This is a genomic window from Breznakia sp. PF5-3 (genome assembly GCF_029504745.1).
Taxonomy (GTDB): Bacteria; Bacillota_I; Bacilli_A; order Erysipelotrichales; family Erysipelotrichaceae; genus Breznakia.
On record NZ_JAQFIQ010000014.1, the window covers coordinates 1 to 47,862 of the forward strand.

Genomic DNA, 47,862 nt, shown 5'->3' on the forward strand with positions numbered 1-47,862 from the left:
AAGGGCTGCAGTTTTCCACGATTTCTCCAAAATGGCATAGAAAAAAGGCTGTTAACCTTCAAGGCGATAAAAATCACCTATCTGTCACAGCCCCTCTCTTTTAAAACTTCTTGACATCTTTCACACAAGCCATCTTCAGTTCGTGCATCAGTAATATTCCAACATCTTGGACAAACAACACCGTTACATTTTTCTACTTTTACTTCAGCAACTTCATATTTTTCTAATACATCATCTGTGAAAGTAACTTTAGAAACTGTTAACCATTGATGAAGTTTATCACCTAAGACTGACTCTAACAATGCTTTATCGTCATCATACACATGTAATATTACGTGTGCTTCAAGTGGTTTTCCAATAATTTTATCATTTCTACAAGCTTCAATCGCTTTGAAAACATCTTTACGAATTGCAAATAAACGATTCATCTTTTCTTTTATTTCTTCTGCATTTTCAAATGTTTCAGATGTATTAAACGATTGTAAATGAATACTGTCATCATACGCTTGGAAATGATCATTAATCTCCTCTGCTGTATGCACAAGGATTGGTGCCCACAACTTCAACAATGTATCACAAACTTTATATAATACTGTTTGTACTTGTCTTCTTCTTAAACTATCTTGTTTTTCAATATATAAAATATCTTTTGTGAAATCTAGATAATAAGCACTTAACGTATTGGTCATAAAATTTGTTAACTTTGTTGTAATAGAAGGAAAATCATAACTGATATATGCCTTTTTAATTTCATGATTTAATTCATTTAATACAATAAGTACATGTTGATCAACAAGTGTTAGCGCTTTATTTTCTACCATATCATCCTTTGAAAAATCTTCAGAATTGATATTTCCTAAAATAAATTTAAATGTATTACGTACTTTACGATAATTCTCACTGATTTGTTTCATGATTGAATTTCCCATAGAAACATCTTGTTGGTAGTCAACACTTGTTGCCCACAAACGTAAAATATCAGCACCATATTGTGAAGTGATTTTAGATGGACTAACTGCATTCCATTGTGATTTAGACATTTTCACACCTTTTTCATCCATAACAAATCCATGTGATAAAATTTGTTTATAAGGTGCATGTCCATATACTGCAGTACCTATAATCAAAGAAGAATTGAACCAACCACGATATTGATCACTTCCTTCAAAATATAAATCTGCTGGATATGGCAATCCTCGATCAATCATTGCTTCGGTATGTGAAGATCCTGAATCAAACCATACATCCATAGTATCTGTTTCTTTTGTGAATTCACCATTTGGACTACCCTCATGTGTATATCCTTCAGGTAATAAGTCTTTTACATCTCTTTCAAACCACACATTTGTTCCAAATTCACCAACTAACTTAGAAAAATGATCAAACAATGCTTTTTCCATAATCGGTGTTCCATCTTCTGCATAAATGATTGGAATCGGAACTCCCCAAGCTCTTTGTCTTGAAATACACCAATCTCCACGATCACGAATCATATTATGAAGACGTGTCTCTCCCCAGGCAGGAGTCCAGAATACATTTTCAATTTCTTGCAATAATTGATTTCTAATTTTATCAATTGATGCAAACCATTGTGTTGTAGCACGATAAATAATTGGTTTTTTAGTACGCCAATCATGTGGGTATGAATGCGTAATAAATTCAAGTTTCAACAAAGCATCTAGCTCTTCTAATTTCATAGTAACCGTTTTATTTGCATCATCAACATATTGTCCAACTAGAAAATCTCCAGCTTCTTCTGTCATCTTTCCTTGCTCATCAACTGGACAAAATGCTGGTAGCCCATACTTCATCCCAACATTGAAATCATCTTCCCCATGTCCTGGTGCAGTATGAACACACCCTGTCCCAGCATCTGCTGTTACATGTGAGCCGAGAATAACAAGCGATTCACGATCATAAAATGGATGTTTTGTTGTAATACCTTCCAAATGTTCTCCACGGAATGTTTTAAGGATTTTCTTTTCTCTTAAATCAAATTTTTCCCATAAAGAATCTACTAATTCCTTCAATACAACTAATTTCCCTTTTTCACTTTCCACCAAAGCATATTCTAATCTTGGATTTAAACAAATCGCTAAATTTGCAGGGATTGTCCATGGCGTAGTTGTCCAAATAACAAAATAATCATCTGTATCTAAAATATCTTTTCCATCTTTTACTTGGAATTTCACGAAGATAGTAGGACTTTTAATATCTTTATATTCAATCTCAGCTTCTGCTAAAGCTGTTTCACTTGAAGGTGACCAATATACTGGCTTTAACCCTTGATAAATCAAGCCATCACTTGCCATCTTTCCAAATATTTTAATTTGTTGCTCTTCAAATTCCTTCGTTAGTGTAAGATACTTATGCTCATAATCTCCAACTGTACCTAATGCTTTAAAACCTTTTTCTTGTAACTTAACTTGTTCCAAAGCATATTCATAACAAAGTTTTCTAAAGTCTTCAATTTTCATTTCTTTACGATTGTACCCAAGCTTTTGAATTGCTGTTTCAATTGGCAAACCATGCGTATCCCAACCTGGAATGTATGGCGTTTCAAAACCTTCCATAAATCGTGAACGAACAATTGTATCCTTTAAAATTTTATTCATTGCATGCCCTAAATGAATATCTCCATTCGCGTATGGAGGACCATCATGTAAAACGAACTTCTCGCACCCTTTACGTTTTTCCAACATTTTTTCATATAGATTCTCATCTTCCCAGCGTTTTTGAAAACCTGGTTCTTTCGTTGGTAACTTTCCTCTCATTTCAAAATCTGTTTTTGGCATTAATAACGTATCTTTATATTCCATTTCTGCTCCTCCTTATATATAAAAAAACCATCCTTAATCATAAGGACGGTTTAGACCGCGGTACCACCTTAGTTCATTTCATATATATGAAATGCGCTTCATTCACTGTAACGTAGCGACCCGTCTTATCCTACTTCTTTTCAAATAAGCTACTCATAAGTGATATCTTTACTATAGAAGCGTTTGCGTTTCACCATTTTCGCAACTCTCTGTTCACTTCAATACAATAAAGCATGTCTTAATCTTTGTATTTCTTTTCTATTAATTCTACATTAGGAATTGGGGGAATGTCAAATCCATCTATTGTATCTGACAATAAAGCCAACTGTTCATTCAAATTCACTTTAATTTCATTTGCTTCAATTCCCAATTTTGATATTTTAATCAATATCGTTCTTGCATTCAACAAGGCTTCCTTAATAATCATATCTGCATTATTATTTGCACTGTTTACAATGCTATTTGCTTCACTCAATGCAATCCTTGTCATATCTTTTGCAGCTTGTTCTTTGATTTCTAAATCTCTTGATAACTGCTCATATTTCACTTTATACTTTTGAATGCATTTTTGATCTTCTTCACTTTGTTTCTTATAAGCATCCAACTTTTTCTTTAATTCATCTATTTCTTCTTGGGCTTTGGATAATGCGTCATCAACTTGAAAACGATTATAACCCTTATTCATAGTATCAAATTGCATTTCCTCACCTCTACTTATATTTCCCTATTTCAATACATAATCGATTACTACGTGTTCGTTTTCCCAAATCATGTACTTGAAATCGTCCATATCCACGAATCGAAAGAATACAATCATTATGGCATATGTAAGCACAATCTTCAAGAGGAAGATGATTAACTTTTATCTTTCCATCTTGTATGAGCTTCTTTGCTTTTTCCCTAGATAAATGTGTAATTGTAGCAACTAAAACATCCAAACGGAATGAAGAAACATTTTTATATTCATACTCCAATTCTGGTTCAAATACTATTTCTTCATAACATGGTTCAAAGGTAAGCGAACACTGTTTGATTCGTCTTAACTCAAGACGGATATACGCCTCAATTTCTTTAGCTACAAATATATAAATATGTCCTTTTTCCACAACGATATCACCAAATTGATTTCGATTAATTCCTAAGTTCATAATTGACCCCAACACATCACGGTGGTCAATTGTATGAAACTTTATTTGATAATCGGCCTTTAAGCAAACGATTGGAAAAGGTATCACCATTGGTTCTTGACTCAATAAGCAACGCTTATTTTCACTATTCTCATAGCCTCCATCAAATGCAACAACCACTTTTTTTCCAACGTAAGAGGTTAAAATTGATTGTTCTAATGGAGTTAAAAAGGGAGTGAAAACTTTTCGATAATCTTCTACTTGATCAACGTAGTCATCAATTCTCGAAATAAAATCTTCATTCCCTTTGAAATGTACAAAAGCTTTGTTACTCACTACTCATCATCGCTTTGTTCAGAACTTATTTTCCCATGAACACCCATTGTTCTTGGTGTACATAAAATTACATTTGTACCAATTTTTTCAATGGTTCCATCTAACGCATAAATAACACCTGATAAAAAATCAATTGTTCTTTGTGCATACTCTCTAGTCAATTTATGTAAATTTACCACAACCGCACGATTTTCTTTTAAACGCTTTGCTACCTCGTTCACTTCATCATAAGCTCTTGGTTCAAACAATACCATTTTTGTATCATTACCAAGTCTAGAAACCGCCTTTGATTTTGGTTTCTCATATTCTGATATCGACTCTACTTCTTGCTCATCGTACTCAATTACTTCTTCTTCATCCATTGGTGAAATAAATTCTTTAATTTTTTGTCCAAAACCCATAGTAAATATACCTCCATACTACTTTCTTTGATTATATCATATCAAAGAAATGCAAACAACTACGATTATCATTGGATATACGAAAATTCATGCATATCTAAACACCTTTCTTTCTTCTGCTTCTTTGATACTTTACTTGATGATACAAAAAGATGGCCTAAGCCATTTTATTCAATTGACATTAACGTAACTTTAGAAACACCTTTGATTGTGTTTAGCAATCTAAGCAATTCGTGAATTTCGCCTTTCATCTCTTTCACATCAATACTCATAATTACACTTGCTTTCTTTTGAATAGGAATGTTTTGGTTAATGGTTAAAACATTACATCCAAAATGAGAAATCATATTTAACACTTCCGATAGAATTCCTTTTTCATCTGAGAGTACAAATGAAATCAACGCCTTTCTTTCAAGTACTGTTGTAGAGCTTGGTACAAAAACATGATCTTTGTATTTATAATATGCACTTCTTGAAATACCCACTTTTTTCACTGCTTCACTTACTTGAGTATATTCACCTGCATCCATCATTTGCTTAACTTCTACAACCTTATGAAAAACATCTGGCAGCACTTCTTTGTTTACAATCAAAAAGTTTTCTAGCATATGCAAGCACCTTCTTTATCTGTTTTTAGTAAGACGCATTGCCATTTATGCGTTAACTTTGACAACTCTTTTTCAAATGCTGGAACAAGCGCTTCATGTTCGATTACATTCATAAGTGTTGAACCACTACCTGAAATATAGAAACACACACTTTCTATCGTTTCACAAAGTTCTTTAACTTGATGATATTCATGAATCAATGTTTTACGATATGGCTCGTGAATTTCATCCTTCATAGCATTCTTTAATATATTAATATCATACGTTTCAAACCCCTTTAAAACGACACTTAATTTGGCACTATTACGAACAGCTGTAGCATATGGTAAAACATCAGGAAGAACTTTTCTTGCATCTTTTGTTCTGGTTTCAAAATCAGGAATCATTGCTAGAAATAAGAAGCGCTCATCAATATTGTAAGATACACTATATACTTCATCTTCACTTTGATAAGAGGCAATTAATCCTCCATAAATTGCTGGTGCCACATTGTCTGGATGTCCCTCGATCGCTGTGCAAATATCTAAAATCTTCTTTTTATCAATTGGTGTATTGGTAAGTGCATAAGCTCCTAATACTCCCCCTACAACACAAGTAGCACTGCTTCCTAGTCCTCTAGATACTGGTACATTGCTATCCATGTGAATCGCAATTTCCTGAACCGTCTTTCCTAAAATTTCTAATGTCTTCATAAAAGACGTATATACAAGATTCCTCTTGTTTTGAAATTTAAGATCTGTTCCTGTTATTTTAAACTCTGATGTTTCTTCAAAAGTAAAATATGTATATAGATTAAGAGCGATTCCTAAGCAATCAAAGCCAACACCAACATTCGCACTGGTTGCAGGTACGCGAATTTTTACCATCTTAAATCTCCTTTACTTTTTCTTTTATATATTCTTTCATGTTTTCTTTCTTAATCAAATCTTTATGTAAAATTGGTTTCTTATCTAAATCTTTTAAATTTGTTGGGATGGCAACATTTGTTTCTTCATACAATTTTTCCATTAATACAAATTCATCTTCCCCATTTTCTCCATGCAATGCTCCATACACGCTATCTGTAAACTTATATGGTGATGCTGTAGATAATACTACATTTTTATGCTCTACATCTATTTCATCAAGTAAGACTTTATAAGCAACTGCTGTATGAGGATCAAGTAAATACTTGTCTTTTTCATATACTTTTTTAATCGTTTCTGCTGTTTGTTGATTACTTGCGAATCCACAACTAAAATCTGCTTGAATTTTTTGTAAGACATCTGCTTTTACTTTATAAGATCCATTTGTATTAAGATCATTCATTAATTCACTTATGTATTCGTTATCACAATCACTAGCATAATATAATAATCTTTCCAAATTTGAAGAAATTAGAATGTCCATACTTGGTGATATTGTTTTTAAGAAACTTCGTTTGCGATCATATGTTCCTGTATTGATAAAATCGTATAGAACATTATTATCATTTGATGCACATACTAATTTATGAATTGGTAATCCTATTTGTTTGGCATAATATCCAGCTAAGATATTACCAAAATTTCCCGTTGGCACAACAAAGTTTATCTCTTCTCCCACTTTGATTGCCCCTTTTTCAACTAGTTTTACATATGCATAGAAGTAATACACTATTTGTGGAACTAATCTCCCTATATTAATTGAGTTGGCGCTTGATAAGCGAACATGATCTTTTGCCAGCTCTGCTTTAAAATCCTCATCAACAAATAGTTTCTTTATTCCACTTTGAGCATCATCAAAATTACCGTTGATGGCACAAACTTTTAGGTTTTTTCCTTCTTGTGTTTTCATTTGCATTTCTTGTACTTTTGAAACTCCTTCATTAGGATAGAAAACCATAATTTTGGTTTTTGGTACATCTTTAAAGCCTTCCAATGCAGCTTTTCCTGTATCCCCACTTGTTGCTGTTAAAATCAAAATATCATAATCTGCATTTGTCTTTTTCAACGCTGTACTTGTCAATTGTGGTAGCATCGATAACCCAACATCTTTAAACGCACTAGTTGGCCCATTAAATAATTCTAATACATATGCATCACTTAACTCTACAAGTGGTGTAATCTCTTCATTTGTAAACTTATCTTGATATGCATGATACACGCAGTTCTTTATCTCTTCATCACTAAAGTCATCAACAAACAATTTTAATATCTCTTGTGCTATCCCATAGTAGTCTTTTTCAACAAGAGAATTCACATCAATTTTTTGCTCTTTTAAATCCCTTAAAACAAACAATCCACCATCTGTACTTAATCCTTGAAGAATTGCTTTAGACGGTGTAATCGTTTCCATTTTATTACGTGTACTTTCATATAATTTACTCATAAAATATCTCCTTGCTTTCTTACCCTACCTATGATACAATGTTTCTCATTAGAAAACAAGTGTTTTTTTACGAAAGACATAAAATGGAGGAGAAAATGAAAATTGCAATTTTAGGGTATGGAACAATTGGTAGCGGTGTCTACGAAATTATAAAAAATTATGCTTCTAAAGCACTACAAGATATCGAAGTTACAAAAATTTTAGATTTACCTCAAAACAAAGGAAAGCTGGATATCATTACAAGTGATATTAACGATATTGTCTTAGATGACTCTATTTGCTGTGTGGTAGAGACAATGGGTGGTCTTCATCCTGCATATGAGTTCATCACAAGTGCATTAAAAAACAAAAAGCATGTTGTCACTGCGAACAAAGCTGTCGTTGCAGCTTATTTAGAAGAATTTATCACATTAGCTAATGAACATGGTGTTCGCTTTTTGTTTGAAGCTAGCACAGGAGGAGGAATCCCTTGGATAGCAAGTTTAAACAAAGCGAAAAGAGTAGATAAAATTTCTCAATTTTATGGTATTTTCAATGGTACTGGAAATTATATATTAGATGCTATGTATCATCAAGGAAAAGACTTTGATGAAGTTTTAAAAAAAGCTCAAGAATTGGGTTATGCTGAAGCTGATCCTAGTGCTGATATCGATGGATATGATGTGCAAAATAAAACCGTTATTTCTAGTGCTATCGCTTTTAACACAAAAATTGATATGAAAGATTTTCCATGTTATGGAATTCGAAATATTGTGAAAAATGATATTGATTATTTTAAATCAAAAAATCTTAATATTAAATATATTGGTGAAGCTACTGCCGATGACGCTTCTTACGAAGCATATGTTATGCCTAATGTTTTCTGCTCTGATGCAGTAGAAGCAAATATTGGCTCTAATTTTAATATCGCTACTTTATACGGAGAAAGTATTGGTCCTTTGAAATTTTATGGTCAAGGTGCTGGTAAATTGCCTACTGCCAATGCAGTTGTTCAAGATATTTTAGATATTCAAGATGCTTATACAGATTATGAATTGAATTTTTCTAACTCTTATGTCTATAATCCAACACAACTTAATACCTATATCATCCGTACAAAAGATGACATCGATAAAAAATATGTAGCAAAACAAGATGAATACCAAGCAATGAATTACGTTCATACAATTCCTATGAACGCAAATGAATTGGTAAAACTTATTGACAATTGTGAAGATACTTCATTATTTGTCGCAAAAGTAGCAAAATTTGAGGGGTAGAAAAATGTTGAAAATAGTAAAATTTGGTGGTAGTAGTGTATCTAATGCAGAGCAATTCAAAAAAGTAAAAGATATTGTTTTATCTGATGACGCAAGACAGTTTGTTGTTACTAGTGCTAGCGGAAAACAAAATAAAGATGATAATAAAATCACTGATTTATTATATTTATGCCATGCACATATTAAATACAATATTTCTTGTGACAATATTTACAATATGATTGAGGAACGTTTTTTATCAATTAAAGATGAATTAGGGCTTCAATATGACATTCAAAAAGATCTAGACTTGCTACGTTCTCAATTAGATAAAAATATTGATTTAGATTATTTAGTGAGTCGTGGAGAGTATTTAACAGCTTTACTCTTGAGTGAATATTTAGGTTATGAATTTGTAGATGCAAAAGATCTTATTTTCTTCAACTACGATGGAACCATTGATTATGCAAAGATTAAGAATGCCTTTGATGAAATTGTGAAAGAATATCCACGTTTAGTAATTCCTGGATTTTATGGTTCCCTTCCAGATGGTACACTTCGTATTATGAGTCGTGGTGGAGGTGATGTATCTGGTAGTATTATGGCAAATGTTGTTGATGCAGATGTATACGAAAATTGGACAGATGTATCAGGAATTTTAAAAGCCGATCCTAGAATCGTTAAAAAACCTAGACAAATTGATACAATCACATATAGTGAACTTCGTGAATTATCTTATATGGGAGCAAGCGTTTTACATGAAGAAGCTATCTTCCCTGTAAAACACAAAAATATTCCTATTCACATTTTAAATACAAATGATCCTACAAGTCATGGTACTGTCATCGTCAACAAAGTAGAAGATGAAATAGATACCAAAAGTGAAATCACTGGAATTGCAGGAAAAAAAGATTTTTCTGTTATCACAGTAAAAAAATCACATATGTCTAATGAGGTTGGTACTGTAAAACGTGCCTTGGATGTATTGGATAAATTTAATATTAGTATTGAACATTTACCAACAGGAATTGATTCTTTTTCAATTGTTGTTGAGTCTGAAACCATAAAGCCTGTCTTATATGATGTATTACTACAAATCAAAGAAAAATGTAAACCAAATGATATCAATGTTATGGATAACATTTCCTTGATTGCTACAGTATCAAGATTTATGAAAAGCAAAACAGGAATGAGTGGCCGATTGTTTACTACATTAGGAAAACATGGCATTAATATCTCTGTTATATCACAAACGAGTGATGAAATGAATATCATCATAGGTGTTCACAATGATGACTATGCTCGTACGATTAAAGCAATCTATGAAGAATTCGAAGGAGAATCATAATGAAAACATATAATGTTGCTATTTTAGGTGCTACTGGTGCTGTTGGACAAGAAATGATGAATATCTTAGTTGAGCGAAAGTTCCCTATCAACACCTTAAAATTATTAGCTTCTAAGCGTAGTGTTGGCAAAAAAATGTCTTTTGATGGAAAAGAAATTACAGTCGAAGAAGCTCTGCCAACTTCTTTTGAAAATGTAGATATTGTTTTAGGAGCTGTAGAAAACGATATCGCTGAAAAACTATTGCCTTATGCAGTAAAGGCTGGTGCTGTTGTTATCGATAATTCTAGTGCTTATCGTTTGGATGATAATGTACCTTTAGTTGTTCCTGAAGTAAACCCTCAGGATATAAAAAAACATAGTGGAATTATTGCCAATCCAAATTGTTCTACAATCATTGCTCTTGTAGCAATCTATAAACTACATGAATATGCAAAACTAAAATCTATTATCGCCTCTACTTATCAAGCTGTTTCAGGTGCTGGTGTTCCAGGGTTAGAGGAATTAACCCAACAAACACAACAAGTACTAAATGATGAGGAAATTTCTCCAAAGGTATTTCCTTACCAAATAGCCTTTAACTTAATTCCTCAAATTGGTGGATTTGATGAAAATGGGTATTCTAGTGAGGAAATGAAAATGCAAAATGAGGGAAGAAAAATTCTTCATCATCCAGATTTGAATGTTACTTGTACTTGTGTAAGAGTTCCTGTACTTCGTTCCCATTCAGAATCACTAACATTATTTTTTGAAGATGAAATAAGCGTAGAGAAGGCAAAAGAAATCTTAAGCGATACAGAAGGTGTAAAACTTATGGATAATCCCCAAAATCAAAAATATCCAATGCCTTTGGATACTAGTGATCAAGATTTGGTGTTTGTTGGAAGAGTTCGTAAAGATTTAACCCAAAAGGATAACAAATCATTATCGCTTTGGTGTTGTGGTGATCAAGTACGCAAAGGTGCTGCAACCAACGCCGTACAAATTGCCATAGAATATATAAAACAAAACGCATGATAATCATGCGTTTTTTCATGCGATCCTTTTGGTATGCGCATATTAACAATTGATGCAATAATTCCACCACTGATTGCAGTAATAAGTTGAGGCCATGAGAACATTGTCCCCAGTGCCAAAGCCTGCACTTCATTAATATCTGGAATATAATATAAAACAATTGGAATCATAATCCATAAGAACCCAGCTTTTATAAAAGCTGCTGGTAAAGATGAAATCATAACATTGTACTTCCGTTTGAAAATATATTGAAACACTCCTACATAAAGTACATTACCAATTGCGATAAATGGTGTAATAATTGGAAAAACTGGACCAATTCCTAAGATTGTTGCTAGAACTGCGGATAAAATTGCAACTGCAACGCCACTACGATATCCTGCATCGATACTTACTAACAACAATAATGTATTCACTAAAGTTCCTGTTATCAATTGTGAAACTTGTACACCTGCGAAAATAGGAATTGCAGGTATTAGTTTATTTAAAGACTGTGCCAATAAAATAAGTGCTAATCCTAATCCTGCATGTGTTATATTGTGTATTTGTCGAGAATTCATTATTCCTCAACTTCAAACATGTCTTTTCCTACACCACATACTGGACATACATAATCATCTGGTTCTGCGTTGAAGTCAGGCCCATCATATACATATCCACATACTGTACAAACATACTTTTTACCATCTGCCATCACTATATCCTCCTTTACCTTGATAACCCCATTTCATAAGATTACCTCTATTCATATTCTACATTTTCTATTTTCAAATTGCTACTCATATACTCAATAATTATAAGTATTTATTTAGTTTCATAGAACTTTTTTAATATTTCTAAAATATCAAAATAAAAACTCATTATTTCTCTTTCGAATAACGAGTTTTTGTTATGTTCTTATTCTACACCGATAACAAATGAATATACAGGTTGATTTCCCATCGTTGCTTCTACTTCAACACCTTTTGCTTCTGTATATTTTGTGATTTTTTCTAATTCTTCTTTGCTTGTATCTTCTCCAGCAATTAAGGTTACAATTTCACTATCATCATCGACCATTGAATCAATTAATTTTTTTGTAGCATCCATTTTATCTTTTACACTACAAACAATTTCTTTTTCTTTAATTCCCATGTAATCTTGTGCTTTAATTTTCATACCATCAAATGTCGTATCTTTAATCGCATAAGTAACTTGTCCTGTTACAACATGAGTGATTGCTTCACTCATTTCCATAACATTCGTATCTACATCAACTTCTGGATTAAACATCATACATGCACAAAGTCCTTGAGGAATACTCTTAGAAGGTATTACATGAATATCTAAATCATCTAACACCTGAGCAGCTTGTTGCGCCGCTAGAATGATATTAGAGTTATTTGGCATGATAAATATATGTTCAGCATTAATCTTCTTAATAGCCTCTACAAAATCCTCTGTAGAAGGATTCATTGTTTGGCCACCAGAAATAATTGTATTTACACGCAATTCGCTAAACATTTCCATTAAACCTTCACCGGCAGCTACTGCAATAAGTGCATATTTTTCTTTTGGTTTTGCACTATTTCCATCATCCTTAGAATCCAAAACTAAATGATCATGCTGTTCTTGCATGTTTTCAATTTTTAATTTTACAAACTCTCCATACCGTTGCCCCATATTCAAGACATCTCCAGGCTTTAATGTATGAACATGAACCTTTACAATGTCATCATCTTGAACAACTACCAAAGAATCTCCAAGTTTACCCAATGATTTACGAAGTTTATCCTCTTTAAATGTAGTAAGATTATTTTCATCTAAACGAATAATAAATTCTGTACAGTATCCAAACTCATCACTTTCTACTTGAGCAGCATTTGAATTTGTTGTTGCCGCACTTTCACTTTTTTCAATTTTTTCACCACGTAAAGAAGCTAAAAAACCTTCAAGAATATATACTAGACCTGCACCACCACTGTCAACAACACCAACTTCTTTTAATACTGGCAACAATTCTGGTGTCCGCTCCAATGACTTCTTTGCTTCTTCAACTAATTTTTCCATTACTTCTACACAAGTAATATTAATATTTTCACTTGCATACACAAGTGTATAATCACTAGCTTCACGAATAACTGTAAGGATAGTCCCTTCAACAGGACGCATAACCGCCTTGTAAGCAACTCTTGAGCCATTGACAAAAGCATTTGCTAATTTTAAACCATTTACTTCTGTTTCGTTTTCCACTGCTTGATAAAGACCACGAAAGATTTGTGAAGTGATAACACCCGAGTTTCCTCTTGCGCCCATCAACAACCCTTTTGAAAGAGCTTTTGCAACATCATTAATGTTTTCACTATCTACTTTCAATGCATCATTTACTCCTGAACTAAATGTCAATGACATGTTTGTACCAGTATCCCCATCAGGAACTGGAAAAACATTCAAAGTATCAACTTCTTGATAATGATTGGCTAGATTGTTAGATCCACTCTCAATCATTTCTTTAAATATTAAACCATTTAAATTTTCCATCACCATCACCCTATTTAATTACCTTTATGCCTTGAACAAAAACATTAACTGTTTCAAAATCAACATCTAATGTTTTTTCCATCATATACTTTACTTTTTTCTGAACTTCAAGAACAACCTCAGAAATCTTTACTCCATGTGATACAATGATGTATAAATCTAATTCCAAAGCACCATCTTTTTCTTTAACAACAACACCTTTTGAAAAATTTTCCTTGCGCAACAATTCTGCCCAACCATCTTTCAAAAACTTTTGTGAAGCCATTCCAACAACTCCATAGCTTTCGCTAACAATTCCACCAGCTAATGTTGTTATTGCTTCCTTAGAGATATTAATATCACCATACTTCGTATTTTTTGTAATTGACATTCAAAATCACTCCTTATCAAAAGATTATACCATAATCTATATATTTGCTCTACTATTCTTCACATTTTTCCGTATAACTTGAATTTGTTGTCTCATCAAAAACAATACAACGCAAATCACTATTTTTTGCTTTCAAAAACTCTCGATAACTCTCTAACAAATGTAAACTATCATAATTGGTACGTACAATATGTCCATCCTGCATCAATAATTCTAACATATTATCATCATAACTCGTTTTATAATGACGAATTTCAGAAATCAAAGCAATAAATTCATTATCTATTTTACTTAACTCTTCCCCTAACAACTTCCTTTGATCCTTATTCAAATCACGAAGATACGGACTGCTAATAAGAGCAAGTTGATCTTTTTTCATTTCTACACTTTTTCCATTTCCTAACAAAACATATTGTTTTCCATCACTATTGTAATAACCAATTACCTTTTCTTCTGTTATATCAATATAGATAGCCCCACTAAAATAGTCTTTACTCACTGAAACATCTTTGATTAATTCATCTTTTTCAAGTGCACGTTCGATAAAGAATACAGGGTGAAAAACCATCTTCCCGCTATAATTTAATCCTGCTTTATTTAAAATCTGTTGTTGTGAATAAATAACATTATTTTTTACTTTTAATATCTTTATATTTGACATTGAAGTAAGCATATATCCACCAATTAAAAGAATCACAGTTAAAACAACTAGCACTTTCACTCTTTTTTTACGTAGCTTTAATTTCTTTCTATGCTTAATTACTCGATCATACCTTGTTTCTTGTTCATCTTTTTCTAAAACCTTTTCAAAATCAAATGTATCCTCATCAAATTGTTGCAAATCTTCTTGATCTAATTTGCGATTTTGGTTTTTGAGTCTTCCCAATTAAATTTCTCCACTTCCATTTTTAGATGAACACCATACTTTTCAAACACTGTGTTTTGAACTAGTAAAACAAGTTGATCAATATCTTCAGCAGTAGCATTTCCTTCATTTACAATAAAATTAGCATGTTTTTCACTAATCTTAGCTCCTCCAATTTGTTTCCCTCGCAATCCACAGCCTTCTATCAATTGCCATGCTTGTACATCTTTAGGATTTCTAAAAACACTCCCTGCATTTGGCTTTTCTAGTGGTTGTGAATCTTGTCTTCTTTGTCTTCTCGCATCAATCAAATCACGTATTTCTTTTTGATCCCCTTGTACCAATTTCAACTCTATTCCTAAAATAATCCAATCTGGATGATTGTGAAAAATAGAATGACGATAAGAAAAATCCAATTGCTCCTTACTAAGCCAAACACATTCACTGTCTTTCAAAACATACACCCTGTTAATAATACTAGACATATCACTTTTATAGGCACCTGCATTCATTGCTACGGCTCCACCTATCGTCGCTGGAATTCCACTCGCAAATTCTAAACCACTAAAGGATTCTTTCATTGCATTATTTGCCAACAAAATAAGGGATACACCTGCTTGTGCAACACATGTACCGTCTTCTTCAAAGTTAAACTCATTAAAATAACGATCCAAACATATGACTACACCATGAAAATAAGCATCTGAACAAAGAATATTGCTACCTTTCCCAAAAACTTTAAATGGAAGTCCTTCATCCTTACAAGTTTCAATGATACGAATCAATGATAACTCGTTTTTTGGATAAACAAGATACTTTGCACGACCTCCAATACGATATGTAGTATGTTTACTTAATGGTGCATCTAATTCTAAATCACCATGCTTCTCTAAAATTTCAACTATCTTCATAATACCCCTATACTCTTTCTATAATATTTGTAATATCATAACATGCATTAGGAAAACTATTTTCTTTTGCATGTTTTTTAATCTCTTCTTTTATACTTGGATTATTTAAAACCATATTTATTTTATCACAAAGCGTTTGCGTATTTAAATCTTTTTCTTCAATCATCAATGCACTTTTTTTATCTACCAATGCTTTTGCATTAAAATATTGATGATTATGTGCCACATAAGGGCTTGGAATCAAAATACTACATACTCCACTTGCAGTAATCTCTGCCGCTGTAGTGGCCCCTGCACGACAAATGACAAGGTCAAATTTATCTACAATAGCCAACTGATCGATATAATCTACAACCTTTACATTTTTGTATGCAAGTTCTTCTTTGGCCAGTGTATAGTTTTGTTTTCCACTTACATACAAAAAATTCACTTCAGGAATGTTTTGTAAAACATCTTTCATAATATCCGTAATACTACTACTACCTAAAGAACCCATCACAATCAATACCAAAGGCTTATCTTTAGGTAAATCCAATGATGAAAAATATGCTTCATCACTTTTTCTTTTTGCTGCAATACTTGCTCTAGGGTTTCCTAACAAGTATACATGTTGATATTCTTTTAGTTCACTCATACAACGCTCATAGCACACTACAATAGCATTTGCATGCTTCGCCAACATTTTATTAGCTGCACCCACTACAGAATTCTGTTCATGCAAAACAATTTTTTTACCCAACCGTTGTGCCGCAAGAATTACAGGTACACTTACATAACCACCAAAGCCAATAACTACATCTGGATTAAAATCTTTAATGATTTTTTTCGCTTTTCGTAGCGCAATGAGTGATTGACAGCCTGCTTTTATTTTCTTAAAAACATTGCCACTAAAACCACTTGTATGTAATGCATAAAAAGGATAACCATGTTCTGGAATAATATCCTTTTCCATTCGATCATCATTACCTACAAATGCAATCTCAGCTTGTTTCTCTTCTTTTATATAGTCGGCTAGTGCTAAAGCTGGATAAATATGTCCACCTGTACCGCCCGTTACAAATAATAATTTCAAAACATCACTCCTGCAAAATATTATACCATTATTTACTATAAAAAATAAGTAGCAATCACACTTATTTATCATGCACAACAATTTAAGTTCCATTACATCTTCCTCATGTAATTATATATTTATTTTGCATAAAAAAAGATCAAACAAATTGATCTTTAAAAGCTTTCATGTTCAAAAACCGATATTCTAAAACAAACTAATTTGATTTTTCATATGGCATTTCACCATTCAATGCTTTGACGATTTTACAATGGACAAAATATCGATCATCAATATATTCTGCTTCTGTATTCCCTGGGTTTCTACCATCCTCATAACTACAAGTATACAAGGTGATTATATGTTCCTTGGCAGTTACTGTCACATCATTCGTATGTCTACTCAACCCTTTTACATAGTCAAGATATGCTTGATACGATGCGTCATCACCAAAGGAAATATTATAAGACTGAGAATCTCCTTTATCCACATAGGCGCTAAACACTTGTAATTTGTAACTTGCGTCTGGCGTATAATAATACACATATGGATGCTTTTCGAAGAAATCTTTTTTCACATAATTTTCCAATTCCGCAAACATCGTTCCATGGTGTACATTATGTCCATAAATAAATGTATTCGGATCACTTAAATCTTCATTGTTTCGATAATCCATAAAAATAGAACCTGCATAATTTTCTGTTTTATCATAGAGATGATTCAAATAATATTCATTATCACTCCCCTTTACAACCGGATATGAGATTTCGGTATCCAAAACAACAATCCACCCAACAATATCTGGATTCACTTTTTTTAATGCATCAAAATCTACCTTGAACTTATCCAAATCTTCTTCTTTTGTAGGAATCTTAGCTGTATCACGTAAGCGTTCTGTATCTTTTGCTTCATCATCATTTGCTTTGAAAATCGTATATAAATTCCATCCTGCATAAATAAAGACACACACTGCAATCAGCAAAATAAGTCTTTCAATCCATTTACGAACAGGACTAACTTTTCTTCTTTCTTTTTTTCGTTTTTCCATAAACATATTCAACTCACTTTCTACTAAAGTTTGTACCCTAAACTATCATTTCTATTATACCTAAAAAGCCTTTTTTAGTAAACCAATTCCCCCTTGCCCTTATTCTTTGGTAAAGATTTGCAAATCAACATTCATAATATAGTCCAATTCTGCTGCATGTGATTCATCACTTTCAACAAACAATACACCAAATGCATCGAATGTTTGAAAATCAAATTTACGCAATGACAAAGGTTTATTAATTTTTGAAAGCAATTGTTCATAATTAAAAAAAGTTATTGGTTCTTTAACACTTGGCTTATTAAGAACAATCATTGCATATTTTTCTTTTCCTTTGTTTTTCAAGATTTCATCCCATACTGGAATTTTATTGTTTAAGAAATAATCATATGCATAAAAACCAAATGCATAATATGAAAGATCATTACAACACAACCCTGCAAATCGCATTGGGTTACATTCAATAATGGATATTTGCTCATCTTTTACCCTTATTTCAATATGAGAAGCAAAATTCATCACCCCTAAATAAGAGTTCATTTGTATAAAAAAGGTTTCAAACTTCTTAAGATTTTGTATAATAATATCTTTACTTGTGTAATATAAACGATCACTTACATCTGCATTTGAAGAAAACTCATGTTTTAAAATGTTTAAAATGACTGGTTTACCATTTTCATCAAAATATACATCAATAGCATACTCTTCTCCATCAATATATTCTTCCAAAATAAACTTACTCTTCCCAACTACCTGCTCATGATAAAGTTCATCCCACTTTGCTACTTCTCTTTGTAAAGATTGTATTGCTTGTTTATAATCTTTTTCATTTTCAATATAATAAACACCAGCACTAAAGAAGCCAACTGTTGGCTTAAGAATACATGGAACCTTTATTTGGGAAAAAGGTAAGTTGAATAGTGATGATAAATCAAGTTCTCTAAAATAATACGTTGGATACATATCCTTCATTTTTTCACGAAAAAGTGCTTTATCTTTCATTATCTCAATATTTTGAATACGAACTTTGTTTTCATCATTTTCATAAACCCAATGTAGAGATGTTTCCGAAGCTGTATAAATACGTTCCCCCGGTATAGCTCTCTGTACTAGATTCAATCCATCAATACCTTGCGATTGAATATAATCATTTAATAACACTGGGTGTTGTGATGTTTTTGCATAAGTTATTAAGTCTTCTGAAATATATGGTTTATCTAATATAATCATTTTTATCCTCCATATTTTTATCATCATAACATAAAAGGTCTATTGTGCAAAAGCCAATAAGACCTTATAGAATATTAATTATTTTAAAGAAGCTTTTATGAATTCCCTAAATAAAGGATGTGCTTTATTTGGTCTAGATTTGAATTCAGGATGATATTGAACTCCAATATGAAAATCATTTTTATTATATTCGATTGCCTCCACAAGAAGATTATCTGGACTCGTTCCTACAATTTCCATATGATTATGAATAAATTCATCACGATAATCATTATTAAACTCATAACGATGGCGATGCCTTTCAGATATCTTTTCTTCTTGGTAAGTATAATATAATTTTGAATCTTTTTTAATAGTGCATGGGTAAGCTCCTAAACGCATTGTTCCACCTTTGTGATCTATGCTAATTTGTGAGTCCATTAAATCAATTACATTGTGTTTTCCTTGTGGAGTGAATTCACTTGAATTTGCATCTAGATATTTTAAAACATTTCGAGCAAACTCTATCGTTGCAATTTGCATCCCTAAACATATTCCTAAATATGGAATATTATTTTCTCGTGCATATTGACAAGCTAAAACCATGCCATCCATTCCACGCTCTCCAAAACCACCAGGAATGATAATGCCATGACATTCGCCAAGCACTTCACTAATTGTATCTGGATTCAAAGATTCACTATCTATCCATTTTATTTCCACTTCTGCATCATTTTCATAGCCTCCATGCTTTAGTGCTTCTACAATGGATAAATATGCATCATGTAACTTTGTATACTTTCCAACCAACGCTATTTTAGCCTGCTTATTACAGCTTTTTATTCTTGTTACTAAAGTTTTCCAAGCCTCCATATTTGGTGCTGGAGTTATCAAATTCAATTCACGACAGACAATATCAGAAAAATTCGCTTCCTCCAACATCAATGGACATTCATATAAGATAGGAAGAGTTACATTTTGAATAACACAATCCTTTTTCACATTACAAAAAAGCGCAATTTTATTTAATATAGAAACATCTAAAAATTCATCACTTCGACATACAATGATATCTGGAGAAATTCCCAATGATTGCAATTCTTTTACACTATGCTGCGTTGGTTTTGATTTATGTTCCCCACTGCTTTTAATGTAAGGGACTAACGTTACATGAATAAACAAACAATTCTCTTTTCCCACCTCAAAACTCACTTGTCGAATTGCTTCTAAAAATGGTTGCGATTCAATATCCCCTGTAGTTCCACCAATTTCACTGATCACCATATCAGCGTCTTGTTCATCACCTACAGCATAAATAAAATCTTTAATCTCTTGTGTAATATGAGGAATTACTTGTACCGTTTCACCTAAATATTCACCTTTGCGTTCTTTATTTAAAACATTCCAATATACCTTTCCACTTGTTAAATTGGAAAACCGATTCAAATCCTCATCAATAAACCGCTCATAATGGCCCAAATCAAGATCTGTCTCAGCTCCATCATCGGTCACAAAAACTTCACCATGCTGATAAGGTGACATCGTTCCACAATCTACATTGATATATGGATCCATCTTCTGTGCCATAACTTTTAAACCACGTTCTTTTAATAACCTACCTAAACTAGCAGCTGTAATGCCTTTCCCCAAGCCACTTACAACACCACCTGTTACAAAAATATATTTTCTCATTTCACCCACCATTTAACCATATGTCTTTAATATTTCCTTTGCTACCATTTCTTTTGAAACACGTTTATCCATCGCTTTCTTTTCAATATATCGATGTGCTTGTACTTCGCTCATATTCAAATATTCAATCAGAACGTACTTTGCTCGACTAATCAATTGAATATTTTCTACTTTTTCATGTAAACGAATATTTTCATCATGAAAATTACTAATTCTTCGATGTGTCGATAGTGCCATTGAGATCGCTTGTGTGAACACTTGACGATCAAGTGGTTTTCCTATACACATAACACCAAATTTATTTAGCCGATTACTAACATCTTCTAAGATTTCCTTTTTTATCAACATAACTACTCCACTAGTTGAATTTTGTGCAGCATACATTGTAATCTCATGCCCAAATTCATCAGCGAGTGGTGTATTGATTAACACTAAATCAAAACGTTGAGTATTCAACAACTGTTTTGCTTCTTTTGCACTTTTACTAGCTACAATCGTATCGATATGAATAGCTTTTAAAAGTTGTGATAGTGCATCAAGACTTTTATCTAAACTGGAAACAATCAAACAACTACTCATACCTTACCTCACTTTCCTAAATTAATTTAAAATATGGATCACTATCAAATCTTTGCTCATCTTTATATGATGCAGCTTCTTCACTCTTTATTTCACAGAACATTGTAACTGTTTTTTTATTTATTACTTCTTTAACAAATTCTGAATTTTGTACACTTTCTACAGCTTCTTTCAGATTTTTTGGCAATTCCTTTGTACTTTTTGAATGCCCCTCACTCAATGTTTCACTTTTTCGCATCCCTTCAATTCCCGCATATAATAATAAGCCATAGGCGTAATAAGGATTACATGCAGCATCTGCTGAGCGCAACATGATATAAGAATACTCATCTTGCTTTTCATCAACACGCAACAACTGACTTTGATTCCCTTCGGCCCAAGTTATGTACTTTGGTGCTTTTTCACTTCCCAAACGTTCATAAGAATTATTAATTGGATTCAAAAACAAACTCATCTCATAAGTACGATTCAATACTCCAGCAATAAAATTTCGTTGTTCCTCCAAGTTTACTTCATAATCATCTTCAAAAATATTTCGATCATTCTTGCTTAGGGTTACTTTAATTCTCAATCCACTACCACTTGCATCAGCAAGCGGGCGTGGTAAAAATGAAGCATACAAATCATTCAATAAAGCAATACTCTTTACACAGTTCTTAAACGTTATCAAGTTATCTGCAGCTTGCAATGCATAATTATCTTCAAAGGTTATCACGTTTTGTCCAGGTCCTTTTTCATGATAACTCATCTTTGTTTTTACACCCATTTCTTCTAAAGAAAGACATATTTCTCGACGAATATTTTCACCACCATCCAAAGGTGTAACATCCAAATACGATGCATGGTCAATCGGTCGATTTGTAGGATTTCCATCCACATCGTTTTGAAATAAATAAAACTCGCTTTCAATCCCTATTTTAGGTGTATATCCATAGGATTCACAAGCCTCCATCGCTTGTTTTAAAAAGTATCTTCCATCTCCTTCAAATGGCGTTCCATCAAGGTGTCGAATATCACAAAAAAAACGAACAACTTTTTCATGACCTGATCTCCATGGCAAGATTGTCATTGTATCCAAATCTGGATAGAGTAGTAAATCCGTTTTCTTATAGTTCATAAAACCATTAACATCAGATGCATCTAAGTTAATTCCTTCTTCTGTGGCTTGTTCGAAGTCGTCTGCATTAATAGATAAATTTTTGAGTGTTCCAAAAATATCACAAAATGCTAAGCGAACAAATTTCACATGATTTAGCTCAATATACCGCAAAATTTTCTCTATTTTCATGACATCCTCCATTCTGTTTTCATTATAACACGAAAAATCTTATGTCTGAATTATAGACCTAATTATAAAATGATGTCAACTCTCAAAATCAACTTTCTAAATTCAAAAAAATTGTCTATAATAAGGTTACATCTTACTAAAAAATATACTTGGAGAACGCTTATGCACAATTATTTTTTAAAAACTAAACGAATTGGATTTTCAAAATGGAATTATGATGATTTGGAACTTGCAACAAAACTATGGGGCAATAAAGAAGTGGGTAAGTATATTCATGCAAATCATTTTTTTAGTGTTGAAGAGATACATGAGCGTCTAAAGGAAGAAATCAAGAATGAGGAATATTTTCATATTCAATATTTTCCTATTTTTTCATTATCTGACAATCAATTTATTGGTTGTTGTGGCTTTCGTCCCTTTGTGGACAATCCACAACAAATAGAAATGGGATTTCACTTACTTCCTGCATTTTGGCATCAAGGATATGCCTTTGAAGCAAGTGATGCAATTTTAAAATACATTCATAATAAACATCGTGAATTAAAGATTTATGCAGGACATCACCCTGATAATGAAGCTTCAGCAAGACTTTTAAAGAAATTGGGGTTTTTATACTTTAAAGATGAGTTTTATAAGCCAACAAACAAATATCATCGATGCTATCAATATTCTAAAAATATAGCTTGACAAGAAACCCAAGAAAGGATAAACTCTTTGTATAACAGCAAAGGTGCTGTAGGTATTTTTATCTACGGCACCTTTTTTTGTTAGTTCGATTAATGGGAGGAAATTTATGAAAACAAACGTGACTGAGGTTTTTGGGTCTATGGTCTTTGATGATCGTTGTATGAAAGCAAAGTTACCTAAAGATGTTTATAAAAAGTACAAAGCTACGATCGATGAAGGAAAGCTTCTTGATCCTGATTGTGCTAATACCATTGCATCCGCTATGAAAGATTGGGCTATTGAAAACGGTGCAACACATTATACTCATTGGTTTCAGCCAATGACAGGAATCACTGCAGAAAAGCATGATGCTTTTATTTCTCCAAGTGGAGATGGAAGTATTATCATGGAATTTTCTGGTAAAGAACTTATCAAGGGTGAACCAGATGCTTCTAGTTTTCCTAATGGTGGATTACGAGCAACTTTTGAAGCTCGTGGTTATACTGGGTGGGATCCAACATCATATACATTCATCAAAGAAGGCGTTTTATGTATCCCAAGTGTCTTCATGTCTTACAATGGCGAAGCACTTGATAAAAAAACACCACTCCTAAAATCTCAAGAACTTATCAATACGCAAGCATTGCGAATTCTAAAGTTATTTGGTAAAGATAATGTGAAACGCGTTCATACAACCGTTGGTGCAGAACAAGAATACTTTCTTATTGAAAAGTCACTTTGGGATCAACGAAAAGACTTGATTTACACTGGTAGAACACTTTATGGTGCTAGACCTCCAAAAACTCAAGAACTTGATGACCACTACTTTGGTGTATTAAAACCAAAAGTAGCATCGTTTATGAAAGAACTGAATGAAGAATTGTGGAAATTAGGTATTCTAGCAAAAACGCAACATAATGAAGTTGCTCCTGCACAACATGAATTAGCACCTATCTATTCACTCACAAATGTCGCTACCGACCATAATCAACTAACTATGGAAATCATGAAAAAAGTGGCCTTACGCCATGGACTTGTTTGTTTATTACATGAAAAGCCGTTTGCAGGAATCAACGGAAGTGGTAAACACAATAACTGGTCCCTATCAACAGATACCGGAGAGAACCTGTTAGAACCTGGAGATACGCCAAGTGAAAACGCTCAATTCTTGCTTATGCTAGCAGCGCTAGTTAAAGCTGTTGACGATTACCAAGACTTACTAAGAATATCTGTTGCAAGTGCAGGAAATGATCATCGCTTAGGTGCTAATGAAGCCCCTCCTGCAATCATTTCCATCTTTACTGGTTCTGAGTTAGAAGAAATCATAAATGCAATCATTGAAGATAGACCTTGCAAAACGGTATGTGCGAATAAAATGACCATCGGTGTTGATGCCTTACCTCCTTTTACAAAAGACACAACCGATCGTAATCGTACATCACCGTTTGCTTTTACTGGAAACAAATTTGAATTTCGCATGTTAGGATCACAATTATCTATTTCTTGTCCTAATATTATGATTAACACAATTGTTGCCGATACATTAAATAACTTTGCTGACCATTTAGAAAAAGCAACAGATTTTAATAAAGAATTACACGAATTGATTAAAAAAACATTTACTGAACATCAAAGAATCATATTTAATGGTAATGGATATGATGATTCATGGATTGTAGAGGCAGAAAAGCGAGGACTTATGAATTTTAGAACTACGCCAGAAGCTTTGCCACACTATATGGATGAGAAAAATATTCAATTATTTACTAGAAATAACATTTACACAAAAAGTGAAATGCAATCTCGTATGGATATCTTAATCGAAGAATATTCAAAGGCTATTAATATTGAAGCAGAAACAATGGTAAACATGTCTAAGAAGAATATCATTCCTGCCATTTTAGCTTATATCAAAGATTTGAGTGAAAGCATTGTTACCAAAAAGGCAATATCTTCAACGATAAAGTTTGAAGTTGAAGACTCTCTCATCAATAAATTAAGTGTTCTTGCGAGTGATTTGTATCGTAAAACAGAAGAATTAGCAGATGATATCATTAAAGCTAATGGAATTAAAGACTTGCAAGAAAATGCTAAATATTATTGTAATAGCGTGCTTGTGAAAATGGTTGACTTGCGTGCCATTGCCGATGAAATCGAGCAAAACTGCGCCAAGCAGTATTGGCCCTTCCCTTCATATGGAGATTTATTATATTCTGTCTCTATATAAAAAAACATCACAAACCTTTTGCTTATCTGCAATTGTGAAATATAAAGGAGAACTTCATTCAAAGTTCTCCTTTATATTTCGACGGTTGTTGATTCTGGAAAATTCAAATTATATTCATCAAAGGTAAAATTCAAGTCAACATGATAGGTTCCTACAGGAGCTTGTGATGTATCCAATTCATATATTGAATTCATATGCACATAATCACTTTCTTCTGCTACTTTATTATTACTTATATAGTTGATTTTCATATCCACCTTTTGATCAAAATGAACTTCAACCTTTGGTGCGTTAACAGGCTGGGTTTTCTCATAATAATAAGAAACTGTGTATATAATTTTGCTTTCCGTTTTTGTATTAGTAACCTGAAAATCTAATACTTCATCTATATAACTATATGTACTTTTCTCTATTGTTTTTCCATTGTCCAATGTTATTACGAAAGAAAATTCATTATTCCCAGTATGAATACCACTTCCAAACAAACCAATAGAATATACAGCTTTATCACTTACATCTTGTAGTAATTTTTCCCCATGATAGATTTCCATTTTTTCTATTATGTCATTTCCACGATTGACACTCCAATTAAAAGTAAGATTAAGCCCTTGTGTTAATGATACACTAAAACTCTCAATTCCTGTATTGGTATCGCCACTTGTCCCTGGATCAGGAGTTCTTGTATTTGTGTTTGAATTTCTTGTAAGTTGTATAACCAACGCGGTGATACATACTACAAGGATGGTTATCAAAGCAATAAACACTTTATTTTTTTTCAAATATTCCAAAATATCACTCCTTGTTGTTCATTATACCATAAGAAAATGTTTTCTGCGAAACCCTACAAACAATCCTTATTATTTAGTTTCTTTTTGATGAAACATAACACTAAAAAAAGCGCAATGCGCTTTTTGTGTAAATTAATCAAATACTGCAACTACTAAATCACCATATGTTTTTTCAATGTATTTCTTAGTTTTTGCGTTTGTTAAGACTTTTATCAAAGCTTTGATTTTTTTATCATCCCCATGCCCTTTTTTAACTGCGATTACATTTGCATATGTTTGTGCTGCTTCACTACCTTTATCTTCTGACACAATCAAGTTTCCATCCACTTCATTTGTCAATGCATAATTTCCATTTATGATAGCATAATCTACATCAGGTAATGTTGCTGCTACACCTTCCGCTTTAACTTCAAGAATTTCAACATTCTTTGGATTCTTCGTGATATCTGTTTTAGTTGCTGATAATCCTGCATCTTTTTTTACCTCGATAATTCCTTTTGCAGCTAACAATTGAAGAGCTCTTGCTTCATTTGTTGGATCATCTGGCACAGAGATAACAGCGCCGTCTTTCACATCATCAACTGAGAAATCTTCATTTTTTTCAGTTGTATCATTACTATAAATTCCAATTGGTTCAAAGTGAATTTTTGCCACTGCTTCTACTTCTGTACCATTATCTTCATTAAATCCTTCTAAATATGGCGTATGTTGGAAAAAGTTTGCATCTATTTCCCCTTCATCAACAGCTAAGTTTGGTTGAACATAATCATCAAATACTTGAATATCTAACTCATACCCTTCTTTTTTCAAATCTTCTTCAATGCTTTCTAAGATTTCTGCATGTGGTGATGCAGAAGCTCCAATTGTAATTGTTTCTAATTCTTCTTTAGCTTCATCACCACTATTTCCACCACAGCCTACTAATAGTCCTAAAGCTATAAATACACCTAATAATTTTTTCATTTCTTTCTCCTCCTAATGGGTTGTTTTTCTTGTTAAATAATTTCCTAATGCTTGTATCGCGGTTACGATTAATAAAATAATAATTACTGTAGACCAGGTTGCATCCACTTTACCTCGTGCATATCCATGTCGAATAGCAAATGCACCTAGACCTCCTCCTCCTACTTGACCAGCCATTGCAGTTAATCCAAGCAATGAAATCAAGGTAATTGATACGGAGCGAATAATACCAGGAATACTCTCTTTTAAATAAACTCGTGTAATGATTTGCATTGGTGTGTTTCCCATTGCAATACTTGCTTCAATCAATCCATCATCTACTTCTGAAAGTACCGATTCAATTTGTCTTGCAAAAAATGGAATAGTTCCAAAAATTAAGGGAATATATGTTCCTTTTATACCAGTTGCCGTCCCCATAACCAATCTTGATGCACCAACCAATAAAGCCATCAAAATAACAAATGGAATAGAACGGAAGAAATTAATAAATTTATCTAAGATAAAATAAATAATTTTGTTTTCCAAAATTCCATCTTTCTTAGTAACGGTAATAAGAACCCCAAAGATTATTCCAAATATCAATGCAAAGATTCCTGAAAAGAATAACATTTTTAATGTCATATATGTTTCTTGTACCAATTCACTAATCATTTTAGGATTATTCATAAAATCCATAGGTAGAAATTGTGTAACAACATCAAATATGACAGCTAAGATTGACTCAAAAAAATTTGAAATCATTGTTCCTATATCCATTATTTCAACACCTCCACTCCAACACCTTGTCCTTTAATATACGTGATAGCACTTTCTATGTTTGCTTTTTCACCTTTCAGCTTAACCACCAAATTTCCAAGTGGACTATTCGCTAGTACTTCAACATTACCAAATATGATATTAAAACTAACATCATATGTTTTCACTAAGTACGTCATCAAAGCTTCTTTGGTATTGCTAGATGAGTAAACAAGCCGTAACATCGTCTCATCAACATCCAAATCGACAAGCGGATCATTCTTCTCAATCAATTCATAAATCTGATGAATCGATGTAGTCGTATTAATAAAAGTACGTGTAACTTCACTTTTTGGTTTTGTAAAAATATCTATGATATTTCCTTCTTCTACAATATTTCCATCTTCCATGATTGCTACTTTGTTACAAATCGCTTTTACAACTGCCATTTCATGAGTGATGATTACAATTGTTATTTTGAGCTTTTCATTTAAGTTTTTTAGAAGTGCTAGTATTGATTGTGTTGTTTGAGGATCAAGTGCACTTGTTGCTTCATCACAAAGCAGAATACTAGGATCATTAGCCAAAGCTCTTGCAATTGCAACTCTTTGCTTTTGTCCTCCACTAAGCTGTGATGGATATGCTTTCTTCTTGTCCTTTAATTCTACTAATTCCAATAATTCATCAACCTTCTTATTTATTTGCTCTTTACTTAAACCACTTCCCTTTAGCGGAAAAGCGATGTTTTGAGCAACAGTTCTAGATCTCATCAAATTGAAATGTTGAAATATCATTCCTATTTTCTTCCGTTCTGCACGTAAATCCCGTGCACTCAAATCCATTAAATTTTTACCATCAATTACTACTTCACCCTCGGTTGGACGTTCTAATAAATTAATACAACGAATTAAAGTACTTTTTCCAGCACCACTGAATCCAATGACACCAAATATATCTTTCTCCTCTATATGTAAGGATGCTTTTCTTACTGCATGTACATCATTTTCTTTGGTCTTAAATATTTTTGTGATATTCACTAATTGGATTTTACTCACACTTCCACCTCCTATAAAATAAAAAAACATTCTCCCAAAGGACGAATGCATCGTGTTACCACCTTAATTTACTAATATATTACTATATTAGCCTCTTCGAGTACTATCATACTCTATCACAATAACGGGTGAACCCGACATAATCTAAAGAACTCTCATTCAATTATGTAACTCCAAGACCATTTTCGATAAACTACTAACCTTATCCATTTTCACCATACTGGACTCTCTAAGAAGGATTTCATAAATGTACTCTTCTCTTCATCGTTTTTAATTTATATGCACATGATACCCATTATTTCCCATCTTGTCAATATACAAATTTGAAATTTATGAGATAATATTGTCTAAGAGGTATATTATGTTTGAAAAATTAAAAGCAAAATTTAAGAAAAAACCATTAATATTATGCATTCATGGATTTGGACACAGAAGATCTACAGAGTATAATAATTTCAAATTATGGGGTGAAGATACATATGAATTCATCACTTTTGACATTTTTGATGATCAAGATGATAATGATACAAATGCGTCTATTTGGATTGAACGTTGCGAAAAGGAATTAGAAAAACTATTGCCTTTACAACGAGATATTTATATCATTGGTTTTTCTATGGGAGGTGTTTTAGCATCTTATCTAGCCAGTAAATACAATGTGAAAAAACTATTTTTAATTGCTCCTGCATTTGAATTTATTAGTCTGCGAAGTGTTGTCGATACAATTATGAAAATTATCAATAACCAACCATCTGAATTAACCATGTCAAACAAACAAGTATCTTGCTTTATGGAAGTTGTTGATCGATGTAAAGACGATATCAATCTCGTTTTATGTCCTACACTAATTGTTCATGGTGATAATGATCAAGTAATCCCTCTAAGAAGTAGTATAAATGCATACAACAAAATCCAGCATGATAAAAAGCGATTAATTATTTTGCATGAAGGTCCACATCGACTAATGCTAGATAAAAAAACAAACAATGAAGTATACCAATTATTTTCACTATTTATGCAAGATAAACTAATTACCTATACACCACAGATTGCTGAAGATCCATATAAAAAAATAGAGGATAAAGTCCAAAAAGGCTAACCTCTATTTTTTATATTGTGCTCGTAAAACTTTTCGTATACATTAGTGATGAAATTGGGTTTTCCACTACGATATCGTTGAACAATGAATAGTGTTGTAATAACACCACCAATAATACATACTCCAATATCTCCCATAGAATCATGAACACCTGATGTATAATGATTAATTGCGTCATAATCTGCAACTAATAAACAAATATATTCATATTGTTCCCATAAGGCTGCGATTGATATATTTACTGCGTTTATAAAAATTAACATCAATGGCACATCTTTTTTTTCAACATGATGTATTTTTTTTAAAGTACAAAATAATATATAAGCAAAAAGAACACCTAATACCCCACTGAATGCATGAGAAATTTTATCCCAATATAAATAATGATCAAAAAAGCGGTAAGAACTTCCAAATAAGGAAGCAATTGCAATAAAAATAAGTGCAATTATATAAATTTCATACACTGGTTTTAGCTTAAAGATTTTAAATACTAATTGTGGCACAAATAGTAAAGCTGCTGATACAAAGGTCATCATAAACGAATGCATGTATCCATTTGTATAGTTACTATAAAAAGCATAGCCAAGCAATACTACATAAACGCCAAAGCAAATATAGTATATCTTTTTAACATTCATTTTATTTTTTCACACTTTCTAACATGCTTAGTTTTAAATCCAATAATTTTTTAGTTAAATCCACATAATATTCTTGTGGATATTCAAAACGGAAAAGCTCATCCCACATACTATCTCGCTCTGTTTTACTATATGCTCTTATATCTTCAATTTCTGGACAATCATAAACTAATTTTCCACCAATAAATATTGGTACAAGCAATTTTCTTAAATCGTATGAACCTGCTTTAAATGTTTTAAACTTCCATACATCTTGAGGATGATAGATTGTTAAATCTTTGGTTTCTAATAACTCCTCATCATGTAAGGTTAGTAAATCAGCTGCCGCTTTTCCACTTTCTTTATCATAAATTCGATACACTTCTTTCTTTCCAGGATTGGTAAGCTTTCCAACATTGTCACTAATCTTTATCTTTGGCAAGTATTGTCCATCCATCAACAATGAACTTAGTTTGTATACCCCCCCAAAAACAGGTGAGCTCTTACTGCATATAAGATTTTCCCCAACTCCAAAAGAATCTATCTGAGCCCCTTGATCAATCAAAGACTTAATAATATATTCATCAAATGAATTACTGGCGATAATCTTACAATCTTGTAATCCTGCTGCATCTAATTCTTTTCTTATTTTTTTAGATAAATAAGAAATATCTCCGCTATCAATTCGTACACTTTGGAGTCGATAACCATTTGGAATCAAATATTCATGAGCGATTTTAATAGCATTTTTAACTCCACTTCGCAATGTATCATAGGTATCAAGAAGCAATGATGTTTGTGCAGGATAATTTTTCGCATATGCTAAAAATGCTTCGTATTCACTATCATAGCTTTGAATAAAGCTGTGTGCCATTGTCCCTGTAACTGGTAAACCAAACATCTGCCCTGCACTTGTTGTAGCACTGGCATTAACACCAGCGATATAAGCTGCACGAGCCCCATAATTAGCAGCATCAAAGTTGTGAGCACGACGTGCTCCAAATTCCATTACCCCTCTACCTCCAGCTGCACGCACAACCCTATTTGCCTTAGTTGCTATTAATGTCTGATGATTAATTGCTAACAAAATAGCTGTTTCAACAATTTGGGCTTCAATAATTTTAGCTTCAATTCGCAACAATGGTTCATTGGGAAAAACAACGCTTCCTTCTTGCATAGCATAAATATCACCAGTAAAAATAAAATGACGAAGATAATCTAAAAATTCATCATTGAATTTATTTAAACTTTTCAAATAATATATTTCTTCTTCTCCAAAATGTAAGTTTTGAATAAACCCAATCACTTCTTCCAATCCTGCAAAAAGAGCAAATCCACCATTATCTGGATTGCGACGATAAAACATATCAAAAGTTACAATTTGATCCTTTTTACCTTCATTAAAATAAACTTGTGCCATAGTCAATTCATATAAATCCATTACTAAACTTAAATTTCTTGAATCTCTAAAATCAAATTTCAAATCATAGTTTCTCATCTCAATTACCTCATTTCAACAACTTGAATACCATTTGAAATCATAAAACCACAAGCTGTTTCATTCATTTTTTGTTGATCATGTACACCTTCTATATGAAAAGTTTCAATCATATTTATTGGAACAATAATTCTTTTTTTATTCAAATTGTGTTCATTTAGAAATGTTTGAAAAGCTAATGCAAATTGCATAATACAAATATCACTACAACATCCAACGATAACATAGTCATCATAAGCTAATAGATATTCTTCCATCTGCGATTGAAATCCTTCTGCTACAAATGCATTGGTACTATTCTTATATATCGTATCTTGTACATACTCTTTCAACTCATGAATCACATCTGATTCTTCTGTGTTTTCAATACAGTGAATTGGATATGATTCAAATTCTCTAGCATCTAAATTATGAGAATCGCATACAAAAACATTTGCAGGTTCATTCTTTAACAACCTAATAATATCATCATTTATCTCTAATATTGAAGCATCACTAAGTGCCCCTTCTTTTGTAAACCCATTTATCATATCAACTACAAATACAATTGGTCTAGACAAATCAGAAAATGTAGCTGTAGGGATTTTTTCTTTATATTGCTTTGATACTTTTGCCATGATTTCCACCTTCTATTTATTATTATATTATACACTAAATCAATCATATTTTTTAACTTTCTTGCATTTGCTCATTATTCATGAAAAAGGTTCTCTTTAATAAAAGAAAACCTTTTTATTTTATATCACAATGAATCCTTGTCGGGCTACTTTGGACTATTATAGTATTCGCTTAAAGTGAGTTCATCACCTAAAAAAATATAATCTATTGGTATATTATATAGTTTTGCAAGTTTTTTTAAATCTATACCATTTGGAATACTTCTACCACTTTCCCAATTTTTGATCGTTCGCTCTGTTTTTCCAACGATTTTTGCTACATCTTTTATTTTCAAATTAGCATTTACTCGACAGGCTTTTAACGTCATCATAAATTCTTCCATCCACTACCCTCCTTTACTTTAATTTTATTATAATCGTTTAAAGTGAGTTGTCAAATTATCGGAAATGATTTTCACTTTAGTGTTGTTTTTGTTCCCTTTGGTAGTATAATTAAATATAACTGGAGGACTTATGGGGACAAAAGAAGAACTAAGAAAAACGTTTTCAGCTAATCTTATATATTACATGAATTTAGCAAATAAAACACAAGCGGATATCATTCGAGATTTAAAATATGGATCTGGAATTGTTTCTGAATGGGTGAATGGGAAGAAATATCCTAGAATAGATAAAATTCAAGCATTAGCTGATTATTTAAACATTCATAAATATCAATTGATTGAGCCGTTATCATTACACAAACAAAGAAAGGTAAATTCTAAAATACCACTTTATAAACGGTTTTTAATTGAAGAAGAGAAAGTAGATTACATTGTTTATGATAATAAACAAAGCAATCATGAATATTTTGCATTAACCATCACTAATAACACACTGCATCCTGAATTTCATAAAAATGATGTTGTTATTGTCGAACGTGTAGATAAGCTATCTAATGGTCAAATTGCTGTGATTAAGCTTAAGCGGAAGATACAAGTTCGAAAAGTGAAAACTAAGAAGAAACAGATATTCTTAGAAACATTACTTCAAAACAAAAAAGATGATACTATCGAGATACAATCTTTAGATGAAATTGAAATTTTAGGTGTTATAAAAGAGCTAAAGCGATTCTATTAAAATGAGCTGATGCTCTTTTTATGTGAAAGATTGTGAAATCTACATTATTCCTTTCCTTTTTAATATTCTGTATTATAATATATTTCATACATAAAAATTTAGGAGGTATAAAATGAACAAACTAAAATTTGCTTTGTATCGATTTATGCAAGGACGGTATGGAAATGATAAGTTAAATAACTTTATCTTTATTATTCTTATTACTTTAACCATTATCAATACTTTTTTCTTTCAAAACTCAATCCTTGTATTCCTTATTTATGCTTTCTTGATTGTAGTAATCTTTCGAACATATTCGAGAAACATTTATGCTCGTCAAAAAGAAAACAATAAATTTCTAAATTTAACTAATCCAGTTCGCAAAAGATTTCGTATTATAAAAAAGAATCATCAAGATAAAGCGAATAAATATTACTTGTGTCCTCACTGTTTTCAAAGTGTAAGAGTTCCTAGAGGCAAAGGAAAAATTGAAATCAAATGTCCAAAATGTTCACATCATTTTACTAAAAAAACATAAATAAAAAACTCCTTGCTAATAAAGCTTAAGGAGTTTTTTTGATTATAAGTTAATATTCTTTTCATAATGGTAATCATATTATTTTTTATCTTTCGTTTATAATAGTTTTAAATTATAAATTTTATATTTTGGACTATACTAAATTTAGAGAACATGATAAAATATAAGTGGCTAAAAATAGCCAGTCTCTTTATATGGATGTTTGATATTCTCACTTATTATAATCAAACATCTTTCTCTCTTCGACATACAATTTTGTATGTCGTTTTATTATTATAAAAAAAGAGCCTTACGGCTCTATAATTTTTAAGGGTGTAAAACAAGGTAGGAAGATAGGAAAGGGATATTTACACCTTGTTTTACTATATCATTATAGCATAAATGTATTTTATGTAAACTAAAATGTTCATTTAAAATGAAGTATTAAAATGAAAGTGTGAATATCGAGTTTATATAATGCTATGAAGCTTTAAATTATACTTCCTTTTATATGAAAATTGCTTCGTTTATCGCTTTATTTTATAAATAATATAGTTATTAATCCAACCATATAACGATATAATTATCTTGTGTTTAACACTTATAATCTGTTGTTTTTTTATCAGACCAACAATCACATAATAATATATTTTAATAACTAAAGTCTTGTGATAAAATAAAAAAAAGAGGTATCTTATGAAAGACAAAATAATCGTGCCAGATGCTGTCCTTTGCAACTGTTACCAAGAACGAAAAACCAATATACACCCTAGTGATTATATCGTTTTCGATACAGAGACTACTGGACTTTCTCCAACCCATAATCGAGTTATTGAAATTGGAGCAATCAAATATCATAATTATGAAAAAATTGAAGAATTTAATCAATTGATCAATCCTGAAGAATCAATTTCTTCTTTCATCACCAATCTAACTGGCATTCGTAATGAAGATCTTATAGACAAACCGACAATAAAAAGTGTCTTACTCGATTTTTACGAGTTTATTGAAGATTATACATTAGTAGCTCACAATGCTTCCTATGATGTTAAAATGCTTGCTGGTGAAGCACACCGATGTCAGCTTGACCTATTTCCTAATATGGTGATTGACACTGTACCATTAGCACGCAAAACAATACCTAAACCATTGATTGAAAATCATCGTTTAGAAACGCTTAAAAACTATTTTGGACTTGTCAACAACTCGCATCGCGCTATTGATGATTGCGAAACATGTAACACCGTTTATCAATACTATTGTGAACAACAAAGCAAATAAAAAAACAATCTATGGAGGGAATTATAGATTGTTTTTTTCATTTGTCCTTCCCGATTCTTCCAATTAGCCCTTTCCTTTACCCCGATATATTAATATAACGCCTTTCCAACTTCCTTTTCCCTTTCCTTCTTCCTTTACTACCTTTCCAACTTCCTTTTTCTCTTTCCTTCTTCCTTTACTACCTTTCCAACTTCCTTTTTTCCTTTCCTTCTTCCATTAATTACCTTTCCAGCTTCCTTTTTTCCTTTCCTTCTTCCATTAATTACCTTTCCAACTTCCTTTTTCTCTTTCCTTCTTCCTTTATTGCCTTCCCAGCTTCCTTTTTCTTTCCATCTTCCATTTCTTGGATAAATTAGATCTCCATCCTATCTTACATAAACCTTACAGTTATCTAGTTTATCCCAAAAACTAATTTAACTACTCTTCTATATCCCATAATCACCTTACCCTATAATTTTAGTAGGAATTAAAATTAATTTTTTATCCACCTCCTTGGTGGACTGTAAAATTAAATTAAATAAGTGATTATTCTTCCTTGGCATCCCTGCCTACGCATATACTATCATATCGGAGTAGCAATGCAACTTAAATGCCTATTTTTTTAGTAGGAATTTGTAAATCCCTATAAATAAGCTTTATTTTGATTTTTTATAGGCTTTTTTATGTCTACATTTCATAGTGTAGACCATATTTGTTAATTTCAAATAAATCCATTGTTAAGAAAGTGTTAATTTAAATAAAAAAACGAATAGTTTTACTATCCGATTTTTAAATGTAGATAATTTCAATTGAACCTAAAGTTACAGACCCTCGGATTTCAACAAGCGGTCCGTTTTTATCAATATTATTATAGCGATATTTTTCTTCTGCAGCACCTAGTGTTGTAGAAACATTATTTATTACATTCCAATCTCTTGGAATATATAACTCAATTGAACCTAATTCACAATGAACTTCAATATCCAAACCAGATTCACATGGAATAGCGTGATCAAAATATACCTGTAAAGAACCCAATGAACAACTTAATTTCGCTTTTTGTAAATTATTAGAGTGTAAATATTGAGAACTTGATGAACATGAAGATCTACAATTCACTACATCATCATCCTGGCTCATACTCTCTTGTCGTTCTCCTCTATTTTTGTAATTATGATGCTCATGATATGAATAATTCCCTCTATATGAATAATCACTTTTAAAAATAATCGATAATCCCACGCTTGCAAATGCACCAGCTATCATAAGTGGGAAAAATTGGATATGTTGTTCTATATTCAAAATATCTTTATTAATCCAAAACGCCCAAACAAGTGGCATCACAACAAGAAACCAATTTCTTCTAAAGATACTAGAAACAGCTATAATAATTAGAAATGCTGTGAAAATCAATCTGAAAACATTTATTTCAAAATAATCAAATTGTCCCAAAATAATCATTGCTCCTGCACATAGAAAGAACAACCCCCAAAAAATATTTTTACTTTTCATTTTATTCACTCCTCCCTTGAAGTCTAAACTTCAATGTCTTATAATACATTCTTGATACGTAAACTTCTTTGTAACTATTTCGAAACTGCACCTTACTGGAGGCAGTCAAATTTCGTTGTATAGAATATATATGATGAACATTTAAAATTGTTGATTTTGATACTCGTAAAAAATTGGATGGCAAATCAGCTTCCAATTCATACAACCTAAGTTTTACTCGATATGCGTCTTCTGCAGTATGTGCATATACTTCATCTTCACTTGTTTCAAAAAATAAAACCGTCTCTAACGGGAAGTAAAATTCATCACTTCCTTTATAAAAAACTATGTTCATCTGTGGAGATGCATGAGCTGTTATATATTGCTGTATTTTTTGAATATGCTCATCAATGTTTTTACATTTGATAATCACAACTTCTTCATCATCATTATCTATTAATTCAATATGTACTTTCATTTCTCATCTCCTTGTTTACATTATAGCGGATTATTTTTATTTTCCTATTATTTTTCGCTAAGTGGTTATGTTTTTAAAGTAAGTGGATAAAAAAGAAAATGAAGAAGTTGACTTCACCAGTCAACTTCTTCATCATACTGTATTGTCTCATTCCCCTCCATACCAACAACATCATAATAAACACCTATTAATTCATTTTCGCTCATTGCATTTAAATCAACAACTGTATATTCACTTGTCTCTTGTAAAATACGAGCAACCATATCTTCATGACTCATATACAATCCTCCTATCCTATATACATATTATAGCAAAAGGCTTGTCCTTTTCGAGTCACACACACGATATTACATATAATAATTAAGCGTTTTTCATTTCTCCATGATAGTTTTCTAAAGCAAGTAATAAACTATCAATGCTTTCCTCTGATAATACTTCTTCCAGTATTTCACTAAAATAGGCCTTTCCTTCCTTAGCTAAGCGCCTTCCTTCTTCGGTTGCCTTAATATAAACTACTCGCTTATCTGTTGTAGATACTTCTTTTCCAATTAACTCTCTTTTTTCTAGTTTCTTCAAATCTGCAGATATATTCGTAGCTGCTCTACCGACCAAAGTAGCCAAACTATTAAGTGTAAGCAAATCGTTTTCACATACAAGATTCAAAATTTCTAAATTTCGATAGTTTATCCCATTTGCTTCATAGTATGGAACCATTTCTTCTAGCCACGCACTATTAATATCCTTTATTAACTTTTCACATTTTAATACTTTCTCAATTTTCATAAATACCTCACTTATATAATTTATTTATATTATATTCTTACAATAACTTATAAAATGCAATTTTTATTTTTTTATTCATAAATATTCTATAATTTGTAATGAAATTCATTTTATGAACTATTTTTTTGTATATTCATAAAAAAACCAGAGTGAATTCTCTGGTTTATCGATCTTTTATTTCTGTATATGCTTTACGATTCGAAACTGCTTTGTATGCTGGCCGAATAATTTTTCCTGCATTAATTAATTCCTCTAATCGGTGTGCACTCCAACCTGCAATTCTACTCATAGCAAAGATTGGTGTATATAACTGCATTGGTAAATCCAACATACTATAAACAAACCCACTATAAAAGTCTATGTTTGCGGAAACTCCTTTATAAACTTTTCTTTCATCAGCAATGATTTTTGGTGCAAGTCGCTCTACTGCATTATACAATTGAAATTCTTCCATTCTTCCCTTTTCTTCTGCTAAGTTTTTAACGAACTTCTTAAAAATACTCGCTCTAGGATCACTTAAGGAATACACTGCATGCCCCATACCATAGATAAGTCCAGCTTTATCAAACGCTTTTTTATTTAATAAATCACTTAAATATTGTGATATTTCATCCTCGTTATTCCAATCTTTAATATTTTTCTTCATATCATCAAACATTCGTACTACCTTAATATTGGCTCCACCATGTTTAGGTCCTTTTAAACTAGCTAAAGATGCTGCAATAGCAGAATAAGTATCTGTGCCTGAAGATGTTACTACATGGCAAGTAAAGGTTGAATTATTCCCTCCACCATGATCAGCATGAAGAATTAAAGCCAAATCCAAAATTCGTGCTTCCAAATCTGAATATTTTTTATCTGGTCGTAACATATATAAAATATTTTCTGCTGTTGACAAATCTGGTTGTGGATTATGAATAAAAAGACTTTCTCCACCTAGATAATGATTATATGCATGGTATCCATATACAGATAACAATGGAAAAAGTGCAATCAATCGAATACTTTGCAATAATACATTCGGTATTGAAATATCATCAGCTGCTTCATCATAAGATGCAAGTGTTAATACACTACGAGCTAATGTATTCATCATATCTTCGCTAGGCGCTTTCATTACTACATCACGAACAAAGTTTGTAGGTAAATTACGATAACGGCTAAGCAGTGATTGAAAATCTTTTAACTCATTGCTAGTTGGCAATTCACCAAACAAAAGTAAATAAATCGTTTCTTCAAAACCACAACGTTTTTCATTTATAAATCCATTTACTAAATCATTTACATTATATCCTCTATAATATAATTCCCCATCACATGGTTTTAGTTTACCATCGATCTCTTTTGATGAGACAATTTCACTTATCTCAGTCAATCCAGTTAACACACCTTTTCCATTCAGATCCCGAAGTCCCCTATTAACTTCATACTGTGTATATAAGGAAGCATCAATGTTACTGTTATCCTGACAAAGGTCAGCTAACGTTTGAATTTGCTCTGTCACTTCTGAATAGTTAATGTCTGCCATAATCTGAATCCTCCTTTTTATATAGATTATCATAATTATACACTATTCGAATGGTAAATAACTAGCATTATTTTCGTATGCATCCTAAAATAATGAATATTTTATCATGAGAATTTCTCTCTATTTTGAAATATATATTATGATATAATTCAATAGAGAGGAGCTTTACTATGGCTAAATTTATTAAAGTTACAAATCGAAATAAAAAGGTATTAAAGAAAAATGAAAGCAATGAATTAATCATTAACATTGACAATATATCATTCATTGAGCCAGAAAAAAATGAAATTACGATGGTTTCACTCCACCAATCTGGTTATGGTTCAACATCGCATACGTTTGTTATTGATGAAATGGATATGAGTCGCCTATTAGCTATGATTAACTAATTAATTATATTAATTGGATTACACCAAAGATTGTATATTATAAAAACCCTTAAAATAAGGGTTTTCTTTCTTAATGGGGCGACCGATGGGATTTGAACCCACGCATGACGGGACCACAACCCGCTGTGTTAACCGCTTCACCACGATCGCCATAATTTCTGTAAGCATATATGATTATACCTAAAATATACGATTTTGTAAATAGGAAAATTAAAGATAAAGAAGAATTAAAGATAATAATCTATTCTCAACATTTAATCCATTAAATTAAGAAAAAAAGCTCTACTGAGCTTTTAGTTAACTTTTAGAATTTCCACTATAACAACATGCTTGTCATTATCATTCTTTTCAATTGTGTCTACTCTACATTTGAAGCCATTGCAATCTTCTGTTTGATCTTTGTATGTGTTTAACTTATTGATGTTAGCTTTTGAAATTTCACCAACTTCTTTATCCTCTTGAGTCTTCACCATATAATCATCATGAATATTAAGAACGCTTCCTCTTTCAAGTGCACTTATCGTTTCTTGACGTTTTTTATTTGCTGTTTTTGTTAATGGAATTGTTAACACAACCTCCATTTGAGTAATATCTTCAACAACTTTACTTCCAAGCTTATCTCTTAATTTATTTATTTTATCTTTTGCCCCACCAAAATTAACTTCTGGCAATAGTTTGATTTTTTCATTTAGTGCTTTAAGTGCGTTGACTGACCCCATTGCTGTCAAAACAAAAAATAATGTAGCAAAAATCATTATTACTCCAAAAACTACATGAATTGTGAAAGCATAAACACAAAGAATACCAAATCCAATTGCAACAAGTAGTTCTATTATAAAACTTCGTTTCAATTGCTTAGCATCTTTCCATTCTGTACCAATTTTTATTTTTCCTTCTTTTACTTCCCATCCTGAATTGTTATTACTCATGTCATTCTCCTATGTACAATAAGTTTATTATACAAATTATCATTATCTTTTACAATAATAAATTGGTTTAATTCAAAAAAAGAGGAGTTACTCCTCTTTTGCTTGTTTCGCTTTTGCAATAATTGCATCCTTTAATTGCGGTGGAACTTCTTCATAATGATCAAATTCTTGTGTGTAGAACCCTCTTCCTTGCGTAATCGCACGCAAATCCGTAGGGAAATCTAGTATTTCAGCTAAAGGTACAGTTGCCGAAATAACCTGTTTATCATTTTCTAAATCCATTCCCATAATCATTCCCCGACGTTTATTTATTTCACCAATAATTGTACCCGTGTATTCATCAGGAATAATTATTTTTAAACTTACGATAGGTTCTAATAACACTGGGTTTGCTTTTGGCATTCCTTCTTTATAAGCCAAAGTTGCAGCTAATTTAAATGCAAGTTCACTGGAATCAACATCATGATATTTACCATCGTACAATGTTGCCTTTACATTTACCACTTTATACCCTGCTAAAACCCCTGTATTCATGGAGTCTCTTAATCCTGTCTCAACTGCTGGGAAATATCCTTTAGGTACTGCACCACCAACAACTTTTTGTTCAAACAGCATTTCTTCTTCTGCATCATTTGGTGAAAATTCAATGAATACATGCCCAAATTGTCCATGTCCTCCTGATTGCTTTTTGTGGCGTCCTTCTGCTTGGATTGTTTTCTTAATCGTCTCACGATAAGGAACTCTAGGCTCACTAAGTTCAACATCTACTTTATAGCGGGTTTTCATCTTCGAAACAATCACTTCTAAATGCTGATCTCCTACACCATATAATACTGTTTGCTTAGTTTCTAAATTATTATCAATCCAACACGTGCAATCCTCTTCCAAAACTTTCTGTAATGCTCCATTCACCTTATCATCATCATTTTTCGTTTTTGGACGCACTGCTTTACCAAGCAATCCTTTTGAAAATTCAATATCATCTACCCGATATGCATGTCCTTTATCACATAGCGTATCATTTGTTTGTGTATATTGGAGTTTAATTACTGCTCCTATATCACCAGTAAATAATTTTCCTATTGCTGTTTGGTGACGACCTTTAATGATAAAGATTTGATTGATTTTCTCAACTTCATCTTTTTTAGAATTATATACATTTGTATCACTTGTAAGTACTCCACTCAAAACTTTCAAGAATGATATCTTTCCAACAAAAGGATCCACAATCGTTTTGAAAATCAGACTCGTCATTGTTTCCTCTTCATCTGTTCGCAACTCTTTTGTATCTTTTGTTTTTGAATCATGTACAACTACTGTCCCATGCTCTCCATACGTTGGAAAATACTTAACAATCAAGTCCATCAATCTCTCAATTCCAACTGATAAATTTGCCGAGCCACTAAATACAGGTACAATCTCACCACTTCTGACACCTATACGAACACCTTTGGTAAGTTGTGCTTCACTAAACTCTTCACCACTGAAATACTTTTCCATTAGTTCATCGTCACCCATGGCAACCGCTTCAGCAATTTGTCCTTTGTATGTTTCAACAATATCTTTATAATCATCTGGTACATCATAAGCAGTATCACGACTTGCTTTATCACCTTTAAAATACCAAACTTTATTTCTTAAAATATTGATAGATCCAATAACTTCACCATTTTCTGTTATTGGCATTTCAAATGGAATTACAGATTTTCCAAATTGTTCTCTCAATGCATCGTAAGTTTCTTCAAAAGATGTATTTTCTTCATCTAATTTATTAATAAAGAAAATAGTTGGCATCTTTCTGTTTTTGGCACTTTCCCATGCATTCATTGTACCTGATTCAACCTTATCCTTTGCGCTTACAACAATCAAAGCATTATCTGCAACTGCTGTAGCAGCTTCTTGTTCACCAATATAATCCAAATATCCTGGAGTATCTAAAAAATTAATTTTATAGTCTTGCCATTCAATTGGCACAACTGATGTATAAATACTCATTCCGCGTTTAATTTCTTCACTATCATAATCAATCAAACTACTTCCTTCACTTGTTTTACCAAATCGATCACTCGCTTTAGTAAAAAACAACATTGCCTCAAGAATGGATGTCTTTCCAACTCCACTATGTCCTAGTACACAGACATTTCTAATTTCGCTTGCTTTATAATCTCTCATACTTCTTACCTAATCCAATAAAGGTCCAAGTTCATCAAGTAGTGACTCGCGAACATAGTTTATTGCCTTTCTGCCATCTTCATCTTCTATATTTTTATCAGCTCCATAATCTAATAGTTTTTCTACTAGACCTGCATATCCTGCATATGCTGCACGCATCAATGCTGTACACCCATTATTATCTGCTAAATTCACATTCGATTTGGAAACCAATAACAAATCAATTACATCTTGTTTATATGCAAGACATGCTTCCATAAGTGCTGTTCTTCCCTTTTCATCCTTTAGATCTAACATCAAATCACCTTTTAATAATTCTTTGACAACTCGATCATGACCTAAAAAAGAAGCCCGCATCAATGCTGTTCTACCTTTAACATCTTGAATGTTGATTTCAGCCCCAGCTTCCATTAATTTCTTTACAATCGTTTTATTCCCTTTCTTAGCAGCACCCATAAGTGCTGTTCTACCACTACGATCACGCAAATTAACATCTGCATCATTATCTACCAAAATCCTCACAACATCCTTAAAATCGCGTTTAGCAGCACGCATTAATATTGTTCTTCCTTCTTCGTTTTGATAATTAATATCTAACCCTTTTTTCATTTGTGCGACTAGCGTTGTAACATCTCCAGTTGCTCCACAGTCCCACATTATCTTCATTTGCTCGTCCATGTTTCCACATCCTTTCACTAAAAAATGCGAAGATTTTACTCCGCATTTTCAACAAACAAAAAAGCCGGTGTGATTACCTTTTTTTCTTTTCCTTCAGATCCGTTCATAGTAATCACACCTTTCGTACCTCTAATATACCAAAATAAAACCAGAAGTATATACATCTGGCATTATTGGTTATTTATTTGGAATTTTTGTATAATCCGATGAATTTGCTGTGGTGTTTCATCAATAAAATCTAAACGAAACAATTTGATTCCTAACATTTTGTAAATATTCAATTTCTCTATTTTATCAACTGCTTGATGATGATACATATGTGTAATACATGCATCATCACCCTTCAACAAAAAGCGATGATGAAAAACATCTTCTAAATGATATGCATCTTCTTTACACAAGTTACAATGTTTCTTTTTACCATCTGATAATACATCATTAATAGGACAATACTTCATACTCATAAGTCGTGGTTTTCCATAAAGTAAAACTCCAATATCCGCATGTCCTCCTACACGTTCTTCATACTCTTTAATCAAAGATTCAATATGTGCATCTTTCAATTCAAGGGATAGATAAATATTTCCGTTTCTTAATCTTTGCAAATATTCTACAGCGTATGAATTTGTTATATTCAAAGAGTAATCTAAATCATAATTTTTATCCAACCCTCCGATATCGCCAGCCATTTTTGAATCTTCATCATGTATTTGTGTAACATTTGATTGTTTAAAATGAACGTTCTTATTATCGTGATATTTCATAAAGAGTTTCTTATTCCCTACAAAAATATGAACATTTTCATATTTCATACAAGCCACTAGCTGTTCTTCTGTATGAACACTAACTTCTAATTGGGTAGTCGTTATTGTCTGTTCTCTAACTTCATGAATCATAAAAGGTGTCTCTATACGTTTGAAATTTGTTAGAGTAATAGATTGATATTTTTCTAACACTTCTCTTCGTAATTCATTAAGAATTCGCAAAGGAATGAAAACTTCTCCTTTTACAACCGTATCAATTTTTTCAAAATGATATATTGTATCTCCTGTTTTCTGCAATTGCTTTTCAATATCTTCCTTTGTTGTCGCACGCTTTTGTGCTTCTTCCATATACGACTTAGAGACTACTTGAATTTGGTTTTCATTCATATCTTTAATAATTAAACGTAGTTTTTTATTTGGTTCTGCAAACACTTCAGCTTGAAGAAATATTTTACGTTTATTTCCTTGATATGTTTTTTGAATCTCTTTTTCTATCTCAATGTCTTTCGTTTTTACAAGAAGTGTGTTTTTAGGGATTTTTTTTCCTTTTGTATCAAGTTCAATAATATCATTAGCTAGTGCCCTATTTACTAATAACCCATCTTTATAAATCCGATTCACAAGAAATCCTTCTTCTGGATTCATAAGCAATCGAACACCATCATGTTGTTGCAATGTAGCTGTTAATTTAATACGCATTTGTTTTGCTGTTGTGCTTATCACTTTTCCAATTGGTATTCCAATATGATTTGGACGATCATGATTCATTAGTTTATAATCTTCAAATAGATGTCCTTTCGTATAATCACGATGAAACAGGACTTTCCACTTTGTCATTTCCTCAGGAGTGATTTTAAAATCATTATAATCCAATGCTCTACGATATAACATTGTTGTATATGCAACATATTCACTACTTTTCATACGCCCTTCTAACTTTATAGAATCGATGCCAATTTGCTTGAATTGTGATATTTCATCCAATACATTCAAATCTTTTGGACTTAATAAATATGCTTTTTTATGTACTATTGAATTTTTCTTCCATAATATGTACGGCATTCTGCACCCCTGTGCACATGCCCCTCTGTTTCCACTACGTTCATTATTCATTGCCGAAAATAAACATTGACCAGAAAAAGAAATACACAATGCACCATGAACAAATACTTCTTTTTCTATTGGTATATCTTGAAAAGACATAATTTGCTTTAGTGTACATTCTCTTGCCAACACCGCCCGTTTAACACCCTGTTCATGAAGAAATAATAAGGCATCACGATTATATATATGCATTTGTGTAGAAGCATGAATTTCAAAATCAGGATATGTCTTTCTTATATAATATAGAATCCCTAAATCTTGGACAATAAGTGCATCTACACAACAATCATATAATTGTTTTATGTATTGTTTACATTCCATTAGCTCATCTTCATAAACAAGCGTATTCAATGTGATATATACTTTCACATTATAAGTATGTGCATACGTTACAACTTCTTCAATTTCAGATATTGAAAAATTGTCTGCAAACGCTCTAGCACCGAACTTTACACCACTCATATAAATTGCATCAGCACCGTTTTGAATAGCTGCATATACACTTTCTTCTTTTCCAACAGGAGATAATAATTCAATCATTTTCATAGCATCATTGTACCACATCCATTTTCTAAGCAAAACCATTCGCAAGTATTGTTTTTATTAGTATAATAATTCCATTTGTAATATAATAGTGACAGAGGTGGAATATGAGTAATTTTGCATATTTAATTTATAATCCAGTTGCTGGAAAAAATGGTTTGAAAGCTGATTTAAGTAGCATTGTAGAACTGTTTTGTAAACATGACTATGAACTTATTGTATATGCAACTGCCAAAAAAGGTGATGCTTATAACAAAATGAAAGAAGTTGGCAAAGTATACCCCTTTATTATCTGTAGCGGTGGTGATGGTACGCTAAATGAAGTGGTAAGTGCCTACCATGAACTACAACACAAACCAAAATTAGCATATCTACCAAGTGGAACTACCAATGATTTTGCAAAATCATTGAAGTTAAATACAAATCTTATAAAACAAACAAAGAAAATCCTTCATAATCCAGAAACTATGCAATGTGATATTGGGTTATTTAACAATCATTGCTTTATGTATGTAGCTGCCTTTGGAAGCATCAGCGAAGTATCTTATTCTACTTCGCAAGCAAGTAAGAATATCTTAGGACACACCGCATACTTAATTGAAGGATTAAAACAATTCATAAAACTGAAAAAATATGCAATGAAGGTTACTTATGATAACGGAATAATTGAAGACGAATTCTGCTTGGGAATGATTACAAATTCTTTATCTATTGGTGGGTTTTCTTTTTTTAAAGAAAAAGACATTTCATTAAATGATGGTTACTTAGAGTGTATTTTCATTAAAAATCCAAACAATCCATTAGATTTGCAACAAATCATTTCCGCATTAACCAGTAAAAAATATGAAAAATGCAATTTGGTTTATACCTTTAAAAGTAAAAACATTAAAATTGAAGCAACCAAAAATATAAAATGGACATTCGATGGTGAATATGGTGGAAAGCATAAAGATTGCTCTATCCAAAACATACAAAGAGAAATTACATTTATAAAATAAAGACAAACTATTAGATGTCAATAGCTAAATAAAATTAACTATAATCTATCAAAAAAGTGCAATTGTCTTGCTTCAGAGGTGAATCCTCTA

General features: G+C 32.0%; 47 protein-coding genes, 1 tRNA gene and 2 other annotated features. Of the genes, 11 read left to right on the forward strand and 37 right to left on the reverse strand.

All coding sequences use genetic code 11. The annotated features are described in order from the left end of the window. Positions 1-77: 77 nt before the first annotated feature. From ileS to thrC, 7 genes are all read right to left on the reverse strand, one after another. A complete protein-coding gene (gene ileS, locus M2475_RS04760) occupies positions 78-2,819 on the reverse strand; it encodes an isoleucine--tRNA ligase (protein WP_277489955.1) in 2,742 nt (913 codons plus the stop codon). Between the two features lie 38 nt (positions 2,820-2,857). After that, positions 2,858-3,074, reverse strand: a binding site (T-box leader). Continuing rightward, entirely contained in the window at positions 3,058-3,519 is a 462-nt protein-coding gene (locus M2475_RS04765; RefSeq protein WP_277489956.1) for a DivIVA domain-containing protein, read from the reverse strand. Its footprint overlaps the feature before it by 17 nt. A 10-nt stretch (positions 3,520-3,529) precedes the next feature. After that, on the reverse strand, positions 3,530-4,282 hold the full coding sequence (locus tag M2475_RS04770) for a YlmH/Sll1252 family protein (RefSeq protein WP_277489957.1): 753 nt from the start codon (positions 4,280-4,282) through the stop codon (positions 3,530-3,532). Beyond that, entirely contained in the window at positions 4,282-4,683 is a 402-nt protein-coding gene (gene sepF / locus M2475_RS04775) for a cell division protein SepF (protein ID WP_277489958.1), read from the reverse strand. Before sepF ends, M2475_RS04770 begins: the two co-directional genes overlap by 1 nt. Positions 4,684-4,850: 167 nt before the next feature. Continuing rightward, complete coding sequence (locus M2475_RS04780) at positions 4,851-5,291, reverse strand: ACT domain-containing protein (protein ID WP_277489959.1); 441 nt, start codon at positions 5,289-5,291, stop codon at positions 4,851-4,853. Then, a complete protein-coding gene (thrB, locus tag M2475_RS04785) occupies positions 5,285-6,157 on the reverse strand; it encodes a homoserine kinase (RefSeq protein WP_277489961.1) in 873 nt (290 codons plus the stop codon). Before thrB ends, M2475_RS04780 begins: the two co-directional genes overlap by 7 nt. Position 6,158: 1 nt before the next feature. After that, complete coding sequence (gene thrC / locus M2475_RS04790) at positions 6,159-7,640, reverse strand: threonine synthase (RefSeq protein WP_277489963.1); 1,482 nt, start codon at positions 7,638-7,640, stop codon at positions 6,159-6,161. A gap of 95 nt (positions 7,641-7,735) precedes the next feature. Between thrC and M2475_RS04795 the strand changes: the two genes are divergently transcribed. From M2475_RS04795 to M2475_RS04805, 3 genes are read left to right on the forward strand one after another with little or no spacing between them, the layout of a single operon-like run. Continuing rightward, positions 7,736-8,899, forward strand: coding sequence for a homoserine dehydrogenase (locus M2475_RS04795; RefSeq protein ID WP_277489964.1), 1,164 nt, complete (start codon positions 7,736-7,738; stop codon positions 8,897-8,899). Positions 8,900-8,903: 4 nt separating this feature from the next. Then, complete coding sequence (locus M2475_RS04800) at positions 8,904-10,226, forward strand: aspartate kinase (protein ID WP_277489966.1); 1,323 nt, start codon at positions 8,904-8,906, stop codon at positions 10,224-10,226. Further along, complete coding sequence (locus M2475_RS04805; RefSeq protein ID WP_277489967.1) at positions 10,226-11,242, forward strand: aspartate-semialdehyde dehydrogenase; 1,017 nt, start codon at positions 10,226-10,228, stop codon at positions 11,240-11,242. The genes M2475_RS04800 and M2475_RS04805 overlap by 1 nt, the downstream gene beginning before the upstream one ends. Here M2475_RS04805 and M2475_RS04810 read toward each other — a convergent pair. The 12 genes from M2475_RS04810 to M2475_RS04865 form a co-directional block, all read right to left on the reverse strand. Then, positions 11,173-11,802: an ECF transporter S component gene (locus M2475_RS04810; protein ID WP_277489968.1), complete on the reverse strand. Its 630-nt coding sequence runs from the start codon at positions 11,800-11,802 to the stop codon at positions 11,173-11,175. The two genes, M2475_RS04805 and M2475_RS04810, sit on opposite strands and share 70 nt — an antisense overlap. Then, positions 11,802-11,936 carry a rubredoxin gene (locus tag M2475_RS04815; RefSeq protein ID WP_277489970.1) on the reverse strand — a complete coding sequence of 45 codons (135 nt, stop codon included), beginning with the start codon at positions 11,934-11,936 and terminating at the stop codon, positions 11,802-11,804. Before M2475_RS04815 ends, M2475_RS04810 begins: the two co-directional genes overlap by 1 nt. A gap of 203 nt (positions 11,937-12,139) precedes the next feature. After that, positions 12,140-13,762, reverse strand: coding sequence for a DAK2 domain-containing protein (locus M2475_RS04820; protein WP_277489971.1), 1,623 nt, complete (start codon positions 13,760-13,762; stop codon positions 12,140-12,142). 10 nt (positions 13,763-13,772) lie between these two features. Next, entirely contained in the window at positions 13,773-14,132 is a 360-nt protein-coding gene (locus tag M2475_RS04825; protein ID WP_277489972.1) for an Asp23/Gls24 family envelope stress response protein, read from the reverse strand. A gap of 52 nt (positions 14,133-14,184) precedes the next feature. Then, on the reverse strand, positions 14,185-15,018 hold the full coding sequence (locus M2475_RS04830) for an FtsQ-type POTRA domain-containing protein (RefSeq protein WP_277489973.1): 834 nt from the start codon (positions 15,016-15,018) through the stop codon (positions 14,185-14,187). Next, a complete protein-coding gene (gene murB / locus M2475_RS04835) occupies positions 14,985-15,908 on the reverse strand; it encodes a UDP-N-acetylmuramate dehydrogenase (protein ID WP_277489975.1) in 924 nt (307 codons plus the stop codon). The genes M2475_RS04830 and murB overlap by 34 nt, the downstream gene beginning before the upstream one ends. A 7-nt stretch (positions 15,909-15,915) precedes the next feature. Next, on the reverse strand, positions 15,916-16,980 hold the full coding sequence (gene murG / locus M2475_RS04840) for an undecaprenyldiphospho-muramoylpentapeptide beta-N-acetylglucosaminyltransferase (RefSeq protein ID WP_277489976.1): 1,065 nt from the start codon (positions 16,978-16,980) through the stop codon (positions 15,916-15,918). Between the two features lie 196 nt (positions 16,981-17,176). Continuing rightward, positions 17,177-18,007, reverse strand: coding sequence for a class B sortase (gene srtB, locus M2475_RS04845; protein WP_277489977.1), 831 nt, complete (start codon positions 18,005-18,007; stop codon positions 17,177-17,179). Positions 18,008-18,106: 99 nt separating this feature from the next. Further along, positions 18,107-19,237 carry an ATP-grasp domain-containing protein gene (locus tag M2475_RS04850; RefSeq protein ID WP_277489978.1) on the reverse strand — a complete coding sequence of 377 codons (1,131 nt, stop codon included), beginning with the start codon at positions 19,235-19,237 and terminating at the stop codon, positions 18,107-18,109. A 78-nt stretch (positions 19,238-19,315) separates the two neighbouring features. After that, positions 19,316-20,908: a CTP synthase gene (locus M2475_RS04855; RefSeq protein ID WP_277489980.1), complete on the reverse strand. Its 1,593-nt coding sequence runs from the start codon at positions 20,906-20,908 to the stop codon at positions 19,316-19,318. Positions 20,909-20,920: 12 nt separating this feature from the next. Then, positions 20,921-21,487: an ANTAR domain-containing protein gene (locus tag M2475_RS04860; protein WP_277489982.1), complete on the reverse strand. Its 567-nt coding sequence runs from the start codon at positions 21,485-21,487 to the stop codon at positions 20,921-20,923. A gap of 16 nt (positions 21,488-21,503) precedes the next feature. Then, a complete protein-coding gene (locus M2475_RS04865; protein ID WP_277489983.1) occupies positions 21,504-22,775 on the reverse strand; it encodes a glutamine synthetase family protein in 1,272 nt (423 codons plus the stop codon). A gap of 162 nt (positions 22,776-22,937) precedes the next feature. Here M2475_RS04865 and M2475_RS04870 point away from each other — a divergent pair, with 162 nt between their 5' ends. Together M2475_RS04870 and M2475_RS04875 are read left to right on the forward strand one after the other, a co-directional pair. Beyond that, positions 22,938-23,462, forward strand: coding sequence for a GNAT family N-acetyltransferase (locus M2475_RS04870; RefSeq protein WP_277489984.1), 525 nt, complete (start codon positions 22,938-22,940; stop codon positions 23,460-23,462). Positions 23,463-23,568: 106 nt separating this feature from the next. After that, complete coding sequence (locus M2475_RS04875; RefSeq protein WP_277489985.1) at positions 23,569-25,668, forward strand: glutamine synthetase III; 2,100 nt, start codon at positions 23,569-23,571, stop codon at positions 25,666-25,668. Between the two features lie 71 nt (positions 25,669-25,739). Here the strand turns inward: M2475_RS04875 and M2475_RS04880 are convergent, their stop codons facing one another. The 4 genes from M2475_RS04880 to M2475_RS04895 all read right to left on the reverse strand — a co-directional run bounded on the left by M2475_RS04880 (position 25,740) and on the right by M2475_RS04895 (position 29,209). Next, a complete protein-coding gene (locus tag M2475_RS04880; RefSeq protein WP_277489986.1) occupies positions 25,740-26,456 on the reverse strand; it encodes a hypothetical protein in 717 nt (238 codons plus the stop codon). A gap of 132 nt (positions 26,457-26,588) precedes the next feature. Continuing rightward, a complete protein-coding gene (locus M2475_RS04885) occupies positions 26,589-27,419 on the reverse strand; it encodes a MetQ/NlpA family ABC transporter substrate-binding protein (protein ID WP_277489987.1) in 831 nt (276 codons plus the stop codon). Positions 27,420-27,431: 12 nt separating this feature from the next. Continuing rightward, on the reverse strand, positions 27,432-28,040 hold the full coding sequence (locus M2475_RS04890) for a methionine ABC transporter permease (protein ID WP_346780368.1): 609 nt from the start codon (positions 28,038-28,040) through the stop codon (positions 27,432-27,434). A 134-nt stretch (positions 28,041-28,174) separates the two neighbouring features. Further along, the gene (locus tag M2475_RS04895; RefSeq protein ID WP_277489990.1) at positions 28,175-29,209 is read right to left on the reverse strand and encodes an ATP-binding cassette domain-containing protein; all 1,035 of its coding nucleotides are present in this window, start codon (positions 29,207-29,209) and stop codon (positions 28,175-28,177) included. 34 nt (positions 29,210-29,243) lie between these two features. Next, positions 29,244-29,483 (reverse strand) — a binding site (T-box leader). A gap of 87 nt (positions 29,484-29,570) precedes the next feature. Here M2475_RS04895 and M2475_RS04900 point away from each other — a divergent pair. After that, positions 29,571-30,308: an alpha/beta fold hydrolase gene (locus tag M2475_RS04900; RefSeq protein ID WP_277489991.1), complete on the forward strand. Its 738-nt coding sequence runs from the start codon at positions 29,571-29,573 to the stop codon at positions 30,306-30,308. Here M2475_RS04900 and M2475_RS04905 read toward each other — a convergent pair. The 4 genes from M2475_RS04905 to M2475_RS04920 form a co-directional block, all read right to left on the reverse strand. Beyond that, the gene (locus M2475_RS04905) at positions 30,305-30,946 is read right to left on the reverse strand and encodes a hypothetical protein (protein WP_277489992.1); all 642 of its coding nucleotides are present in this window, start codon (positions 30,944-30,946) and stop codon (positions 30,305-30,307) included. The genes M2475_RS04900 and M2475_RS04905 overlap by 4 nt on opposite strands. 1 nt (position 30,947) lies before the next feature. Continuing rightward, on the reverse strand, positions 30,948-32,423 hold the full coding sequence (locus M2475_RS04910; RefSeq protein WP_277489994.1) for a nicotinate phosphoribosyltransferase: 1,476 nt from the start codon (positions 32,421-32,423) through the stop codon (positions 30,948-30,950). Between the two features lie 5 nt (positions 32,424-32,428). After that, positions 32,429-33,040, reverse strand: coding sequence for an isochorismatase family protein (locus M2475_RS04915; protein WP_277489996.1), 612 nt, complete (start codon positions 33,038-33,040; stop codon positions 32,429-32,431). A 146-nt stretch (positions 33,041-33,186) separates the two neighbouring features. Further along, positions 33,187-33,423 carry a helix-turn-helix transcriptional regulator gene (locus M2475_RS04920; RefSeq protein WP_277489997.1) on the reverse strand — a complete coding sequence of 79 codons (237 nt, stop codon included), beginning with the start codon at positions 33,421-33,423 and terminating at the stop codon, positions 33,187-33,189. A gap of 130 nt (positions 33,424-33,553) precedes the next feature. Between M2475_RS04920 and M2475_RS04925 the strand changes: the two genes are divergently transcribed. The 3 genes from M2475_RS04925 to M2475_RS04935 all read left to right on the forward strand — a co-directional run bounded on the left by M2475_RS04925 (position 33,554) and on the right by M2475_RS04935 (position 35,936). Then, positions 33,554-34,159 (forward strand): S24 family peptidase, encoded by a 606-nt coding sequence (locus tag M2475_RS04925; protein WP_277489998.1) that lies wholly within the window; start codon positions 33,554-33,556, stop codon positions 34,157-34,159. A gap of 112 nt (positions 34,160-34,271) precedes the next feature. Then, complete coding sequence (locus M2475_RS04930; protein WP_277489999.1) at positions 34,272-34,676, forward strand: hypothetical protein; 405 nt, start codon at positions 34,272-34,274, stop codon at positions 34,674-34,676. Between the two features lie 675 nt (positions 34,677-35,351). Beyond that, positions 35,352-35,936: a 3'-5' exonuclease gene (locus M2475_RS04935; RefSeq protein ID WP_277490001.1), complete on the forward strand. Its 585-nt coding sequence runs from the start codon at positions 35,352-35,354 to the stop codon at positions 35,934-35,936. A gap of 768 nt (positions 35,937-36,704) precedes the next feature. On the opposite strand, the gene M2475_RS04940 is transcribed toward M2475_RS04935, so the two are convergent. From M2475_RS04940 to M2475_RS04960, 5 genes are all read right to left on the reverse strand, one after another. Then, positions 36,705-37,427: a hypothetical protein gene (locus M2475_RS04940; protein ID WP_277490002.1), complete on the reverse strand. Its 723-nt coding sequence runs from the start codon at positions 37,425-37,427 to the stop codon at positions 36,705-36,707. Between the two features lies 1 nt (position 37,428). Next, positions 37,429-37,884, reverse strand: coding sequence for a LytTR family DNA-binding domain-containing protein (locus tag M2475_RS04945; protein WP_277490004.1), 456 nt, complete (start codon positions 37,882-37,884; stop codon positions 37,429-37,431). Between the two features lie 113 nt (positions 37,885-37,997). Next, positions 37,998-38,162 carry a hypothetical protein gene (locus tag M2475_RS04950; protein ID WP_277490005.1) on the reverse strand — a complete coding sequence of 55 codons (165 nt, stop codon included), beginning with the start codon at positions 38,160-38,162 and terminating at the stop codon, positions 37,998-38,000. An 82-nt stretch (positions 38,163-38,244) separates the two neighbouring features. Beyond that, positions 38,245-38,667 (reverse strand): winged helix DNA-binding protein, encoded by a 423-nt coding sequence (locus M2475_RS04955; RefSeq protein ID WP_277490006.1) that lies wholly within the window; start codon positions 38,665-38,667, stop codon positions 38,245-38,247. Between the two features lie 163 nt (positions 38,668-38,830). Further along, a complete protein-coding gene (locus tag M2475_RS04960) occupies positions 38,831-40,195 on the reverse strand; it encodes a citrate/2-methylcitrate synthase (RefSeq protein WP_277490007.1) in 1,365 nt (454 codons plus the stop codon). Positions 40,196-40,365: 170 nt separating this feature from the next. Here M2475_RS04960 and M2475_RS04965 point away from each other — a divergent pair, with 170 nt between their 5' ends. Next, positions 40,366-40,584, forward strand: coding sequence for a hypothetical protein (locus M2475_RS04965; protein WP_277490008.1), 219 nt, complete (start codon positions 40,366-40,368; stop codon positions 40,582-40,584). Between the two features lie 74 nt (positions 40,585-40,658). Here M2475_RS04965 and M2475_RS04970 read toward each other — a convergent pair. The 5 genes from M2475_RS04970 to M2475_RS04990 all read right to left on the reverse strand — a co-directional run bounded on the left by M2475_RS04970 (position 40,659) and on the right by M2475_RS04990 (position 46,777). Then, a tRNA-His gene (locus M2475_RS04970) sits at positions 40,659-40,734 on the reverse strand. A gap of 143 nt (positions 40,735-40,877) precedes the next feature. Then, entirely contained in the window at positions 40,878-41,513 is a 636-nt protein-coding gene (locus M2475_RS04975; RefSeq protein ID WP_277490009.1) for a hypothetical protein, read from the reverse strand. Between the two features lie 87 nt (positions 41,514-41,600). Further along, positions 41,601-43,685 (reverse strand): elongation factor G, encoded by a 2,085-nt coding sequence (locus tag M2475_RS04980; RefSeq protein ID WP_277490010.1) that lies wholly within the window; start codon positions 43,683-43,685, stop codon positions 41,601-41,603. Positions 43,686-43,694: 9 nt separating this feature from the next. After that, positions 43,695-44,363 carry an ankyrin repeat domain-containing protein gene (locus tag M2475_RS04985; protein WP_277490012.1) on the reverse strand — a complete coding sequence of 223 codons (669 nt, stop codon included), beginning with the start codon at positions 44,361-44,363 and terminating at the stop codon, positions 43,695-43,697. Between the two features lie 170 nt (positions 44,364-44,533). Beyond that, positions 44,534-46,777, reverse strand: coding sequence for a U32 family peptidase (locus tag M2475_RS04990; protein ID WP_277490013.1), 2,244 nt, complete (start codon positions 46,775-46,777; stop codon positions 44,534-44,536). 104 nt (positions 46,778-46,881) lie between these two features. Between M2475_RS04990 and M2475_RS04995 the strand changes: the two genes are divergently transcribed. Further along, positions 46,882-47,772, forward strand: a complete 891-nt coding sequence (locus M2475_RS04995) for a diacylglycerol kinase family protein (protein WP_277490014.1) — start codon at positions 46,882-46,884, stop codon at positions 47,770-47,772. Positions 47,773-47,862 lie beyond the last annotated feature (90 nt).

What these genes read in the sequence shown, in the direction of transcription:
- M2475_RS04765 (WP_277489956.1), bottom strand. Translation starts at nt 3,519, where the DNA reads ATGCAATTTGATACTATGAATAAGGGTTATAATCGTTTTCAAGTTGAT.
- M2475_RS04800 (WP_277489966.1), top strand. Translation starts at nt 8,904, where the DNA reads ATGTTGAAAATAGTAAAATTTGGTGGTAGTAGTGTATCTAATGCAGAG.
- thrB (WP_277489961.1), bottom strand. Translation starts at nt 6,157, where the DNA reads ATGGTAAAAATTCGCGTACCTGCAACCAGTGCGAATGTTGGTGTTGGC.
- M2475_RS04900 (WP_277489991.1), top strand. Translation starts at nt 29,571, where the DNA reads ATGTTTGAAAAATTAAAAGCAAAATTTAAGAAAAAACCATTAATATTA.
- M2475_RS04780 (WP_277489959.1), bottom strand. Translation starts at nt 5,291, where the DNA reads ATGCTAGAAAACTTTTTGATTGTAAACAAAGAAGTGCTGCCAGATGTT.
- M2475_RS04995 (WP_277490014.1), top strand. Translation starts at nt 46,882, where the DNA reads ATGAGTAATTTTGCATATTTAATTTATAATCCAGTTGCTGGAAAAAAT.
- M2475_RS04945 (WP_277490004.1), bottom strand. Translation starts at nt 37,884, where the DNA reads ATGAAAGTACATATTGAATTAATAGATAATGATGATGAAGAAGTTGTG.
- M2475_RS04960 (WP_277490007.1), bottom strand. Translation starts at nt 40,195, where the DNA reads ATGGCAGACATTAACTATTCAGAAGTGACAGAGCAAATTCAAACGTTA.
- M2475_RS04950 (WP_277490005.1), bottom strand. Translation starts at nt 38,162, where the DNA reads ATGAGTCATGAAGATATGGTTGCTCGTATTTTACAAGAGACAAGTGAA.
- M2475_RS04925 (WP_277489998.1), top strand. Translation starts at nt 33,554, where the DNA reads ATGGGGACAAAAGAAGAACTAAGAAAAACGTTTTCAGCTAATCTTATA.
- M2475_RS04885 (WP_277489987.1), bottom strand. Translation starts at nt 27,419, where the DNA reads ATGAAAAAATTATTAGGTGTATTTATAGCTTTAGGACTATTAGTAGGC.
- M2475_RS04865 (WP_277489983.1), bottom strand. Translation starts at nt 22,775, where the DNA reads ATGAAAATAGAGAAAATTTTGCGGTATATTGAGCTAAATCATGTGAAA.
- ileS (WP_277489955.1), bottom strand. Translation starts at nt 2,819, where the DNA reads ATGGAATATAAAGATACGTTATTAATGCCAAAAACAGATTTTGAAATG.
- M2475_RS04980 (WP_277490010.1), bottom strand. Translation starts at nt 43,685, where the DNA reads ATGAGAGATTATAAAGCAAGCGAAATTAGAAATGTCTGTGTACTAGGA.
- M2475_RS04920 (WP_277489997.1), bottom strand. Translation starts at nt 33,423, where the DNA reads ATGGAAGAATTTATGATGACGTTAAAAGCCTGTCGAGTAAATGCTAAT.
- M2475_RS04815 (WP_277489970.1), bottom strand. Translation starts at nt 11,936, where the DNA reads ATGGCAGATGGTAAAAAGTATGTTTGTACAGTATGTGGATATGTATAT.
- murB (WP_277489975.1), bottom strand. Translation starts at nt 15,908, where the DNA reads ATGAAGATAGTTGAAATTTTAGAGAAGCATGGTGATTTAGAATTAGAT.
- M2475_RS04915 (WP_277489996.1), bottom strand. Translation starts at nt 33,040, where the DNA reads ATGGCAAAAGTATCAAAGCAATATAAAGAAAAAATCCCTACAGCTACA.
- M2475_RS04820 (WP_277489971.1), bottom strand. Translation starts at nt 13,762, where the DNA reads ATGGAAAATTTAAATGGTTTAATATTTAAAGAAATGATTGAGAGTGGA.
- M2475_RS04935 (WP_277490001.1), top strand. Translation starts at nt 35,352, where the DNA reads ATGAAAGACAAAATAATCGTGCCAGATGCTGTCCTTTGCAACTGTTAC.
- M2475_RS04805 (WP_277489967.1), top strand. Translation starts at nt 10,226, where the DNA reads ATGAAAACATATAATGTTGCTATTTTAGGTGCTACTGGTGCTGTTGGA.
- M2475_RS04985 (WP_277490012.1), bottom strand. Translation starts at nt 44,363, where the DNA reads ATGGACGAGCAAATGAAGATAATGTGGGACTGTGGAGCAACTGGAGAT.
- M2475_RS04990 (WP_277490013.1), bottom strand. Translation starts at nt 46,777, where the DNA reads ATGAAAATGATTGAATTATTATCTCCTGTTGGAAAAGAAGAAAGTGTA.
- M2475_RS04910 (WP_277489994.1), bottom strand. Translation starts at nt 32,423, where the DNA reads ATGAGAAACTATGATTTGAAATTTGATTTTAGAGATTCAAGAAATTTA.
- M2475_RS04875 (WP_277489985.1), top strand. Translation starts at nt 23,569, where the DNA reads ATGAAAACAAACGTGACTGAGGTTTTTGGGTCTATGGTCTTTGATGAT.
- M2475_RS04890 (WP_346780368.1), bottom strand. Translation starts at nt 28,040, where the DNA reads ATGACATTAAAAATGTTATTCTTTTCAGGAATCTTTGCATTGATATTT.
- M2475_RS04825 (WP_277489972.1), bottom strand. Translation starts at nt 14,132, where the DNA reads ATGTCAATTACAAAAAATACGAAGTATGGTGATATTAATATCTCTAAG.
- M2475_RS04795 (WP_277489964.1), top strand. Translation starts at nt 7,736, where the DNA reads ATGAAAATTGCAATTTTAGGGTATGGAACAATTGGTAGCGGTGTCTAC.
- M2475_RS04940 (WP_277490002.1), bottom strand. Translation starts at nt 37,427, where the DNA reads ATGAAAAGTAAAAATATTTTTTGGGGGTTGTTCTTTCTATGTGCAGGA.
- M2475_RS04965 (WP_277490008.1), top strand. Translation starts at nt 40,366, where the DNA reads ATGGCTAAATTTATTAAAGTTACAAATCGAAATAAAAAGGTATTAAAG.
- thrC (WP_277489963.1), bottom strand. Translation starts at nt 7,640, where the DNA reads ATGAGTAAATTATATGAAAGTACACGTAATAAAATGGAAACGATTACA.
- M2475_RS04860 (WP_277489982.1), bottom strand. Translation starts at nt 21,487, where the DNA reads ATGAGTAGTTGTTTGATTGTTTCCAGTTTAGATAAAAGTCTTGATGCA.
- M2475_RS04955 (WP_277490006.1), bottom strand. Translation starts at nt 38,667, where the DNA reads ATGAAAATTGAGAAAGTATTAAAATGTGAAAAGTTAATAAAGGATATT.
- M2475_RS04905 (WP_277489992.1), bottom strand. Translation starts at nt 30,946, where the DNA reads ATGAATGTTAAAAAGATATACTATATTTGCTTTGGCGTTTATGTAGTA.
- M2475_RS04975 (WP_277490009.1), bottom strand. Translation starts at nt 41,513, where the DNA reads ATGAGTAATAACAATTCAGGATGGGAAGTAAAAGAAGGAAAAATAAAA.
- srtB (WP_277489977.1), bottom strand. Translation starts at nt 18,007, where the DNA reads ATGGAAAAACGAAAAAAAGAAAGAAGAAAAGTTAGTCCTGTTCGTAAA.
- M2475_RS04855 (WP_277489980.1), bottom strand. Translation starts at nt 20,908, where the DNA reads ATGAGAAAATATATTTTTGTAACAGGTGGTGTTGTAAGTGGCTTGGGG.
- M2475_RS04930 (WP_277489999.1), top strand. Translation starts at nt 34,272, where the DNA reads ATGAACAAACTAAAATTTGCTTTGTATCGATTTATGCAAGGACGGTAT.
- M2475_RS04850 (WP_277489978.1), bottom strand. Translation starts at nt 19,237, where the DNA reads ATGATTATATTAGATAAACCATATATTTCAGAAGACTTAATAACTTAT.
- M2475_RS04810 (WP_277489968.1), bottom strand. Translation starts at nt 11,802, where the DNA reads ATGAATTCTCGACAAATACACAATATAACACATGCAGGATTAGGATTA.
- sepF (WP_277489958.1), bottom strand. Translation starts at nt 4,683, where the DNA reads ATGGGTTTTGGACAAAAAATTAAAGAATTTATTTCACCAATGGATGAA.
- M2475_RS04870 (WP_277489984.1), top strand. Translation starts at nt 22,938, where the DNA reads ATGCACAATTATTTTTTAAAAACTAAACGAATTGGATTTTCAAAATGG.